Here is a 53,743-nt window from a genome sequence, read left to right on the forward strand (position 1 = left end):
TCCTGCGCGGCGGCTACCAGTGCCTCGGCCTGCGCGCCGTAGCGTCCTTGCAGGCGCCTTGCCTGGCCCGGCGGAAGCTGCCATGGCCTGGCTGCTCCGGCGGCGGGCCATGGGCTGGCTGGCGACGCAAAAATGGCGTGCGGCCCGAGATCGGCCTGCCAGTGCGGCAGTTGCTGCGCGGCGTGGCGCAGCACGTCGAGCGCGATGGCGCGGAAGGTGGTGAGCTTGCCGCCGGTGACGGTCAGCAGGCCGTCCTGCTGCCACAGCACGTGGTCACGCGCTTCTTTCGAGGGGTCGGCCTTGCCGGTGTCGATCACGGGGCGCACGCCGGCGTAGGTGGCCAGTACGTCGGCCTCCGTAACGGCCAGCGTTGGGAACTGGTCGTGCAGCGCTGCCATCAGGTAATCGGTTTCTTCCTGTGTGATGGCGGCTTCCTGCTGCAGGTCGCTGCGGTGGTCGACGTCGGTGGTCCCGACGATCGTTACCCCCTCCCATGGGAAGGCGAAGACCGGGCGGCCGTCGTGCGGGTGCATCAGGCTGATCGCCTGCGCCAGCGGAAGGCGCCAGGCCGGCAGCACCAGGTGGCTGCCGCGCAAGGGCCGCAGCCGCGCGGCCGGCTTGTCGTGCAGGCGGGCGGCCCAGGCGCCGGTGGCGTTCACCACCAGCCTGGCGCGCACCTCGTGCCTCGCGCCGCTCACTGCGCAGCGCACCAGGGCGCCGCGTACACCTGCGGCCACATTGGCCGCCCCGGCGGCGCCATCGCGCAGCAAGGACTGCACCGGGCAGTAGTTGACCGCGACACCGCCGTGCGATTGCGCTTCCTGCAGCACGCGCATGACCAGGCGCGCGTCGTCGGTCCTGGCGTCCTGGTAGCAGATGCCGCCTTGCAGGCCTTCAGTGCGGATATGCGGCGCCATCGCCAGGAACTCCTGTGCGCCGAAATAGTGGCGGGCGCGCTGCCCGGCCATGCGGTCATAGATCGCCAGTCCAAGCAGGAAGGCTCGGCGGCCCGGCTTGCGGCCGGCGTAGTCGCCAAAGGCAAAGCCGAGCGGCTCCACCAGCCCTGGCGCATCGCGCAGCAGCGCGTCGCGTTCGTGGACCGATTCGCGGGTCAGTGCAAACTGCCCTTCCTTCAGGTAGCGCAGGCCGCCGTGAACCAGCTTCGACGACCGGCTGGACGTGCCCCAAGCAAAGTCGCGCTGCTCGACCAGCAAGGCCCGCAGGCCGCGCCGCGACGCTTCAAGCAGGACGCCGGCGCCGGTAATGCCGCCGCCAATGACCAGCAGATCCCATTGCTGCGCCAGCAGCGCGGCCACCTGCCCACGGCCGTCCGCCTTCCAGTGCGGCGCGCCGCTCGCCCCGGCGTGGCCCGCGGCCGGCTTCATGCTGCCTGCCCCGCCGGCAGCAGCTTGCCGGGATTCATGATGCCCTGCGGGTCGAAGTGCGAGAACAGTGCCTGCATGGCGGCGATGCCTGCCGTCCCCTTCTCAGCCGCGAGATAAGGGGCGTGGTCGCTGCCCACGCCGTGCTGGTGGCTGATGGTGCCGCCGTTGTCGACGATCGCCGTGCTGACCGCATGCTTGAGCGCACGCCAGCGCGCCATGTCTGTTTCGAAATCGCCGCCGAGGCGGTAGACAAAGGTCGTATAGACGCTGGCGCCCTGGGCGTACAGGTGCGACAGGTGGGTATAGGTGTGCACCTTTTCGCCCATTGCGCCCAGGGCGCCCGTCGCCGCCGCTTCGACCGCCCGCATCATCAGCGAAACGCGCGGCCAGTCGACCGCCGTCTCCACCGTATCGATCACATAGCCTTGCTTCCAGGCCGCGTTGCGCAGGTAGACGTTGCGGAAGCGCCCTTCCTTCCACTTGTCGCCCATGCGGCGGCCGACGTGCACCCCATTGAAGCCGCGGCAGGCCGCGATGGCGCTGCGCAAGGCGGCGCGGGCTTGCGCGCGCGAGCCGCTGGCGCCGATCATCAGCATGCATTTCCCTTCGCCGCAGCCGCGCAGCTTCAGCCAGCCTTCCAGCAGGCCAATCAGGCGCTTGTGGCCGGCCAGCGCCAGCATGGTCACGGTTTCCAGCGGGTTCGACAGGCGCAGCATCGACAGGCCGCCGCGCGCCTGCGCCAGCGCACGAACGGCTGCTTCGGAGCGTTCCCAGTCGGGGAAGAAGATGGCGTGGAAGGCCTCGTACTCCGGCAGCGCGCTCACGCGCACCGTCGCCTCGGTCAGGATGCCCATGCGGCCTTCGGAGCCGAGCACGATTTCGCGCAAGTCGGTCCCGGCCGCGGATGCCGGGAAAGTCTGGATGTCCAGCCGCCCCTTCGGCGTCTCGACCACGCCACCGGCGAACAGCTGCTCGATGCGGCCATAGCGCAAGGACTGCTGGCCGGATGAACGGGTCACGATCCAGCCGCCCAGCGTCGAATATTCGAACGATTGCGGGAAATGGCCGAGCATATAGCCGTGCGCCCGCAGTTGCGCCTCCAGGTCCGGGCCCAGCACCCCGGCGCCAAAGGTGGCGAGCTGGGACTGCTTGTCCAGGTTGTGCAAGCGCCCCATGCGCGTCATGTTCACCGCCAGTACGGGCCTGCCGCCGGCCGGCGCGGTCAGGTGCCCCGCCACGCTGGTGCCGCCACCCTGGGGGATCAGCGACACGCCATGCAGCTGCGCGTAGCCGATCAATTCGCGCACCTGCTGCGAACTTTCCGGATAAGCCACGCCATCGGGCGCGCTGCCGATGCGGCCATAGCGCAGCTTGAGCCAGTCCGGCAGGCTTTGTCCCAGCGCGTTGCGCAGGCGGGTGGCCGGCGTCGTATCGACCATGGGGTGCGCAGGCAGGCGCGATCCGGCAAGCGAGGCGCATGCCGCGTCAAAGCTGGCGTCCTGCACCGGCTTGCCAGGGCCGATGCGGCTGGCCAGGAATGCCAATGCCTCATCATGCAGTGGGAATTCGACCGTCTCCTCGCCCCAACCGTTCCATCGTTTCATATGCAATCCCTTGTTATACTTTGCTCAATAAACTTTAATCCATTGCCACCCGCCAGTCTTGCTTTTTCATGCCAGAAGAATTGTTCGATCATGCCAAGCTTGCTCGCGTAGCGGGCTCCTACCTGCAACCCATGCTGGAGGCGGCTGCAGCGCGCGGGGTGACGGCGCAAGCGCTGGAGCAGGCTGCCGGCCTGCCCGCCGGCGCCCTGGAGCCGCTGCCGGAAGCCCTGCCGGCCGACATCTATGTGAAATTGCTGGATATCGCCGCCAGGCTGGCCGATGACCCGCATTTCGGCCTGCACGTGGGCGAGCGCGTCAAACTGGGCACGTACACGGTCTATGGACTGATCCTGCTGAGCTGCCGCGATTTCGGCCAGGCCTTCGAGCAGACGATGCGCTACGAGCAGCTGGCGCACGACCTGGGGCGTTCCACGCTGCAGGTGCACGGCGCGCTGGCCGACTACACCTGGCATTCGAACTACCCTGCGCAGCAGCGTCACCTGGCCGACAGCGTATTCGCCGGCATCCGCGTGTTTGGCAACTGGCTGGCCGGGTCCACGCTGCCGCCGGCCGAACTGTCGCTGATGCACGACGGCGGCGACCCTGCCGGCCACGCCGAATACATGCGCGTGTTCGGCGCCCTGCCCCGCTTCAATGCAATGTCCAACGTGGCGCAATTCGAAGCCGCGCTGCTGTCATGGCCGGTGCCGAACGCGGACGTGAGCCTGTATCCGGTGCTGCAGCAGCACGCGGAACAACTTCTCAAGCAGCGCGCGGCGTCGGCATCGGCCGGCATCGTGGCGCAGGTGCATGAGGCCATCGTGCGCCGGCTGTCGCAAGGCCAGGTGCGGGTTGCCAGCGTGGCGCAAGAGCTGAAGCTGGCGCCGCGCACCCTGCAGCGCAAGCTGGCCGACGCCGGCTCCAGCTTCCAGCAGGTGCTGGACGACGCGCGCTTTGCGCTGGCACGCGATTATCTGCGCCAGCCCGGCCTGTCGCTGGTCGATATCGCCTTCCTGCTTGGCTACCAGGAGCAAAGCGCCTTTACCCATGCCTTCCGCGAGTGGTCGGGCATGAATCCTGGCGCATGGCGCGCGGCGGTGCGTTAAATCTCCGTGCCGCGCACGCGGATGAAGGGTCCGATGCAGCTTCCCATGTCGCGCCGCTGGCACATCAGGAACATATTATTCGAGGGATGGAAGACGATGAAGGACTGGATCACGTGGCCGACCTCGGTGACCTCGCCGGTGCAATCCTTCTTGCCGTTGTCTTTCACGATCTTGTCGTTGGATTGGTAGAAGCCGTCGCCGTCGGGCTGGTCGTCGATCTGGAATTCCGATTCCGCTATCTCGGCAGCACTGGTGATCAGTGCCGAGCCGTCGGCCCTGATGCGGTACATCTCGTGGCAGGAACCATCGGGCAGCTCGAAACGCCAGGTGCCGACAATGGGATGGTCGTTGCGCAAGGGGCCGGCAAGCGTCCCCTGGGCAGCCAGCAGGGCTGCGGCAAGCAACAGGTATAGTTTCATGGCAGCCCCCGGCGGAGTGATTAGACTCAGTATAGCCCTGTTGGACTATTTGCACTTTCCCGTTGCCTTGGCCGCAAAAGTACCGGCAGCGCGCTTGGCGTCATGGTGAAAGTGAACATCTCCTCGACCGGCGGCGCGCCAGGCAGCGCCTCGATGGTGAAGCTGCGCGCCACCATCGACATCAGCGTCCGGATCTCGCTCATGGCGAGATAGCGGCCCGGACAGAAGCGCGGCCCGCCGCCAAAGGGCAGCATCTTGCGCGCAGGGTCGTCGAATTTCTCCTTCATGGCCGGATCGAGCCAGCGTTCGGGCCGGAATTCGGCGCCGTCGGGCAGTGATACTTCGCGTTCGAAGGCATGGCGCAGCAGCATGAAAATCACCGTGCCCGCCGGTATCTGCACACCGTCCAGCGCCACGTCGCGCACGGCCTCCGCGCCCAGCACCGGCGCCACGGGCTTGAGGCGCATGGCTTCCTGCACGCAGGCGTCGAGGTATGGCGCCTGCCCGGGAGCGCCCAGGGCATCGGCTTCTTCGGCCAGGCGCGCGGCAGCTTGCGGATTGCGCGACAGCAGGTAAAGCATCCAGGCGATGGTGTTGGCCGTGGTGTCCTCGCCGGCAAATACCATGATGATGGCATTGGCGCGCACCGTCTCGTCGCTGATGCCGGAATCCGGCAAGTCCGCCGCCGCCAGCATCGCTTCGAGCAGGTTGTCCGGCTTGTCGTGAAGCGCCGGATTGGCTGCCATGCGGTCTCGCGCATCGGCAACGAAGCCGTCGACCGCGGCGCGGATGCGCAGGCCGGCCGCCTCGGCGGCACGGTCTGCCGGCAGCTTGATGCTGCGCCACCAGGCAACCGGCGCCACCAGCCGCCGCGCCATCTGTGCGAACACGAATTCGATATCCTGCTGCAGCGGATTCTCTTCGTGCCGCACCATGTCCTGGTCCTGCCCCATGGCCATGCCGATCGCCACGTCGAGCGCGAAAGCCTTGAGGTCGCGCAGCAGCCGTTGCGGCTGGCCCGCCTGGGCAGCCGCCTGCCAGCGCAGGCGCAAACGTTCGGTCATGGCAAGCAGCCTGGGATGGAAACGGTTGATGACTTCCGGCGTCAAGGCATGCATGACCAGCTTGCGCTGGCGGCGCCATTCCTCGCCCTCGGCCGCAAATACGCCGACGGCCGCCGCTTCTTCGAGGACGCTGGCCACCCGCCGCGAACGCCGCCACTGGTCGGGGCGGTCGTGCAGGACCTGCGCGATATCGGCATGCCGGCTGGTGACGATAAAGCGCCGGTCCATCAGGCGCATGCGGTAGATCGGGCCGTATTCGCGCGCCCATTCTTCCAGCTTCTGGTGGAAATGGGCCGTATCGATTCCAACATTACCCAGCAGCGGCACGCCGCTGGGGCCTGGCAGGTGATTCATGGTGCACCTCCTTCAGAAGCCGCACTCCCGCAAATAGTCAATGAACAGCCGCAGCCTGGCCGGCGTGAACTGGCGCGATGGCCGCACCGCAAACAGGCCAAAGGGCTCAGGGCTGGCGCCGGGCAGCAATTGCTGCAGGCGGCCGTCGGCCAGGGCCGGAGCCAGCACGAATTCGGGCAGCAGCACGATGCCCATGCCCTGGATCGCGCATTCGGCCAGCGCTTCGGCATTATTGGCCGCCAGCGGCACTTTCAGGTCGAGCTGCTCGCCCGGGTCGCCAATCAGGCGCCCCCACTCTTCGCGCACGCTCAGCAAGCTGTAATTTAACACCGAGTGGCCGCGCAGCTCCGCCAGGGTATTCGGCTGGCCGGCACGACGCAGGTAGGCGGGCGCTGCGGCGAACACGCGGCCGACAGTGCCAATACGGGTGGCCACCAGCGAGGAGTCGCGCAGGAAGCCGATGCGCAGGGCGACGTCGATCGCTTCCGCATGCAGGTCGGTGGTGCGGTCTTCCAGCAGCAACTGCACTCTCAGGCCGGGATGGCGCTGCATGAACGGCGGCAGCACCGGCGCCACTTTCTGGATGCCGAAGCTGAGTGGAGCCGCCACGCGCAAGGTGCCGCTGGCGCTGTCCTGGCCCTGGCGCACGCGGTCGTGGGCTTCATCCAGCAGCTGGAACACGGCCTGCGCATCGGCGTAGAAGGCGCGCCCGGCATCGGTGATGTCGTTGCGGCGCGTGGTGCGGGTGATCAACTGGCTGCCCAGCGCTGCCTCCAGCGTGGCGATGCGGCGGCTGATGGCGGCGGTGCTGACCGAAAGCTGTTCGGCCGCCCGCACAAAACTGCCGCTCTCCACCACGGTGATGAAAGCGCGCAGGTCGGTCAAGTCATATTGTTCCATTTTGCGTAAATATCATTTGCACAACCACTAGTTTATTACGGCATCCGGATTTATTAAAGTTCACTCCATCGCAACCCCACAACAACGGAGCACACCATGAATTTCAAGACCCTGATCAAAGCAGCACTGCCAGTCATCCTCGCCTTCAGCGCCGGCGCCCACGCCGCACCGCCTGCCGAACAGTTGCTGACGCCAAAGAACCACACCCTGGTGCTGATCGACCACCAGCCGCAGATGGCTTTCGCCACGCGGTCCATCGATATCGCCGAACTGCGCAACAACGTGACCGGCCTGGCCAAGGCGGCCAGGACCTTCAAGGTGCCGACCATCCTCACCACCGTCGCCGCCAAGTCCTTCAGCGGCCCGATCTTCCCCGAGCTGCAAGCGGTATTTCCTGAACAAGCCCCGATCGACCGCACCACCATGAATACCTGGGAAGACCAGCGCGTGGTCGACGCCGTGCAAAAGAACGGACACAAGAAAGTCGTGATGGCGGCGCTGTGGACCGAGGTATGCCTGGTGCAGCCGGTACTGTCGGCCATCGACCAGGGCTACGAGGTGTACATCGTGACCGACGCCTCGGGCGGCGTCAGCAAGGAAGCGCATGACATGGCCGTTCAGCGCATGGTGCAGGCCGGCGCCCGCCCCGTGACCTGGCTGCAGTACATGCTGGAACTGCAGCGCGACTGGGCGCGGGGCGAGACCTACGCTCCCGTGATGAAGATCGCTTCTGAACACGGCGGCGGCTATGGCCTGGGCATCGTCTACGCCAAGGAAATGTTCAACGCCAAGGAAGGCAAGAAGTAATCATGCGGCTGGCAACCGCCCTGCTGGCAGCCTGCGGGCTGCTGGCCTGCCTGCCGGCCCTGGCCCAAAGCCAGGGCCGGCTTGGCCGCGAGGTATATGAAACGGTCTGCATCGCCTGCCACGCAAGCGAGAATGTGATGGTCAGTTCGCCCAAGCTTGGCGACCGCAAGGAGTGGCAGGAGCGCATGGCGCGTGCCGGCGGCCTGGATGGCCTGGTGCGCAATGCCATGAGAGGGGTGGGCGCGATGCCGGCCCGCGGCGGCAGGCAAGAACTCGATGCCGACCAGCTCAAGGCCGCGATCCGCTACATGATGCAGGCGGATTGACCCGGCTCCACTCGCACCAGCCGCCGTCGTACACGCTGATGCGCTCCCAGTCCATCAACCAGGCATAGAAGAATGCCAGCGAAGCCCGCCAGCCGGTGCCGCAGTAGAAAGCGGTGCGCTGGCCGGGCTCGATCCCCGCCTGGCGCCACAGCGCGCTGATCTCCGCCGGAGGTTTCATGGTCCCGTCAGCGTGCTGGTATTCGCTCATGCTGTGCACGTCGCCATCGTTGCCGGCACGGCCCCAGCGAGCGCCGGGAATGTCGCCGCGGGCATCGATATAGCTGTAGCCGGACGTGGCGCCGACGTGCTCCTGCCAGGTGCGGATGCTGACCAGGGCGCCGTCCGGCTGCTGCAGCAGTTCGCGCGCCTGGGCGGTGTCAATCAGGAAGTCCGGGCGCGCCGGAAAGGTGGAACCAAAGCTTGCCGCAGCTTGCGGCAACTGGCCGGCGCCCCGCTCCAGCGCATGGCCGGCCCGCAGCCAGCCATCGAAGCCGCCATCGAGCAGGCGCACGTCGGCCACGCCGGCATACAGCATCAGGTGGGCAGCACGGGCAGCGGCCAGCGAGTTGCGGCCGTACAGGATGACGGTGGTGTCGTGGCGGATGCCGTTTTCCAGCAGCAGCGCCAGCAAGGCATCGTCGGAAACCTTGTTCCAGTGCGGCTGCCGTTCGAGGCGGTTGGTGTCGATATAGCCAGCGCCCGGAATATGGCCGGACAGGTAGGCGGCGAGGCTGTCGCAGCCTACTTCAAACAGGCGCCACGCCCCGCCCGGCGCTGCCGGCACGGGCACGCCATCGAGCAGGCGCGCCAGCCAGGCAGGCGATGGGAGCTGGTGCCAGCGCGCCAGGTCGGGACGGAAACCATGCATTTAAAACAACTCAAAATCACAATCAATCCGGCAGTTTACCAGCTTCGGCGGGCGCCTCCGGCTTTGCATCGGGCTTGGCATCAGCTTTGTTCTCCGCTGGGTGCATCACCACCTGCACGTAATTATTGAAGTCGAAATAGCGCCTGGCGGCGGCCTGCACGTCCGCCACGGTCAGGCTGGCGATCATGTCGTTCTGACGCAGCAGCAGCCTGGAATCGGTCCTGTTGACCAGCGACTGCTGGAGGTTGACGAGCCACCAGCCGTTTTCGCGCAAGGCCTTGCGGTAGTTGCTGGTCCAGTTTTCCTTGACCTTGGCCAGGTCGGCCTCCTCCGGTCCCTTCTCCTGCAGCTTGCGCGCTTCGGCAAAGGTGGCTTCGATGGCCTTGTCCGCGTTTTCCGGCGCGGTCGGCAGGCCGATATTGATGGTGTAACTGGGGTAAGGATGGCGCGCCATGCCGCCATGGATGCTTGCGGTATAGACCAGGCCGCGCTGCTCGCGCAAGGCTTCCGTCAGCTTGATCTGCATGATCTCGATGAGGGCGCGCAGGCGCATCTGCTCGACCTCGTTGAAACCGGCTTCGCCCGCAAAGATGATGCTGACCTGGCTCTTTGCTTCGCGGCCGCGGCGCACTTCCTTCTTCACCACGCCGCGCACCGGGCGTACATGGCGGTCCTTGTATTCGACAGGTATTTTCGCAGCCGGCAGGCCACCGAGGTAGGTCGCCAGCAAGGGCTTGATCTTCGCCACGTCAAAACTGCCGACAAAGAAGAAGGTCATGCCGTAAGCACTGGACATGCGCTCCTTCTGCAGCGCCATCACGCGCTCGAGGCGAATGCCGTCCAGCTCTTCCGGACGCGGCGTCAGGCCCACGCGCGGATGGTTGCCGTACATGGTCGTGCGCATGGTATCGGTCAGCACCGCCTCGGGACGCGCCTGGGCGTTGCGCGCCTGCTCCTGCTGCTTGTCGATGAAGACATCGAACAGCGCCTGGTCGCGGCGCGGCTGGGTCATTTGCAGGTAGGCCAGCTGTAGCATGGTCTCGACGTCGCTGCTGCTGGAACCGCCGGCAAATCCTTCGGTCACGCTGCCCAAGGCAAAGGCCGAGCGCACGCTGTGGCCGGCCAGCATTTTCTGCAGGTCCAGCGGCGCATAGCCATCGACGCCCATGCTGGCGAGGATGGCGGTGGCATAGCGCGCGTTGACGATATCGCCCTCCTCCGCCAGCGACTGCCCGCCGAAACGGGTCGACGACATCAGCACCTGGTCGTTCTTGAAATCGGTCGGCTTCAACACGGCCTTCACGCCGTTCGACAGCAGCAGCTCGGTGGTACCCAGCAGCTTGTCCGTGCTTTCCTTGACGATGCGGCCGGCCTTGGGCGGCTGCGCCATCAGGCTGGCAGCAAGTGCCTTTTCCTCATGCGCCGACACGGTGGCCTTTTCGGCCTCCTCCACGGTGGCCAGCATCTGCGTCGCCTGCGGCACCACGGTGCCCGACTTGTCGTTGCCCATGAAGATGACCAGCTTCTTCTGCCCGACCGGAATGGCGTTGCGCACCTGGGCATTGACTTCTTCCAGCGTGATGCCCGGCAGCAGCTCCTTGTAATAGCTGTATTCGTTTTCGATGCCGGGCATCGATTCGCCATCCAGGAAGTGGCGGGTGAACTCGCTCACGTAGGCCGCCGACTCCGTCTTGTCGCGTTCGTTGTACAGGTTCTCGATGAAGCGCATCATATTCTTCTTGGCGCGCTCCATTTCAGCCGCGCCAAAGCCAAGCTGGCGCGCACGCTCGCCTTCCTCGACCACGGCGCGGATGGCCGGCAATGCGCCGGCCTTGCCCACCACGGCGCTCGAAACGAAGGCCTGCCGGCCATGTACCGCCTTGGCCATGTTGCTATAGCCTTGCAGGAAAGGCGGGTTCGGTTGCTGCGACAGTTCGGCGATGCGCTGGCTCAGCATCGCTGCCGACAGCAACTCCACCATGCGGTTGCGGTACTCGCCGACAGTCTTCGATTCGGTGCGCTCGATGAAGCGATAGCGGATCGTCACCAGATTTGACGGCGCCTCGCGGTCGGTGACCACGATGGCTTCCGACTCCTTGCGTTCCGGGATCGGGGGGTAGGTGCGCGGGCGCGGGTTGGCGGGATTCACCAGCTTTGAAAAATGGCTGGCCACCAGGCGCTCGGCCTCTTGCGGATCGACGTCGCCCACCACGATCACCGCCATCAGGTCCGGGCGGTACCAGTCCTTGTAGAAGCGGCGGATCGCATCGGGCTTGAAGGACTTCAGGATTTCCGCCTTGCCGATCGGCAGCCGGCTCGCATACAGCGAGCCGTTGAAGATCTTCGGCAGCAGCACCTTGTTCATGCGGTCGGTCGCACCTTTGCCCAGCCGCAGTTCTTCCAGCACGATGCCGCGCTCGCTCTCGATATCGGCATCGTTGAAGGTCACGCCCTGGGCCCAGTCTTCCAGCACCAGCAGGCCCTTGTCCAGGTTTTCCTTCTTGTCGACCGGGATCGGCAGCATGTACACCGTTTCATCGAAGCCGGTGTAGGCATTCAGGTCGGCGCCGAATTTCACGCCCACCGATTGCAGCCACGAAATCAGCTCGTGGCGCTTGAAATGGGTCGAGCCGTTGAAGGCCATGTGCTCGGTGAAGTGGGCCAGGCCAAGCTGGTCCTCGTCTTCTAGTACCGAACCGGCCTTCACCACCAGTCGCAGTTCAACGCGCTTTTCCGGGCGGCGGTTCTGCTGGACATAGTAAGTGAGGCCGTTGGCCAGCCTGCCGGTCCTGATCTGGGGATCAAGCGGCAGCAGCGTTGCGGAATCGGGGGCGGCGGAAGCCACGAAGGAGCAGCACACCAAGGCTGCTGCCAGGAGCAGTTTTAGTAGTTTCATAACATAGTACGATACACCATAGCTTGTCGTTAATGCTAGTATGCCGGAATGAACGCTTACCGCCCTGCAATCGCGTGGCTGACCAGCTGGTGGCAGTTGCTGCAGTTCGCCGCACTGCTGCTGACGCGCGCCATGGCGCCATCCAGCTACCGGCGCGATAACCGGCGCATGCTGTCCGAACAGATCGTCGTTGCCACCACCGCCAACCTGGCCTGGTTTTCCGTGCTTTGCGCGCTGATCAGCCTTGTCATCATCCGTATTGTCGTGGTCACCTCGGCCAGCTACGGCCTGTCGCGCTATGCGCTGGAAATGGTGGTGCGCGTGCTGGTGCTGGAACTGGTGCCGCTGACGGCGGCGCTGTTCGTGGCCTTGCGCACCACCCTGCCCGCTGGCGTCGAATTCGCGCAGCAAAGGCTAGCCGGCCATGCGCCCGACGCGCGCGCCGCCCTGCGCACCCAGTTCTACCCGCGCGCCGCAGCGGGCGTGTTCGCCGTGTGGATGCTGGCTGCCGTCAGCTGCCTGCTTACCCTGGTGCTGGCCTACCTGGTGATGTACGGCTTCACGCCATGGGCGCTGCCGGGCTACACCCGCGTCGTGGGACAGATCTTCAATCCGGCGGTGTGCCTGATCCTGGTCCTGAAGGTAGTGTTTTTCAGCCTCGCGGTAGCGGTGATCCCGCTGGCTTCCTCCTACTTCACCGGCGCCTCCAGTCCGCTGCGGCGCATTGGCGTTGCACACGGGCTGGCCGACATGGTGCGCATGTTTTCCGTGATCCTGGTGGTGGAAGCCGCATCCCTGATGGGTAATTATTATTGACGATATGAGCGAAACGACTCCCCCCGCTACCGGTGCCGAGCCGGCGCCGATCCATAACGCCGAAGCCAAGGCAGTTGCCCTGCTGGTGCTGCTGGTCGCCCTGGTGCTTGGCGCGATCATGTACTTGATGTACGCACGCGGCGCCTTCGAGCCCACGCAACGGCTGGTGCTGACCGCCGACGACTCCGAAGGCGTGGCGGTCGGCATGGACGTGACCTTCGCCGGCTTCCCGATCGGCCGCGTGCAGCGCATCGAGCTGGCGCCGGACGGCAAGGCCCGCATCCTGGTCGACGTACCGAGCAAGGACGCGCACTGGTTGCGCACCACCAGCATCTTCACGCTGGAAAAGAGCCTGGTGGGCGGCGCCAAGCTGCGCGCCTTCACCGGCATCCCGGCCGACCCGCCCTTGCCGCCTGATGCCGAGCGCGCGCTGCTGGTGGGCGACATGGCCGCCGAAATCCCGCGCCTGCTGCAATCGGCCAAGGACTTGCTGAACAACCTGGCGGCGCTGACGGCCGAAGAATCCGCACTCGGCGCCAGCCTGCGCAATGTGCAAGGCGTGACCGAGAAATTGAATGGCCCTGGCGGCGCGCTCGGCGTGCTGGCAGGCGAAGACCAGAAGGCGCGAGAACTGCTGCGCAATGCCAATTCGCTGGTGGTGAAGGCCGACAGCCTGGTAGGCAATGCCGACAAGCGCATATTCGGCGAAAAAGGCCTGGCCAACGATACGCAGGCGGCGGTGCAGCAGTTGAATGCCCTGCTGGCAGACGCGCGCAACTCGCTGAAGAAGCTCGATGCTGTGCTGGTGGAAGCGCAAGCTGTCGGCGCCAACACGCGCGCCGCCACCGAAGACTTGGGCGCCCTGCGCGCCGAAGTCGACGCCAACCTTCGCAAGGTAGAACAGATGATCAATGAGCTGAATCGCAAATGGCCATTCAAGCGCAGCGAACCGGAGATCAAACTTCCATGAGAATGACGACACTCACCGCGGCACTGGCCGCCGCGTTGTTGGCCGCCTGCAGCAGCGGCCCACGCGTGCCGGACTGGCAGTTGAACGCCGCCGGCGCCACCGAGCGCGCTACTTCGGCCTACATGGAAGGCAAGACTGCCGTCGCCGAGCGCGAGTTCGGCCTGGCCCGCAACCAGGTCGGCAGCACCGCCCAGCCCGCGCTGGCGATCCGGATCGAGCTGCTGCGCTGCGCGGTACAGGTAGCAGCCCTGGTATATGAAGAATGCGTCGGCTTCACGCCGCTGCAAGCCGACGCTTCCGCCGCCGACCATGCCTACGCCCGCTACCTGGCTGGACACGCCACCCCGTCCGATGCCGCCCTGCTGCCCGAGCCGCAACGCGCCGTAGCCGGTGCATCCAGCGACACCGCAGCCGCGAAGGCCGCCGCCGCCATCAGCGACCCGCTCTCGCGCATGGTCGCCGCCGGCGCCCTGATGCGCGCCAACCGCGCCACGCCCGAACTGGTGACGACGGCCATCAACACCGCCTCAGCCCAAGGCTGGCGCCGCGCCGTCCTGGCCTGGCTGAACGTGCAATTGCAGCGCGCCGAACAAGCCGGCGACACCGCAGAAGCCGAGCGCCTGCGCCGCCGCATCAAGCTCGCCACCACCCCATAACAGCCGAGTCCGTGTCACACCTTGGGGTCACACCCCAGGTGTGACACGGGCTCTAGCATGCCCCGCGGTTGAGGTCGTGTCACACTTAGGGTGTGACCCCATGGTGTGACACGGGCTCAGCCGTTGTTGGCGTTGGCGGCGGCTTCGCGCAGTTTGTCTTTTTTGCTCTTGCGCTTGCCTTTGATGCCGCCGGTGGCGTCGTTGGCGCCGGGGGGCAGCGGCTTGGCTGCCGTGGTGGGTTCGAAGCCGGCCAGGCGTTCGCGCGGGACGCGTACGTTCTGACGCTTTTCGATCAGGCGGAAATGCTGTTCGGCGTCGGGGGGAATGAAGCTGACCGCCAGGCCGGAGGCGCCGGCGCGGCCGGTGCGGCCGATGCGGTGGGTGTAGTCGGCCGGTGAGCGCGGCAAGTCGTAGTTGACCACCACCGGCAATTGCGCGATGTCGATGCCGCGCGCGGCGACGTCGGTGGCGACCAGCACTTTCAGCTTGCCTTCGCGGAAGTCGTTCAGTACCGAGGTGCGGGCGCCCTGGCTGAAGTCGCCGTGGAAGGCTTCCGCTGCCACGCCGCCGCGCCGCAGCTTGTCGGCCACGTGCTCGGAGGCGTATTTGGTGGCCACGAACACCAGCACCTGCTTCCAGCCCTCTTCTTTCAGCAGGATGCGCAGCAGCGAGGTCCGCTGCGCCTGGTCCACTTCAATGGCGCGCTGGGTGATGTCGGGCGCGGACGCTGCTTCGTCCAGCGTGGCGACCCGCACCGGTTCGTGCAGCAGCTTGCCGGCCAGCGCCTGCACCGCCGGCGGGAAGGTGGCGGAAAAGAACAGGTTTTGCCTGCGCGCCGGCAGCAGCGCGAGGATGCGGGAGATTTCGTCGGCGAAGCCCATGTCCAGCAGCTTGTCCGCTTCATCCAGCACCAGCACCGAGGTGCCATCCAGCTTGAGCGCATTGTGCTCGACCAGGTCGAGCAGGCGGCCAGGGGTGGCGACCATGATGTCGGTGCCGCCGCGCAGGGCCATCATCTGCGGGTTGATCGATACGCCGCCAAAGGCGACCGTGACCTTGACCGGCGACGGAAGGTGCGATGCCAGCCCGCGCAACGCTTCTCCAACCTGCGCCGCCAGCTCGCGCGTGGGCGCCAGCACCAGCGCATACAGCTTGCGCGGGCCGGCGCCTGGACGGCCCGCCTCGAGCAAGGCATTCAGCAGCGGCAGCGCAAAGGCGGCCGTCTTGCCGGAGCCGGTTTGCGCCTGCCCCAGCACGTCCGTGCCGCGCAGGGCGGGCGGGATGGCGGCGGACTGGATGGCTGTGGGGGTGCTGTAGCCGGTCTCGGTGATGGCGTTGAGCAGTGCGGGCGCGAGGCCCAGGCTGGAAAATGTCATGGCGTGCTTCGTTGGGATAAGCCGGCAGTATACCTTGTGCCGGGTTTCGTGCGACTATACGTTTGCTATCAATCTACCAATAATCACAACAAGAAATGATCAACTGGGATGCCCACATCTGCCTGCCGCAGCATCCGCAGGCGGATTTCTCTCCGCTCGACCAGCTCCATTCCGCTGGCGTGAACTACGTGTCGATCGCCGTGGGCGCGGACATGAATCCCGTGTCGCAGGTGATGTCGGTCATCGCCGGCTACCGCGCCACCATCGCCGCCAATCCGGGCCGCTATCGCCTAGTGTCCGGCGTGGATGAAGTGATCCAGGCTGCGGCCGACGGCGTATTGGGCATCGGCTTCGACATGGAAGGCGCCATGCCCTTGATGGAGCAGCCGGAAATGGCAGAAGTGTATGCCCGGCTGGGCGTGCGCCAGATGCTGTTCGCCTACAACCGCAACAACAACGTGGCCGATGGTTGCCACGATATGGCGCGCGGCCTGACGCGCCTGGGCCATCGGGTGCTGAAGGCGGTCAACGACGCTGGAATCATCGTCGATTGCTCCCACACTGGCCGCCTGTGCAGCCTTGAAATCATGGAAGCTTCCAGCAAACCGGTGGTGTTCAGCCACGCCAATCCGTTTGCCATGGTGCCGCACGGGCGCAATGTGACCGATGAACAGATTCAGGCCTGCGCGTCGACAGGCGGCGTGGTATGCGTGTCGGGCCTGTCGTGGTTCCTGGGCTGCGAGCAGCCGACAGCGGCGGACGTGGCGCGGCACGTGGCCTATGTCGCCGACCTGGTGGGCGTGGCCCACGCAGGTGTCGGCCTGGATATCTGCTTCAGCGAAAAAGACCTGGACGATACGCCGCCCGGCGGCTTCAATCCCGGCTGGTGGTGGCCGGAGTCGGCCGGCTATCGCGCCGGCCGTTCTCCTTCCTTCGTGCCGATCTATGCCTGGAGGTCGCTGCCGCTGGAATTGCGCAAGCTGGGCATGGCGCCCAGCGAGATCGAGCAAGTCCTTGGCCGCAATATGCTGCGTGTGGCACGGGCGACCTGGCTAAGCTGAGCGACGCAGCTTACATCCCGACGTCGCCGTAAGGCCCTGCCAGCACCACAACGTAACCTTCCGGATCGCGCAGCCACAGTTCGCGGTGCTGCGCGTTGCTGTTTTCCTTCGGCCCCTCCAGCACGGTGGCGCCGGCTGCAGTAGCGCGATCGACCGCATCGTCAAAGTCGTCAGTCCAGAACCACAGCAGCGCACCGTTGCCGTAGGGGCGCTGTTCGGGATTGCCGATGTGAGGATGATGGTGGGCATCCCAGCGGTGCAGCTGCAGCACCATGCGGCCGTCATGCAGCAATTGCTCGTACTCGTTGCCGCCGTGTCCGCTCTTCAGGCCCAGGGTTTTCTGGTACCAGCGGCTGGCCGCCTCGACGTTGCTGACAGCAATCAAAGGTTGCGCTTGCATATCTCCTCCGTTTCCAGGGTTCGCGGAAAAACCTGCTGGACCTAAGCTTACCCCGGTCCGAACCTCTGCACAGCAAAGTCGAGAAAACTTCGCAATTTTGGCATCATTCGCCGGTCGGGCGCATACAGCACGTGCAAAGCGCGAGCCACTGGTTCGTAGCCCGGCAACAGCCGCACCAGGCGGCCGGCGGCGATTTCCTCGGCCAGCAGTTCGTGGGGATGCAGGACTATTCCCTGCCCGGCCACGGCTGCGGCGCGCAGGGCTTCGCTGTTGTCGGTCGAGAACCTGCCGCGGATTGAAACCGACTCGCGTCGTTGCGGCCCGTCGAATTCCCATGCCGTGCGCAGCGTGGTGTGCGAGAACACCAGGCACTCGTGTGCTTGCAGGTCCTGGGGCGTTTTCGGCTTGCCGGCCGTTTTGAGGTAAGCCGGCGCCGCGCACAGGACCATGCGGTACGGTGCCAGCCGCCGTGCCTGCAAGCCGCTATCGGGCAGTTCGCCCGTGCGGAACACGGCATCGTATCCCTCCTCGATGAGGTCTACCGTCCGGTTGCTCAGGCTGAGATCCAGCGTGACTTCAGGGTTCTGTTTCAGGTACTCGGGAATGGCCCCGGCGAGCGCCCGGCTGCCGAAGGTGATCGGTGCGCTGATGCGCAGCCGCCCCCTTGGCACGGCGCGGGTTTCCGCCAGCAGCGCTTCGGCCGCCTCCATCTCGGCCAGGATGCCCTTGGCCCTCTCGTAAAAGATGCGGCCGCCGTCCGTCAGGCTTTGCCGGCGCGTGGTGCGGTTCAGCAGCTTGATGCCAAGGCCCTGCTCCAGCGCCCGCATCTGCTTGCCCGCCAACTGCGACGAGATGTTGAGCTCTTCCGCTGCTGCGGAGAGCGAACCAAGCTCCACCGCTTTCACGAATATCTGCATGCATGTCAGCTGCCGCAACCGGCGGCGCCGCTCCGGCCAAGCCTACCGTGGTCCTGGTCCATGGCGCCTTTGTCGACGGCTCGGTATGGAACAAGGTCATTCCTCAGCTCGATGCAAAAGGCTTGAAAGTCGTGGCAGTCCAGAATCCATTGACTTCGCTGGCCGACGACGTCGCAGCGACCAAGCGCGTGCTGGACATGCAGACCGGCCCGGTCGTCCTGGTGGGGAATTCCTGGGGTGGCGTCGTCATCACCGAAGCTGGCCGGCATGAACGCGTCAAATCGCTGGTCTACATCGCGGCTTTCGCTCCCGCCGAAGGACAGTCGATCGTGACCGCGTCCAAGGGTTACCCGACACCTTCGGGCTTCAGCCACCTGGTGGCCGACAAGGAAGGCTTCCTGACCCTTACGCTTGAAGGGGTACAAAAGCACCTTGGGCAATTCGTTCCGGCCGCGGAAGCGAAGCTGATGGCGGCCACCCAGGTTCCGATCCGCGGCCTCAATTTCGAAGAGAAGGTCGGCGTCCCGGCCTGGAAGAGCAAGCCGTCGTGGTACTTCGTGAGCGAGCAGGACAACATGCTGGCGCCGGCCCTGCAGAAGGACATGGCGAAGAATATCTCGGCACAGGTGGTCAGCCTGCCTGCCGACCACTCACCGCACGTTTCGCGCCCCGGCGATGTCGCCAAGCTGATCCTCGCGGCGGCCGCTGCCACGTCGGATTAAGGGCGGGACGGCATACCACTGCACCACGCCGAAGGCGAATTCGGGGAGGATGAACAGCCAGACCAGCGGCATGCCGCCACCGGCCAGTGTCCAGGCAAACCAGGTGCTGAACATGAGGCGTGCCGTGCCGTCGTAGGTGGCGAACTGCGGCTGCGGGTCGCGCAGCCGCAGCCAGGACCACACCAGCACGATGCTGCCGAGCAGGCAGGCAAACAGGATGTGGATGGCGCCGAAGGCCGGCAACGGCGGCCCGCCCAGCGCTTCGTTTAGCGCGGACAGGTGGCCGTGGGCGATGGCGAAGGTCCATGGGGTGGCGAAAGGTGCCGTCACCAGCAGGTCGTAGGTGGCGCTGGCGCGCACCAGTTTGCGGATATTTGAAGTATTCATGCTGCGCAGCTTAAACCTTGGAGTACACTCCATGGTCAAGCACTTTTTTGGAGACGGCGAAATGCAGATCGGCGAACTGGCTGAAGCAACGGGCATCAGCCGCGATACCCTGCGCTATTACGAAAAGCGCGGCTTGCTGGCGGCGCGCCGCAGCACAAATGGCTACCGCGACTATCCCACGGAAGCGGTGGACTGGCTGCGCTATATCCGCATCGCGCAGGCGCTGGGCTTCACCCTGCAGGAAATCGAGGCGGACCTGCCGCTGCTGGCGGCGCCTGTCGAACAAAGCGCGGCGGTCCTGCGCACAGCCCTGCAAGCCAAGCTGGCCGAGATCGACCGTCGCATCGACGGCCTGCAGTCGTTGCGCGGCGAGCTGCTGCACCGCCTCAGCGAGCGGATGGAAGATTGCCCGCTGCGCCCTGTTGCGGCTGCGGCTTAGGCGCTGATTAGTTAGACTGGCGTATGGTCAACGCCACCTTCCGCTTCTACGAAGAACTAAACGACTTCCTGCCGCGCGAGCGGCGCAAGGTTGAGTTCACCGTACCGTGCGCACGCGCGGCCACCACCAAGCACATGATCGAGGCGCTTGGCGTGCCGCATACCGAGGTTGAGCTGATCCTGGTCAACGGCGAATCGTCCGGCTTCGAGCGCCTGCTCTGCGATGGGGACCGGGTGGCGGTCTACCCCAAGTTCGAGGCGTTCGATGTGCGGCCGCTGCTGCGCGTGCGCGCCGCGCCGTTGCGTGTGGTGCGCTTCGTGGCCGACGCCCACCTTGGCGGCCTGGCGCGCCTGCTGCGCATGGCGGGCTTCGATACGCTGTACGACAACCGGATCGACGATCCGACCGTGGCATCGCTGTCGGAGGAGGAAGGCCGCGTCGCCCTCACCCGCGACCGCGAATTGCTGAAGCGGCGCGGGATTACGCACGGCTGCTATGTGCGGGCCCTGAAGCCTGCCGAGCAGTTTGCGGAGCTCTTCCAGCGCATGGACCTGGCGGCCAGCGCGCGGCCGTTCACGTTGTGCCTGGCCTGCAATGCGCCGCTGCGGCCGGTGCCGAAGGCCGAGGTGGCGGAACAGCTTCCGCCTTCGGTGCGCGCATCGCAAGAGGAATTCCTGACCTGCGACGTCTGCCGGGGTGTGTTCTGGCGCGGCTCGCACTGGCGCCGCATGAAGGCGTTGCTGGAGAGCCAGGGCGTGGCTACCGGCTAGCGCTGCCTGCCTGCGCGCAATCGGGTTCGATGGCTTCGACCGGCGTTAGCACGATCCGCTGGCCGCCAGCCTCGAGATCGCGCAAGCGTGGCGCTGCCAGCGAGAATTCGCCGGCCCTCAGGCGCTCCTGCAAGCCGGCGCATCCGGCGAGCGACTTGGGTGGCCGGCCGATGACCTGCCACCGTCCCTCCCGCTCGGCCAGGAGTGCCGCGCCATCGGCACGGTTTTCTCCGACCAGCAATACGTCCTGCCGGCCGTCGCCGTCGGCATCCAGCAAGACCGCGTCGCACCGGCTGCCGGCGCGGCGCAGGCAGCCCGGCGCCCACGCCGGATAGCGGATAGCGGCCCAGTCCTGCGCGAGGAAGCCAGGCGGCATCTGCACGCCTTGCGGCCACACGCTCAGGTTGGCGGCATAATCGGCCGGCCCGGCAGTGCCGGTTTCCCCGCGATCCTCGTAGCGCTGGCTCAATACGCTTGCCGCGCGGCTGCGAACGGCTGCAGCCTGCGGACCGGCGCCGTGGGCGGCGAGCGTCTGCAAGGCTTCCATGCCATAGCGCGCGCCGCGGAAGCGCAGGAACCCATAGTCAAACTTGTCCGTCGCCGTTACGCCACTGGCCAGCCGGGCCACCTGGCTGGCAACCGATATGCGCGCCGGATCGGCAAGCGGCGTGAAGAGCGACAGCGCAACCGCCAGCGAGAGCATGGCAGCCGCAAGGTTCACCTGGCGCAATCCATCCAGCCACGGACCGCCCCGGCGCACGGCCGCGTACACGTAGCCTGCGGCATAGAACACTGCCACCAGCAGGCAGGCGGCGGCGATCACGCGATCCGGCGTCCAGCCGTAATCGGCCACGCGCAGGCCGAGCGCATACACGCCCAGCATGGCCAGCGGCGGCAACAGGAAGCAGGCCAGCCGCGCCGAAAATCGGACGCTGCCCGCCAGCCCTGCGGCCGCGTCGCCCGCCTGGAAAGCGGCATTGACCAGCACCACCAGTACTGCGCTGCTAGCCAGCAGCACGGCGGTGGCGTGGCGCGTCTGCCACAGCACCTCCAGGCCGGTGAACGGCAATGCAGCCAGAAAGCCGCCGACCAGCAGCACCGCGATCGGCAGGATCCAGGCTTTCAGCACCAGTAGCAGGCTGCGGATGCCGCGCACGATCGCGGGGCGCACGTCGGTGGTATGCATGGCGCTGGAAAAGGCCACGCATACCAGCGGCACCGAGAACCAGGACTTCATCAGCAGCTTCTCGAGGAAATTCAGCTTCAGGAGGCCGAACAATGCGGCGCCCATCCACATCACCAGCCAGATACCAACCACGAACAGGGCGGAAAACAACAACTGGATCGCCAGTTTCCAGGCACTTTCGAAGCAGGTGGCGTAATGGGCGACCCAGCGCCGGTCGTGCGCTCCTGCCATCACCAGGCTATGGGCGACAAAAAAGAAACCGATGACGAACGGGAACACGAGGAAGCTTGGGCGCAGCAAAGGCGCATGGTCGAAGGCATTGCGCCACGCGTCATGTATGCCAACCAGCACCAGGACTGCGGCGGCGGCGCCCAGCCACAATGCCAGCGGCCGGCGCTCGAGGTGGCCCAGGCTGGAAATCAACAGGACGGGCAGGACGATGGCGGCCAGCACCAGCGGCAGGTGGAGCATCGGCTGGCTGGCCGGCCAGTTGCCGGACTGCTGCGCATGATACAAAAAATATAACACACCACCCTGCACCAGGCCGGCAATCAGGCGCAACTGCCCCACCCGCCGCGTGACGGCAGCGTCGCGCACCGGTTCCTGCGGCAGCACATCTGGTTCGGAGGTTGCGGCGTCCATGAAACGATCATATCCCCTTGTCAATTTTGCAGCAACGCCACTGTTGCGCAGTACGGCTATAATCAATGGTTCAACCAGCCGTATGCGCCATGAATCCACATCTCGACAAGCTGCAGTCCTACCCGTTTGAAAAACTGCGCCAGCTCTTTGCCGGCAGCACGCCCAATCCCGCTTTCAAGCCTATCAGCCTGGGCATGGGCGAGCCAAAGCACCCTACCCCGGCCTTCATCCGCCAGGCCCTGGTCGATAACCTGGACGGGCTGGCCAACTATCCGCTGACGGCCGGCAGCGAGGCGCTGCGCAACGCCATCGCGTCCTGGCTGGAGCGCCGCTACGACCTGCCGACGCTGGACCGCGCCACCCAGGTGCTGCCGGTAAACGGCTCGCGCGAGGCCCTGTTCTCGTTTGCGCAGACCGTGATCGCGCCCGATACCGGCGCACTGGTGATGTGCCCCAACCCGTTCTACCAGATTTATGAGGGCGCGGCATTCCTGGCCGGCGCCGAGCCGTACTTCGTCAATTCCGATCCGGCCCGCAATTTCGCGCCGGACTACGACAGCGTGCCGGAAGAAGTCTGGCAGCGCGTGCGCCTGCTGTTCATCTGCTCGCCGGGCAATCCGACCGGCGCCGTGCTGACGCTGACCGACTGGGAGCACCTGTTCGCGCTGTCCGAACGTTATAACTTTATTATCGCCGCCGACGAGTGCTACTCGGAGATCTACCATGGCGACGAGCCGCCGCTGGGCGCGATGCAGGCGGCCAATATCCTGGGCCTGACCCGGGGAGGCGAGCCGTATGCCCGCCTGGTGGTGTTTTCCAGCCTGTCCAAGCGCTCCAACGTGCCGGGCATGCGCTCCGGCTTCGTTGCCGGCGACGCGCAAGTGCTGAAGAAATTCCTGCTGTACCGCACCTACCACGGCAGCGCCATGGGCCCGCATGTGCAGGCCGCCTCTGTCGCCGCCTGGAACGACGAAACCCATGTCGAGGAAAACCGCGCGCAATACCGCGCCAAGTTCGCCGCCATCACGCCCCTTATCGAGGAAGTGCTGGACGTGCAAATGCCGGACGCCAGCTTCTATTTGTGGGCCGATGTGACCCGCACCGGCCTGTCCGACACCGAATTCGCCCGCCGCCTGCACGCCGAGTACAATGTCACCGTGCTGCCGGGTAGCTACCTGGCGCGCGACGCCCACGGCGTGAACCCGGGCCGCAACCGCATCCGCATGGCGCTGGTTGCCGAACCCGAGGAAGGCCTTGAAGCGGCGCGCCGTATCGTTCAATTCTGTAACCAACTAGCTAAATCATGAGCATCCAGCAAATCATTGAAACCGCGTGGGACAACCGCGCCGAGATCAACCCGTCCAACGCCACCGCCGAAGTGCGCGATGCCGTCAACCACGTGCTGGCTGGCCTGGACAACGGCTCGCTGCGCGTAGCCCATAAAGAAAATGGCGCATGGGTGGTCAACCAGTGGATCAAGAAGGCCGTGCTGCTGTCCTTCCGCCTGGAGAACAACGTGGTCATGCCTTCCGACGGCACCATGCAGTTCTACGACAAAGTTCCTACCAAATTCGCCAACTACTCGGCCGAAGATTTCGCCAAGGGCGGCTTCCGCGTGGTGCCGCCAGCCGTGGCGCGCCGCGGCTCCTTCATCGGCAAGAACGTGGTGCTGATGCCTTCCTATGTGAATATCGGCGCCTACGTTGACGAAGGCGCGATGGTCGACACCTGGGCCACCGTGGGTTCCTGCGCACAGATCGGCAAGAACGTGCACCTGTCGGGCGGCGTGGGCATCGGCGGCGTGCTCGAGCCAATGCAGGCCAATCCGACCATTATCGAGGACAATTGCTTCATCGGCGCGCGTTCCGAGATCGTGGAAGGCGTGATCGTGGAAGAAAATTCGGTGATTTCGATGGGCGTGTACATCGGCCAGTCGACCAAGATTTACGACCGCACCACTGGCGAGGTATTCTACGGCCGTGTGCCGGCCGGCTCCGTCGTGGTTTCGGGCTCGCTGCCATCGGCTGATGGCAAGTACAGCCTGTACTGCGCCGTCATCGTCAAGCGCGTCGACGCACAAACCCGCGCCAAAACAGGCATTAACGAATTGCTGCGCGGCGTATAACCGTAACAAGGAGATACCCAAAAAATGGCTATGGACCGCCTGTTCCAGCTAATGAAGGAAAAAAACGCCTCGGACATGTTTTTTGCCGTAGGCTCGCCGGTGCATCTGAAGATCAACGGCCTTCTGATCCCGATCAACCAGCAAAAGCTCGAACCCGAGAACCTGGAAGCCCTGTTGGCTGAGGTCTGCTCGCCCGAGCAGCTGGAAGAACTGGATACGACCAACGAGCTGAACATGGGTATCTCCGTGCCCAACCTGGGCCGCTTCCGCCTGTCCGCTTTCCGCCAGCGTGGCAGCATTTCCGCTGTCTTCCGTTTCGTCCCGGCCAGCATTCCGCCGCTGGGCGAACTGGGCCTGCCGCCGGTGCTGGCCGACCTGATCATGGAAAAACGCGGCCTGGTGCTGCTGGTCGGCGCGACCGGCTCCGGCAAGTCGACCACCATCGCCTCCATGCTGGACCACCGCAATGAACTGCGCTCGGGCCACATCCTGACGCTGGAAGACCCGATCGAATACCTGTTCCGCAACAAGAAGTCGATCGTCAACCAGCGCGAGATCGGCAGCGATGCCAAGGACTTCTACACCGCCCTGCGCAACTCGATGCGCCAGGCGCCGGACTGCATCCTGATCGGCGAGATCCGCGACCGCGAAACCATGGCATCGGCCATGGCTTACGCGCAGTCGGGCCACCTGGTGCTGGCGACCCTGCACGCCAACAACTCGTACAACGCGCTGAACCGGATCATTTCCTTCTACCCGATCGAGAACCGCCCTGCACTGCTGCAGGACTTGTCCTCGACCGTCAAGGCGATCGTGTCGCAGCGCCTGATCCGTTCGGCCGGCGGCGGCACCCGCACGCCAGCGGTCGAGATCATGGTCAACACCCGCTACATCTCGGACCTGATCGAAAAAGGCGAGATCGGCCAGATCAAGGAAGCGCTGGAAAAGTCCCTGTCGCCGGGCTCGCAGTCGTTCGAGCAAGCGCTGTACAGGCTGGTCATGGACGGCTCCATCACCAAGGATGAAGCCCTGGCCAACGCCGACTCGGCCACCAACCTGCTGTGGCTGCTGAACCACGGCATGGAAACGCCGCCAGCCGTCGAGGAAGAAGAACTGAAATCCCCGACCGACGCCTCCTTCACCGAGTTCACCCTGAACTCCTGACCTGCCGCGCGAGGCTGTCAGTGCCAGCGCTTGCCGAGGCAAGCGCCGCGCCGCACATCTGCGGTCCGGTTCTTGCCGATCCTGGCTTGGGCTGAACAAGTTTGCCGATGAAATCATCAGGACGCGCGGTAAGCTGCAAACGGCATGCGATGAGGTATGATCGGAATTTCATATCAACAAGAAATTCCGCCCCAATATGAGCACCGCCCTGCCGATCGCCAAAACCGACGCCCTTTCCCTCGACCTGCTGTCCAACCTGGTGAACCGCCACGGTTGCATCACCGGCGCTACCGGCACCGGCAAGACGGTCACGCTGCAGCGCATGGCACAATCGTTGTCCGACATCGGCGTGCCAGTCTTCATGGCCGACATCAAGGGCGACCTGTCCGGCATGGCGAAACCCGGCGTGCTGGGCGAAAAAATGGCCAAGCGCCTGGAAGCGCTGAAGCTGGAAACCCCGCAATGGGCCGCCTGCCCGGTTACCTTCTGGGACGTGTTCGGCGAACAGGGCCACCCGGTACGCGCCACCATTTCCGACCTCGGCCCCACCCTGCTGGCGCGCATGCTGAACCTGAACGATACCCAGGAAGGTGTGCTGCAGCTGGTGTTCAAGATCGCCGACGACAACGGCATGCTGCTGCTCGACACCAAGGACTTGCGCGCCATGCTGCAGCACGTGGGCGACAATGCAGCTGATTACAAGACCAGCTACGGCAACGTCAGCGCGGCCAGCATCGGCGCCATCCAGCGCGGCCTGCTGGCGATTGAAGAGCAAGGCGGCGAGCAGTTCTTCGGCGAGCCGATGTTGAACATCGACGACCTGATCCAGACCGATGCGGCAGGCAAAGGCGTGGTGAACATCCTCGCTGCCGACAAGCTGATGAACGCGCCGCGCATCTACGCGGTGTTCCTGCTGTGGATGCTGTCCGAGCTGTTCGAAAACCTGCCGGAAGTGGGCGACCTCGATAAGCCGAAACTGGTGTTCTTCTTCGACGAAGCCCACCTGCTGTTTGCCGAAGCGCCGAAAGCCCTGCTGCAAAAGATCGAGCAGGTGGTGCGCCTGATCCGTTCCAAAGGCGTGGGCGTTTTCTTCATCACGCAAAATCCCCTCGATATTCCGGAGACCGTGCTGGGCCAGCTGGGTAACCGCGTGCAGCACGCACTGCGCGCTTACACGCCGCGCGACCAGAAGGCTGTCAAGTCGGCCGCTGAAACCTTCCGCCCGAATCCGGCGCTCGACGTGGCGCAAGTGATTACCGAGCTTGGCGTCGGCGAGGCGCTGGTATCCTTCCTCGACGAAAAAGGCACGCCGCAGATCGTGCAGCGCGCCTTCGTGCTGCCACCCGCTTCGCAACTGGGCCCGATCAGCGCAGCGGAACGCCAGGCCGCGCGCGCCAGCTCGGTTGTGGCCGGCGTTTACGAGAAAGCCGTCGACCGCGAATCCGCCTACGAAAAGCTGACTGGCCGCGTCGTCAACGGCAGCGGCGCCAGCACATCCGCGCCGGGCGGCCCCGCGCCGATGGGCCGGAGTACCGCGCAAGCGCCTGCCGAAGCCCCGGCCGACAGCGGCGGCTCGATCTTTAGCGACGTACTGGGCGGCCTGTTCGGCGGCAGCAGCAAGCGCGACACCGCAGTGCAGGCGATGGTGAAATCCGCCGCCCGCAGCATCGGCTCGCAAGTTGGCCGCGAGATCATTCGCGGCGTGCTGGGCTCCATCCTGAAGAAGCGTTGATCGTGCGGGCCGGTGTTTTGCTGCTCGCACTCCTTCCCGCTGTGCACGCACAGGCTTGCTCGTCCGTGTCGGCGCACCCCATCGCCTCGCTCAGCGACCTGCCTCAGGAGGTGTTGAACCTTCTGGGCCGCTTTGACAAGCCCCGCGCCGGCATCGCCGATATTGGCGAAAGCTTCAATGCGTCGGACGTGATTTACCCTGACAGCCCGCCCCAGCAGCGCCTGGTGTCCGGCGTGGCGGGCAAAGATTGCGTTGAACTGAAGGTGGAGTTCGGGGGCATCGCTTACCACACGGAGCAGATTGAGTTCCGGGACACGTGGCGAGGCTGGACCAGGACCAGGGGCGGCTACGGCCCGGTCGTTCTCAAGCCGGCCCCGGTGCAGCCGCCACGGCCATGACGACGCCTCAATGGGACCGGCCGGCGCCCTTCATCCTGCCGGTCACGCCGCGAGCGGCTGACATCGACGGCCTCGATCACACCAATAATGCAGTCTACGTGCGCTGGTGCGAAGAGGCTGGCTGGGCGCACTCCAATGCACTCGGCCTGACGCTGGCGGACTACAAGCGGTTGGACCGCGGCATGGCGATCCGCCGCAGCGAGTTCGATTACATCTTCGCCACCAACGAAGGCGAGGATCTGCTGCTAGGCACCTGGCTGCTGCCCGGCGACAGCTCGCTATCGATGCAGCGCTGCTTTCAGTTGGTTCGCCAGCGCGACAACACCACGGTTCTGCGCGCGCGCTGGGACCTGGTCTGCATAGAGCTGTCCAGTGGCCGCCCGAAGCGGTTGCCGCCGGAATTCAGCGAGGTGTACGTGCCGGCATTCAGTCAGGTGTCCGCGTCAAAATAGGCGCGCGCGTGGCGGCGGGTGGCTCCGCCCTCTTGCCATTCTCAGGAAACATTGGCAAAACGATCACGGTTTATCACGCTCGCTGCACGATATAATGTCGTCCTTCGGCCGCAAGGCCGCCCCCGCACAACATTATTTTCCGAATGATTACCCTCTACGGCATTCCCAACTGCGACACTGTCAAGAAAGCCCGCGTATGGCTGGCTGGTCAACAGCATGACTTCACCTTCCACGACTTCAAGAAACAGGGCCTGGACGAAGCCACCGTGCGCACCTGGCTGAAAACCCTGGACTGGGAAGTGCTGGTCAATAAGAAGGGCACCACCTGGCGCGCCCTGCCCGACGAGCGCAAGGCTGCCGTCACCAGCGCCGATGCCGCAGTCGCCCTGATGCTGGAAAACCCGTCCGTGATCAAGCGCCCGGTGCTGGTGGGTGCCGGCGCGAAGGCCCACGTCGGCTTCAACGACGCCATGTACCAGGAAATCTTCGCAGCATGAGCGCCTCCCGTACCCTCGACCTGACCGAGAAGCTGCTGGGCCGCGAGTCTGTCACGCCTGACGACAAGGGCTGCCAGGACCATTTGAAATCGTGGCTGGAGCCGCTCGGCTTCCACTGCGAGACCATCATTTCCGGCGAAGTCACCAACCTGTGGGCGCGCAAGGGCACTGAAAGCCCGGTGCTGGTGTTCGCCGGCCATACCGACGTGGTGCCGACAGGCCCGGTCGAAAAGTGGTCGTCCGAACCGTTCTACCCGACCCACCGCGACGGCAAGCTGTATGGCCGCGGCGCTGCCGACATGAAGACGTCGATTGCCGCGATGGTGGTCGCTTGCGAAGAATTCCTGGCCGCGCACCCGGATCACAAAGGCTCGATCGCCTTCCTGATCACCTCCGACGAGGAAGGCCCGGCTACCGACGGCACCGTCAAAGTGGTGGAAGAGCTGAAGGCGCGAAACGAGACCATCGATTACTGCATCGTCGGCGAGCCGACTTCCGACAAGACCTTGGGCGACATGATCAAGAACGGCCGCCGCGGTTCGCTGTCGGGCAGCCTGACCATCAAGGGCGTGCAAGGCCATATCGCCTACCCGCAGCTGGCAAAGAACCCAATCCACCTGGCCGCACCGGCACTGGCCGACCTGGTGGCCGAAGTCTGGGACCACGGCAACGAGTACTATTTGCCGACCTCCTGGCAAATGTCGAACATCAAGGCCGGCACCGGCGCTAACAACGTGATCCCGGGCGACCTGCACATCGACTTCAATTTCCGCTTCTCGACGGCTTCCACGCACGAGAGCCTGCGCCAGCGCGTGCATGCCATCCTCGACAAGCACGGCCTGGAATACCAGCTGGACTGGACCTTGTCCGGCCTGCCCTTCCTGACCCCGCGCGGCACGCTGTCCGAAGCGCTGTGCCACGCCATCAAGGATGAAACGGGCGTCGACACCGAACTGTCCACCACGGGCGGCACTTCCGACGGGCGCTTCATCGCCCAGATCTGCCCCCAGGTGATAGAATTTGGCCCCCCGAACGCCAGCATCCACAAGATCGACGAGCACATCGAGATCCGCTTCATCGATCCGCTGAAGAACATCTACCGCCGCACCCTGGAAAACCTCCTGCGCTAAGAAGAACACTATGGATACCACCCTGTACACCACCCCGCGCGACCTGATTCGCCACGCAGTCACCCGTTTCAACAAGGCCAAGCTGTTTTTCGGCCACGGCAGCGCCGAGGCTTATGATGAAGCGGCCTACCTGACCCTGCACACGCTGGCGCTGCCGCTGGACCGCCTGGAGCCGTTCATGGATGCGCGCCTGCAGCCGGAGGAAATCGCCGAAGTGCTGGCCGTGATCGAGCGCCGCGCCAACGACCGCGTGCCGGCCGCCTACATCACCAATGAAGCCTGGCTGGGCACCTACAACTTCTACGTCGACGAGCGCACTATCGTGCCACGCTCCTATATCGCGGAACTGATTCCGAATTACTTCGCCCCTTGGGTCAACGATGCGGAGAACGTGTCGAACATCCTGGAATTGTGCACCGGCTCCGGCTGCCTGGCGATCATGATGGCCGACGCCTTCCCTGATGCGGAAGTCGATGCGGTCGATATCTCCGCCGATGCACTGGAAGTGGCGCGCAAGAACGTCGAGACCTACAAGCTGGAAGACCGCGTGAACCTGATCCAGTCGGACCTGTACGCCAACGTCCCGGCCGGCAAGAAGTATGACCTGATCATCACCAATCCGCCTTACGTGAACTCGTCGTCGATGGCCAAGCTGCCGCAGGAATACCTGCACGAGCCGCAGATTGCCCTGGACGGCGGCGCCGATGGCATGGACCTTGTGCGCAAGATCGTTGCCGGCGCGGCCGAGCGCTTGACCGACGACGGCCTGCTGATCGTGGAAATCGGCAATGAGAAAGAGTTTGCGGAAGCGGCGTTTGGGGAGCTGGGGCTGACCTGGCTGACCACTAGCCAGGGCGATGATATGGTGTTCCTGATCACTGCTGACCAATTGAAAATCTAAACCGGCAAGGCGGTGTCCGACCCGCAGGGTCAGACACCGGTACGCCACGGCCGCGGACTGCGGAGTGACTGGCAGTGAGGGACGGGAGCTGGACCTTGGGCCAGTTCCCGCCGCTTTACCGGTTTTAACTAGAACGACCAAGAAAATGATCCGCTTCACCAACGTCAGCCTGATGCGCGGCCTGAAGCCGCTGCTGGAATCCGCCGACCTGACCCTCAATCCAGGCGACAAGATCGGCCTGATCGGCGCCAATGGCGCCGGCAAATCCAGCCTGTTCGCCATGCTGCGCAACGAGCTGCACCCGGACCTGGGCGACATCGACTTCCCGAAAAGCTGGCGCATGGCCTACGTGGCGCAGGAAACCCCTGCCCTGCCGCGTACCGCCATCGACTACGCCATCGACGGCGACGCCCACCTGCGCCAACTGCAGGCCGAACTGGCGCGCCTGGAAGCCCTGCCCGACACGCCGGAGCACGGCATCGAGATCGCCCACGTCCACACCGAACTGGCCGACGCCGACGCCTACACCGTGCAGTCGCGCGCCGAGCAACTGCTGCTTGGCCTGGGCTTTTCGCTGGAGCAGATGCAGCAGCCGGTGGCGAGCTTTTCGGGCGGCTGGCGCATGCGCCTGAACCTGGCGCAGGCGCTGATGTGCCCTTCCGACCTGCTGCTGCTGGACGAACCGACCAACCACCTGGACCTTGACGCGATCATTTGGCTGGAAGACTGGCTGAAACGCTACCCAGGCACCCTGATCATCATCTCCCACGACCGCGATTTCCTCGACGAGATCGTGAACGTGATCGTCCACATTGACGATCGCAAGCTGAAACGCTACTCGGGCAACTACTCCGGCTTCGAGCGCCAGCGCGCCGCGCAGCTGGTGCTGCAGGCTTCCGCCATCGAGAAGCAGCAGCGCGCCCGCGCCCACCTGCAATCGTTCATCGACCGCTTCAAGGCCAAGGCCACCAAAGCGCGCCAGGCGCAAAGCCGCATGAAGCAGCTGGCGAAGATGGAAGAACTGGCCCCGCTGCGCGCCGCGGCCGAATTCAGCTTCGAATTCCGCGACCCGGTCAGCGCGCCGAACCCGCTGCTGGTCATGGAAGACGTCGACTGCGGCTACCACACCGAGCAAGGAGACAAGACCATCGTGCGCGGCGTGACGTTCTCGCTGGTACAGGGCCAGCGCATTGGCCTGCTGGGCGTGAACGGCGCCGGCAAATCGACCCTGATCAAGACCATTGCCGGCGACATCGACCCGCTGACGGGCACCGCCACCACCGGCAAGGGCCTGGTGATCGGCTACTTCGCCCAGCACCAGGTGGAGATGCTGCGCCACGACGAGTCGCCCCTGTGGCATTTGCAGAAGATGGCGCCGACCGTGCGCGAGCAGGAACTGCGCAACTTCCTGGGCAGCTTCAACTTCCCGGGCGATATGGTGACCAGCAAGATCGCGCCGTTTTCCGGCGGCGAGAAGGCGCGCCTGGCGCTGGCCCTGATCGTATGGCAGCGCCCCAACCTGCTGCTGCTGGACGAACCGACCAACCACCTGGACCTGGAAACCCGCGAAGCGCTGACCGATGCGCTGGCGCAGTTCGAAGGCACGCTGCTGGTCGTTTCCCACGACCGCCACCTGCTGCGCGCCACCACCGAGCAATTCATCATCGTCGAGAACGGCCGCCTGCGCGAATTCGACGGCGACCTCGATGAATACAAGGACTGGCTGCTGCAAACCAAGCTGGCCAAGCCTGCCGCTGCCGCCAACGCCGCGCCGGCTGCCGGCCAGCCAGCCGCAGCCGAAGCTTCCCCGGTCGACCGCAAGGAACAGAAACGCCTGGAAGCCGAGCAGCGCCAGCGCCTGTCGGCCCAGCGCAAGCCGCTGGAGAACCGCCTGAAGAAGGTGGAGGCCGCGATGGCCCAGCGCAGCGAACAGAAAGCCGCGATCGACGCCGCCCTGGCCGATCCCGCCATCTACGAAGCTGAAAACAAGCCCAGACTGAAAACCCTGCTGGCCGACCAGGTCGAATGCAGCAAGGAACTCGAACAGCTCGAAGGCGAGTGGCTCGAGCTTCAGGAGCAGCTGGAAGCGCTGGCCGCCTGACGCGGACGCGCCGCCCCGCGCACCGCCATCAGGCGGTCGATATCGAGCATGATCAGCCGGCGTTCGCCGAGCTGTCCCATCCCCAGCAGGTAATCCACCTCCTCGCCCACATGCGGCAGGGGGTGGACCGCGCTGGCCGGCAACGACACCAGGTCGGTCACGCCATCGGTCACCATTCCCATCACACAAGTCGAAAGCTGCAGGATGATCACGTCCGTGCGCGGATCGTGCACCGGCGGCCGGGGGCCGAACGCCACGCGCATGTCCACAATGGGCATGATGACGCCGCGCGACAACGCCACGCCTTCAACGATTTCTCCGCCCGATGCAATACGCTCGAGCGCACTCAATGGACGCAACTCCTGCACGCGGCGGTAGTCCAGCGCGTATTCAAGGCCGCCCAGGCGGAACGTCAGGTACTGTCGCAGGTCGGCTTCCATATTGCTCCTCTAATTCCGGTGATACGCTGTTCCATCGTACCGTTACGCAACAGCAAGCAGTTTGACCATCCTCAAAGATTGCGGCCTGGGCTACAATGCTTTCATAACAATTGCTGGGAAAGCGTCCATGTTCCAATGGCTGAAGCGACTGCTCGCCAAACCTGAAAGCCGGCCGCCAGCGGCCGCCCCTGCCGCGCCGGCGCAGCCCGCGCCCACACCGGCGCCGGTCCCCGTGCTCTCGCCGGCCCTTGAAGGCGGCCCCGATTTCGAACAGAAGGACCTGGTCAACTCCACCTTCCAGCGCTGGCTGTTTGGCCTGCGCAAGGACGATTCGCTTGATACCACCGCGCCCGAAGGCCGCGTGCTGCACGAATTGATCCTGGCCGCGCAATCGGGCCACAATGCGGCTGACATGCTGCGCCGCATGCCGGGCGTGATCCCGCAACTGCTGCAAAGCCTGCGCAGCGAGAATTTCGCCGGCGCCGATATCGCGCGCAAGATTTCCAACGACCTGGTGCTGGTGGGATCGGTGCTGCGACTGGCAAATGCCGCCATCCAGAACAGCGGCGAAGCCACCACCATCAACAGCGTCGAACACGCCGTGATCGTGGTTGGCCAGGAAGGCTTGCGCCAGTTGATCACCAGCGTCGCCTTCCGCCCCATCATCGATTTGAATTCCGGGCACTACACCAAGCTGCTGGCGCCGCGCATCTGGGAGCAGTCCGAGAAAAGCGCCGTGGCCTGCCGCATGCTGGCCCCGGAATTCGGCGTCGACCCGTTCGAGGCTTTCCTGGCGGGGCTGGTGATCAATTCCGGCTTGCTGACTGCCTTGCCGGTGCTGGACAGCGCCGGAGCCGGGCCGGGCGAGCTGGGATCGGCCACGTTCCGCGCCCGACTTGCCCACGAGGCGCTCGCCATTTCGGCCGGGATATCGGAGGCATGGAATTTCCCGCCGTCGATTACCCAGGCGATACGCGAACAGCAGGCCATGCGCAAGGGCGAGCCGCGCACGCCGATGGCGCGCGTGCTGGCGGTGGGCGACTACCTGTCAAAGATCCGCGTGCTGCAGGCCAACCGCGAGATCAACGATACGGAACACAACCTGTTCCACGACCTGCCGCTGGGCGCCATGCCCTGCTACGCGGCGATTTAAGCCGCGCTGCCGCTCCAGTCGAACTGGCCGCCGCTGCCGATGAAGAGCGGCTGCTGCGTGCCCAGCGCGGCCCGCACGCGCAGCTTGACTTCCTTTGGCGGCAGCAGGTAGGCCGGCCCCAGGTCGGGATTGAATACCAGCTTGCGCACCACCATGTCGCCCGCCACCAGCCGCACCGTGCAGCGCGCGCCGCCGACGACCAGCAGCTTCTGCCGGTACACATGCTCGCCCAGCTCCTGCTCCTTCTGCTGGGCGGCCTGGGCTTCCTTCATCGCCACCTGCAAGCGCGCCACCATCTTCAGCGAGGGGCCGACCTTCAGCGCCATCTTCTGGAACAGCACGAGCTGCTCCTGGTTCAGCGTGACTTCCTGCTTGCGCACCTTGCTCGCCAGTTGCAGGTAGTTGCGCACTTCCTGGTCGGCAGTGATGGCGTCCATCTGCTCCTTGCAGCGCTGCGCCTGCTGCTCCTGCCTTTCCGCGCGGGCGGCGCATTCGGCCAGCTTGTCGTCGTACTTGCTGGTGTCCGGCACCATGACGTGCAGCTGCATCTCGGCCTGCTTGCGCGGCCCGGCGCTGTCGATCTCGATCCGGCGCGCGGCAATGGCGCAGCCGGCGGCCAGCTTGATCAGCACCTCATCGGCCATGATCTCGCAGTTGTAAGCCTCGGTGATGATCACGCGCGAACCGGTAATCACACAATTCTGCGCCTTGCCCAGCACCACCTCGCCATTTTTGGACTGCAGCAGCGCGCCGGAAGCGACGCCGGATACGCGGATATTGCCGTCGGCGTTGGTGGCGCTGCCGCCCATCAGGTTCTTTTGCAGCGCAATCGTGCCGCCGCGCGAGACGATATTGCCGAAGACGTCGGCATGCACGGTGATATTGCCGCCTTCCACCGTGCGCTGTTCCTGCACTTCGCCGAACTCCTCGTAATCGCCATCGAGCTTCAGGTTGCCCGTCGTGCGCGCGGACACGCCTTCGCGGCTGACGATCTTGGGGCCGATGGAGATGCGCTTGCTTTTGCTGTCGACGTTGATGAAGCCTTCGCGCGAGGAGACCAGGTAGTCGACGCCATCGTGGTGCTCGACCACCGTCCCTTCCCCGGCCACCGCGGCCAGTTCCAGGTCGCGCGGCGGTGGCGGGTCCAGCACGATGCCGGAAAATTCGAAACCGCGCGTGCCGGCCTGCGGCGGCTCGCGACGCAGCAGCCGCACCTGGGCCTTTACTTGCGGGAAGCGGTTCTGGAAGCTGTGCAAGTCGAAGCGGCCATTGGCCAGCAGGCGCGGAGCATTGGAGCGGTGGATGCTTTCCGATACTTCCACGATGGCGGCATCGCGCCCCGGCACCGGCGGCAGCTTGCGCGCCACGATCAGGCGCGCCACCTTGCCGCTGGCAATGGCTTCGCGCACCACCGGCGCATCGATGCCGAAGCGGATACCCTTGGTCCACATATCGGCCACGAATTCGCCGAAGTCGAGGTGGGCCGGCAGCGGCGCCTCGCCTTCGGCTTCCACGAACACGGGTTCGAAATAATATTCAGCCTCGCCGCCGACGATGCGTACCGACTTGTACAGGTCGCGCCGCCCGCCGGGGAATGGCACGATATCGTCGGCAAAGCGCCACAGGGGCTGGCCGGCCATGCCTTCCGGCAGTTCGTGACCGACGCCGTACAGGGCGCGGACGAAGACGCCGTAATCAAGCCCGCGGAAACAGGCGCCGGACAGGAAAACCTGGTTGGCAGCCGCCTGCAGCAAAGCCGCTGGGGCTTCGGCCTTGAAATACACGCCATCGGCGCGCTGGACCAGCGACGATGGCAGATCGCCAGCCGCCGCGGCGGCCGATGCAGCGTCTGCAGGCACCATGTCTCCCGGGTAGTCTTCTTGCGCCATTGTACGGCTATCGGCCCGCTACGCTACGCTCGCCTCGGCCTGGGCAGCGCCATGCCAGTTCACGCTGCCGCTGGAGCCGGCGAAAATGGCCTGGCTATCGAGCCGGGGCCCGCGCAGCATGGCCTTGTAATCCTTGGCGGCGGCCATGAAATTGGCCGCCATCGCCTCGCCCAGCGGCAAGGTACGCACCAGCACTTCGCCGTCGACCATGGTGATGCGCACCGAGGAACGGGCGGCGGCATCGCGCTTCAGCGCTTCCAGTTCGTTGCGCCGGGCGCGCGCGCCGCCGATCGACTCTTCGGCCACCTTGATCGACTGCAGCAGCTGGCCGATTTGCTTAATGTGCGGCGCCACCGCGCCCGCCACTTTTTTAAGGTTCGGCACCTGGGCCGGCGTAAGGTGGATCTCGCCCTTGCGCAGCTTTTCTGCCAGCGTCAGGTAGCTGCGCACCTCGGCCATGGCATTCAGGCGGTCATGCTCGGCGCACCAGGCGGCGATTTCCGCCTCATGCACGGCGACCTGTTTTTGCAGGGTTTCCAGCTCGGCGTCGTGGCCGGCGACGTCTTTCACCACTACGTAGACCAGCATTTCGCTGTTCTTGCGCGGGCCGGCGCTTTCAACCAGCACGCTGCGCCCGGCAACGGCGCAGCCGATGGCCAGCTCAATGGTCACTTCGTCGGCAAGGATTTCGCAGTTGGACGCTTCCGCGATCACCACCCTGGGCGCGCTGATGACGCAGCTTTCGGCGCGGCCGGTGATAGTAATCGTGCCGCTGGCTGTCTGGATGGTGGAACCGGAGGCCACGCCTTCAATGCGGATATCGCCCCTGGCGTTGATGGCCCGGCCGCCCACCAGGTTGCGGCCCAGGACGATGGTGCCGCCGCTGGAATTGATATTGCCGAACACGTCGCCGTGCACGGTGATGTCGCTGCCGTTCACGTCGCGCAGTTCCTGCACGTCGCCGAATTCTTCGAATGCGCCCATCAGTTCCAGGTTGCCGGTGGTACGGCCGGACACGCCCTCGCGGCTGATAATCTTGTCGCTCAGCGCCACCTGCCCGCTTTTCGGGTCCACATTCAGGAAGCCTTCGCGTGCCGCCACCAGGAATTCGCCATCGGCTTCGCGCGCGATGACCGTGCCCTCGCCGGCATAGCGGCTGAAGTCCACGTCGTTCGGCGCCAGCGCAGCCAGCGGCTGGCCGGCGATATTGCGGCCCGGCTCGCCCGGCACGCCGGGCAGCTTTTGCAGCAGGCGCATGCCTTGCTTGATCTGGGGGAAACGGTTCTGGAAGCTGGTCAGGTCGACCGTGCCGTCGGCGCGCTGGCGCGGCGCGTCGCTGCGGTGCAGTTCGGACGCCACTTCCACCACGCGCGCATCCTGTGCAGGCGTCGGTTCCAGGTCGAGCGCCGCGGCCACCCGTTCGCCTTTCGGGGCCGCCAGCGCGGCGCGCACGACTGCCACCTGGATGCCGAAGCGCACGTTCTTCAGCCACATGTCGGCCACGAATTCGTCGAAATCGAGGTGGGCCTGGCGTTCCGGCAGCAGGGTACCGTCCGACAGCTCCTCGGCCGGCAGGTAGATCGGTTCAAAGAAGTATTCCGCTTCGCCGTCGCGAATCCTGACGTTGCGGTACAGTGGCTTGCGTTCGGCGGGGAATGGCGCCAGACGATCGGCCACGCGCACCAGCAGTTCGGGACTGGGCGCCAGCTCCGGTCCCACGCCGTACAGGGCGCGCGCCAGCACCGGATAGTCCAGCCCCTGCAGCACATAACCGCTGCGGTACAGCACATCGACCGCGGCGCTCAGTTCAGGCGCGAGCAGGCGCAGGTCCAGGTAGACCCCATCGGGCCGCTGGACCACGCCGGCCGGCAAGCTGCCGGCGCTCTCCTGTTGTGCAATATGGGACAAAGCTCCTCCTCCAGTGCCCTATTGTTGGGCGCGCCGGGGCGCGTTGTCTTGCGGGCAATCAATATTACACGCAAAACATTAAATGCCGGAGGTTTTCGGAGCCGAAAGTTTTCTTAACGTTACGTAAACGTCACAAAATCACCGCCTGCGCGGCAGGGAGTACACTTGCTGGCCCGCTTCATTGATCTGGCGGCGCAGGTCACGGCGCTCGTCGGGGGTCATGCGCCCCCCCATCCGGCGCGAGTCTGCGTTGTCCCGGTCGTCCACCATGCGCGGCGCATCGTCCATGCGCCCCTCATACTGGCGTGGATAGCGCACTTCGCGAGCGTCGTTCATGCGATTGTCGCGGAAGTCGCGTGGCGCTTCGCGGCGTTCTTGCTGGCGGTTGCGCTGGTCGGACTGCGCTTGCGCGCTGGCCATCACGGTGCAGCACAGGCCGGCGCACAGCGCCAAAGCCGCTTTGCCCAATCCTGTTTTCGCACCAAGTTTCATCGCAGTCCTCGTCGTACTTGCCGTATCCATGCCCGCAGTGTATGCGCTCCAACTTCCCATAGTAAGAGCGACCCGGTAAAGTTTGTAAGAAAATGTAATGAGTTTTCACCGGTATGGCACCGGCCATCAATATGACGTTACCATAGCGACATGCATCTGACAATTCAACAAGATCAACATCCTTATGAATACCACCACTAACCCTCCTGCCGCACCAGGCGGCGCGCAAGGCCACCAGGCCAAGATCATGGTGGTGGACGATGACGTCCGCCTGCGCGACCTGCTGCGCCGCTACCTGACCGAGCAGGGCTTCAACGTCGTCACCGCCGAAAACGCCACCGCCATGAACAAGCTGTGGCTGCGCGAGCGCTACGACCTGCTGGTGCTGGACCTGATGCTGCCCGGCGAAGACGGCCTGTCGATCTGCCGCCGCCTGCGCGGCGCCGGCGACCAGACCCCAATCATCATGCTCACTGCCAAGGGCGAAGACGTGGACCGCATCGTGGGCCTGGAAATGGGCGCCGACGATTACCTGCCCAAGCCATTCAACCCGCGCGAGCTGGTGGCCCGCATCGGCGCCGTGCTGCGCCGCAAGCAGCCCGACGAAATCCCGGGCGCGCCTTCCGAGCATCCGCAAACCTTCGAGTTCGGCCAGTTCGTGCTGGACCTGGGCACGCGCACGCTCAAGAAAAATGGCGAAACCGTGCCGCTGACCACCGGCGAGTTCTCGGTGCTGAAAGTGTTTGCGCGCCATGCGCGGCAGCCGCTGTCGCGCGAGAAGCTGATGGAGCTGGCGCGCGGCCGCGAGTACGAAGTGTTCGACCGCAGCCTGGACGTGCAGATTTCCCGCCTGCGCAAGCTGATCGAGCCGGACCCGTCCAGCCCTCTGTACATCCAGACGGTGTGGGGCCTGGGCTACGTCTTCATCCCCGAGGGCCAGCCGCGCTGATTTTGGGCTGTCGATGAAATTCCGCCTGCCACGCCCGGCGTCGCTGACCAGCGGCCTGTTCTGGCGCACGTTCCTCTTGCTGAGCGTGTTGACCACGCTCTCCATGTCGGCCTGGTTCGGCATGGTCAACTACGTCCAGCGCGAACCGCTGGCACAGCAGACTGCCGCCCAGGTGGTGTCGGTGGTGACCATCACCCGCGCCGCCCTCACCCACTCCGCCACCGACTTGCGGCGCGAACTGTTGTTCGAACTGGTGTCGAACGAAGGCATCCGCGTATTCACCATGGAGGACGACGACGAGGTGGCGCCGCCGCCAAGTTCGGGGCTGATGGCCGACATCCAGACCCTGGTGCGCGCCAAGCTCGGTGCCGATACCCGTTTTTCCTCCGAAGTGAACGGTGTGCCCGGCTACTGGGTCAGCTTCAAGATCGCCGATGACCGATACTGGCTGATGCTGGAGCGCGAGCGCCTGCAGGGGCCGGTCGAATGGCTGGGCTGGGCCGGCGTGGTGGCGCTGGTGTCGCTGCTTGGCGCAGCGCTGATTTCCAGCCTAATCAACCTGCCGCTGAAACGGCTGACCGCCGCCGCGCGCGAGATTGCCCAGGGCCGCCATCCGGACCCGCTGCCGGAAGTCGGGCCGCAGGAAGTACGCCAGGCCAACCGCAGCTTCAACCAGATGGTGGATGACTTGCAGCAGGTCGAATCCGACCGCGCTGTGATCCTGGCCGGCATTTCACACGACTTGCGCACGCCGCTGGCGCGCATGCAGCTCGAGGTGGAAATGGCCAACCTGTCGCAGGAGGCGCGCGAGGGCATGCAATCGGATATTGCGCAGATGGATGCCATCATTGCCCAGTTCCTCGATTACGCCAAGCCGACCGAGGCGTCCAGCTTTATCAATGTGGACATGGTGGCGCTGCTGAGCGATTGCGCGCATGAGGCTGGACGTCATCCGGATGTGAAGGTTACGGCTGAGCTGCCGGAGCATGCGCATGTGCTGGGCAATGCAACTGACCTGAAGCGGGTGATTGCCAACCTGGTCGAGAATGCCCGGCGCTATGGCAAGACGCTCGATTCGGATGTGACCGAGATTGATATCAAGTGCTCGGTGCGGGGAGTGCATACGGCCAAGCGCGTTGTTGTCGAGGTGCAGGACCACGGCGTGGGTGTGCCGGAGGGGCAGATTGCGCAGTTGCTCAAGCCGTTTACGCGGCTGGATACGGCGCGCGGGCAGGCCAACGGGGCCGGGCTGGGGCTGGCGATTGTGGACCGGGTGCTGTCGCGGCATGAGGCGGAGCTGGAGGTGTCCAATCGTGAGGGGGGCGGGTTGAAGTTCACTATTTCTTTGCGGGCGCTTTAAAACCGGTAAACCTGGGTCTGACCCGCAGGGTCAGACCCAGTCTGCTCATCTGCCGCTGGTTTCGGTTGTGCGCACTTGATCTTCGACGAAAGTCAACAGCCTCGACCCAACAGCAAGACGCAAGACCGTTGGGGGTCTGACCCTACGGGTCTGACCCCGAATTACCGGTTTTGGGCTAAATTGAAGTCATGCTCCGCCAAGGCTTCGCCGACGCCATCGGCCATACTCCCCTGATCCGCCTCGCCCGTCTCTCGGCCGAGACCGGCTGCGAAATCCTGGCCAAAGCCGAGTTCATGAACCCCGGCGGCTCCGTCAAAGACCGCGCCGCCCTCGCCATCATCCTCGACGCCGAGCGCTCCGGCCGCCTGAAACCCGGCGGCACCGTCGTCGAAGGCACCGCCGGCAACACCGGCATCGGCCTGGCCCACCTGTGCTCCGCACGCGGCTACAAATGCGTGATCGTCATCCCCGAAACCCAGTCCGAGGAAAAATTCGCCATCCTGCGCACCCTTGGCGCCGAAGTGCGCCCCGTCAAAGCCGTCCCCTACGCCGACGACAACAATTACCAGAAAGTCGCCGGCCGCCTCGCACAGGAATTGCCCAACGCCATCTGGGCCCAGCAGTTCGACAATCTCGCCAACCGCCAGGCACACTACGCAACAACCGGCCCAGAAATCTGGCACGACGCGCATGGCCGCATCGACGCTTTCACCTGCGCTACCGGCACTGGCGGCACCCTGGCCGGCGTCGCCCGCTACCTGAAGGAGCAGCAGCCGAACATAAAAATCGTGCTGGCCGATCCCTACGGCAGCGCGCTCTACAACTGGATCAAGCACGGCGAACTGAAGAGCGAGGGCAATTCGATTTCGGAAGGCATCGGCAACAGCCGGGTCACCGCAAACCTGCAAGGCACACCGATCGACGACGCCATCCGCATCGACGACAAGGCGTGCGTGCAGATGGTCTACCGCCTGTTGCGCGAGGAAGGCCTGTACGTCGGCGGCTCGAGCGGCATCAACGTGGCCGCCGCGGTTGAGCTGGCAAAACAGATGGGGCCCGGCCACACGATAGTCACCCTGCTGTGCGACCGCGGCGCCACTTACGCGGCCCGCCTGTTCAACCCGGAATGGCTGGCTGAAAAAAATCTTTTGTAATCGTGTCGATCTGGCGCATCGCCGTTCGTCGTGGGAATATGGAGGCCGCAAACGGTGTCCAGTTCCCAAACAACGAATGGAGATTCACCATGACTGTCAAACCAATTCCAGAAGGCATGCGCACTGTTACCCCGCACCTGGTCTGCGAAGGCGCTGCCGATGCCATTGCTTTCTACAAAAAAGCCTTCAACGCGGTAGAAAATTCCCGCATGCCCGGCCCTGGCGGCAAGATCATGCACGCCCAGATCAGCATCGGCGATTCGAACATCATGCTGGTCGACGATTTCCCTGACGCCGGCTGCTTCGGCCCGAAACACTACAAGGGCACGCCGGTAACCCTGCATATTTATGTGGAAGACGTGGACGCCGCCTACAAGCGTGCAATCGACGCCGGCGCCACTGCCAAGATGCCCCCTGCCGACATGTTCTGGGGCGACCGCTACGGCGTGCTGGTGGACCCATTCGGCCACTCCTGGTCGATCGCCACCCACAAACGCGACCTGACTCCCGCGCAGATGGAAGAAGGGATGAAGGAAATGATGAAGAACTCGCCTGAGTGCAAGGGCTGATTTTTAAATTCAATCGAGAGGACACCATGCGATTCATGCTCATCGTCAAAGCAACCCCTGATTCCGAAGCCGGCAAGATGCCGAAAACCGAACTGCTCGCAGCCATGGGCAAGTTCAACGAGGAACTGGTGAACGCCGGCGTACTGCTGGCCGGCGAAGGCCTGCACCCCAGTTCGCGCGGCGCCCGCGTGCATTTCTCGGGCAGCAAGCGCACGGTCATCGACGGCCCCTTCTCGGAAACCAAGGAGCTGATTGCCGGCTTCTGGCTGATTCAGGTAAAGTCGCTGGCTGAAGCCATCGAATGGGTCAAGCGCTGCCCCAATCCGATGGAGACCGACTCAGATATCGAAATCCGCCAAGTGTTCGAGGCCGAGGATTTCGGCGCCGAATTCACGCCCGAACTGCGTGAGCAGGAGGCGCGCATCGCCAGCAAGATCGCAGCGCCCGTTTAAAGGAGACTTCAATGCAGTACATGGTAATTCGGAAGGCCGACGCCACCTCGGAATCGGACAACTTCCCATCCGCTGAACTGGTGCAGGCCGTACCGGGTGCCAAATGGCTGCGTTCCAGCGCCGACGGCGGCCTGCGCATGCGCCGCCGCGACGGCCAGTGGCTGTACGAAGAAGGCCCGTTCGAAGATGTGAGCGTGGCCGGCTTCACCTTCATCGAGGCCGAAGACCGCCGCGCCGCCAGCGAACTGGCTGCGCGCTGGCCATCGGCGGACGCGGAAGGCAGCGCCGTGGTCGAAGTGCGCGAAGCCGGTTGCCCCGGCGGCTGCGTAGGCTTCGACACCGGCGCGGCGCCCAAGCATACCGCCTGGGCCATCCTGTTGCGTTCCGATGCCGTGGCGGAGCAGGATTTCGAACCGCCGGCGGCAGTGATCGACATCATGAACCGCGCCAACAATGCCGGCATCGCCGCCGGTGTTGCACTGTCTGGCGAAGGCTTGAAGTCCACCGCACGCGGTGCGCGCGTCAAGTTCAGCGGCGGCAAACCCTTCATCACCGACGGCCCGTTTGCCGAGGTGAAGGAACTGATCGCCGGTTATTGGGCGGTGGATGCGGCTTCGCGCGATGATGTCATCGCCTGGGTCAAGTCCTACCCCTACCCTAACCCCGGCGATATGGAAGTGGAACTGCGCAAGGTTGCGATCTAATCCCGAGTGGCGGTGGAGGCGCGCAGCACGAGTTGCGCGTTGACCACCGTCAGCGGCTCGACTTCCTGGCCTTCGATGGAGGCCAGGAGTTTCTCCATAGCCGCCGCGCCCATCTGTTCGCTGTTCAGGTCCACGCTGGTGAGGGCCGGCGAAGCGAAACTCCCGAACTGGATATTGTCGAAGCCGACCACGGAAACGTCTCCCGGGACGCGGAAGCCCAGCGCCTGGGCGGCTTTCATGAAACCCAGCGCCAGCAGGTCGTTGAAGCAGACCAGCGCGTCGGGCGGCTGCCTGCCCAACATGATCGATGAGCTCAGTTTCTCGCCCGCTGACGACGCTGGAGCTTCGGCTTCGAATACGCTCAGATCCAGTCCTTGCGCCGCCAGTGCCTCGCGCACGCCGGCCATGCGCTCGCGGTCGCGGCGCGAATTGGCGTAACCCATGTAAGCTACCCGCTTGTGGCCTTGCGCCAGCAGGTGACGCGTGACCATGAAGGCGCCAAGCTGGTCGTCGCTGGCCACGGAAGGCAGCTTGATATAGTCCGGCCGGCCGAAAAATACCGATGGACGGTCCAGCGCCAGCAGCCAGTCCAGTTCCTCCTCCGGCGTGCGGGAATAGACGATCATGCCGTCCACGCGCCGGCTCAGGGCTTCCAGCAGTTGACGCTCGCGCTCCGGGGTTTCTTCGGTATCGACCAGCAGCACGGTGTAGCCGTGGGACTGGGCCACGCGGTTGGCGCCTTTTACCACGCTGGCGTAGTGAGGGTTCGTAATATCCAGGATCGACAGGCCGATGGTCCTGGTGCGCCCGGTAATCATCGACTGCGCCATCGGATTGGAGCGGTAGCCCAGTTCCTCGATGACGCTGGCCAGCCGGGCTTCGACCGCCGGCGAAAAGCGCTGCGCGCCGTTGACGAACTTGGAAACCGTGGCCGTGGATACCCCCGCGGCGGCTGCCACATCACGGATTGTCGCTACGTTCTTCTTCATCGGCCGGTACATTATTGGAAAAGTTGCCGAGTTTATCACGCCATCACTGCCGTGATGGTAAAGTAGCTGGATGAACGACAACAGCATCCACCGCGCCATCGACGCTGTCTGGCGCATCGAAGAAGCGAAGATCATCGCGGTCCTGACACGCATGCTGCGCGACGTCGCACTGGCGGAAGAAATGGCGCAGGATGCGCTGGTCAGCGCGCTTGAGACCTGGCCGGAAAACGGCACGCCCGACCGGCCAGCCGCCTGGCTGATGCAGGCGGCGAAGAACAGGGCGCTCGACTACCTTCGCCACCAGAAGCTGGTGCACGAGAAAGAGCCCGAGCTGACCTACGAAATCGAAGGCTTGCTGCAGGACGCCGCGCCGGACCTGGAGCGCGAGCTCGATGACAATATCGGGGACGACCTGCTGCGCCTGATCTTCATTTCCTGCCACCCGGTGCTGACCATGGAAGCGCGCGTGGCGCTGACCTTGCGCCTGCTGGGCGGCCTGACGACCGACGAAATTGCACGCGCCTTCCTGGCGTCCGAATCGACGGTGGCGCAGCGCATCGTGCGTGCCAAGCGCACCCTGGGCGATGCCAAGGTGCCGTTCGAAGTGCCGCGTGGCGCAGAGCTGGAAGAACGCCTGGCCGCGGTACTGCAGGTGATCTACCTGGTCTACAACGAGGGTTATTCCGCCAGCGCGGGCGCCGACTGGATGCGCCCCGCCCTGTGCAACGAGGCGCTGCGCCTGGGGCGCATCCTGGCCGAGCTGGTGCCAGGCGAACCGGAGGTGCACGGGCTGGTGGCGCTGATGGAGATCCAGTCTTCGCGGTCGCGCGCGCGCACAGACGCGCAGGGCAAGCCGGTGCTGTTGCTGGAGCAGGACCGCACGCGTTGGGACCAGATGCTGATCCGGCGCGGGCTGGCGGCGCTGCAGCGCGCGCAAGCGTTGAACCGGGTGCCGGGGCCATATGTGCTGCAGGCCGCCATCGCCTCGTGCCACGCCCGCGCGCGCCGGGCCGAAGACACCGACTGGCAGCAGATTGCCGACCTGTACCTGGCGCTGGCGACGCGTGCTCCTTCTCCGGTGGTCGAACTGAACCGCGCGGTCGCGCTGGCCATGGCTTATGGGCCGGAGGTGGGGCTGGAATTGGTGGACCAGTTGGTCGACGAACCGGCGCTCAAGCAGTACCACCTGCTGCCAAGCGTACGGGGCGACTTCCTGTTCAAGCTGAACCGCCTGCCCGAAGCACGTTTCGAATTCGAACGCGCTGCGGCGTTGACGCAGAACGAGCAGGAGCGCCAGCTATTGCTGACACGCGCCGCGGCCTGCAGCTAACAAGGAGGGCAATGGTGCCGGACTATGAACGAATCGGCCGCTTCATCTATTCATTCCATCGCATTTGTGGATCTGTCGAAACATTGACTGAAACTGCGTTGGCCGAAAGTGCGCCGCGAGAACTAAAAGTACGGGCCGCGAGTCTCGCGCAGAACTTCAATCACATCCTGGAAAACGCCGCATCTACAGTCGACAGCGAATTTTCGGCGACGCTTAAGGAAGCATCTGAAATACAAATGGAAATTGAGAAATGGCGATCCGTCTAAGCTATCCCAAGATACTCCTCACACTAAGCATTCTTGCATCCGGCACCCAGGCTTTCGCCGAGTCTCCCCCTACGGAATTCGTCCCGCAGATTCTTGAGCCAACAGGCGGCACGATTACGCGTCCGAAGTCCTGGTTCTTTTCCGAGGGGCATCGTGGTCCGATGTACATGTGGACAATCTCGCGAGAAGACATCGCCGGCAAGCGCCCATACACGACTGGGGTCCGCATCCAGTCCTTTGTTGGCGTCAAAGAGCACTTCGAACTGATCGACATGAAGCGCGTTGAAAAATGAGCGAAAAACAGTCAAATTGGATTGAGTATCTCTATAACAAGGCCGCGCTAGCCGGTTCATTTGGTGCACGATCACCTTCGCTCGACCGCTTGCGCCTGGTACAGATCGTGATTGGTCAAAGCGCTGATTTTCACGTCAGCCTGAACTTCGCTGAGCTACCCGAACAGAGTCCAGCACGATGGGTTGCTAATGGCAACGACAGCATCCAGCTGAGGCTTTCCTTTTATGACCTGGCCAAGTTATCCATATGCGGCGATACGCATGAAGGCAATCTCGATGTGGCGGCGTCATTTGGACCAGCCGGCCAGTTCACGATTTCGGGCAGTCGGTTCAATGTTGAGCTTACGTATACCTATGTGAAGGCAGACCTGTATCCATTCAATTCGGCTGTTTTCGAAGAACCCCTGGACTGGTATCGACGATGAGAATTGCCCAGACTGAATTCAGCCAGAAGCTGAAACATCGCCCTCAAAACCAGTGGAGACATGAATGTTCGTGCCTGACACCTGCTGCACCTTCGTACCGTACTTCGAGATCCAGGACGGGCACCTTGAGGCTTTCAAAGCCCTGGTGCTGAAGCTCGTCGCCAAGACGCGCACGGAGCCAGGCTGCATGCACTACGCCTTCTCGTTCAACGGCAACGTCGCCCACTGTCGCGAAGGTTACGTAGACGCCAACGCTTTGCTCACACATCGTGAGAACGTTGCTGAATTGATTGGCCAGGCGCTGAAGATTGCAAAGATCATCCGGCTCGAAATCCACGCACCAGAAGCGGAAATCGATAAACTTCGTGGCCCGATGGCATCGCGAAATCCTGAGTTCTTCGCGCTCGAAGAAGGCTTTCGTCGCAGCGGCGAGGCCTAGCCCTTGCAACGGGAGGCAATACTAAGAATAGCGGGACACCGCCAGGAAGTTTGAATTGGAGCAATGATGAATGAGAAGAATCTCGCCTGGAGCGAGGAGATTGGCTGCGAGGGTGGTCCGGTACTTGTCGCAAATCTGGATGATTTTGCGCATTGGCGTGGCAGCGAACCGTTTGATGCTTCGATGGCCACTGAATTACATTATTGGTCGCCATTCACTTCAGAATTGCCCGAGCAGTGGCAGCCAAACGGTCCTAACGGCCATCAGTATCTTGCCGCTTCAAATCCGTCCGAGGCGCGGGAACAGTTAATGTCCCTGGTGCTCGATCTTTGGCCAGGAACTGTAATAGAACGGACCGAACCAACGTGGCGTGCAAAGCGCCCGGATGGGAAAGTCTTGAACGTTGCGTTGTCGCCGGACAGCGAGTACGACAACGCTACCAGGAATTTTGATGCCGAACGCGTTCATCACTTTGGTGAGGGCGCCAGCGGGTATTTGTGGAGTGCGGCGCCCGGCATGGTTCGTATGGATCTCGTCGAAACGCGCGATTGCCTGGTTCTATCCCAGGTAGAGTTTGCCGATGACGATCAGGATGCGCAGCGAGCGGTTGATCATGCGCTGAGCGCGGATTGGCGACATATCGCCCCGGCCTTGCAGTACGAAGTAACCGCGGGGCCAGTCGTAGTTGCATGGTCGCCAAACAGTGCGCGCGATTTGTCAAAGCCTGTTAGCCACGGTGACGCGACACCTACCAGCCCGGGACTATTGCTTGATTTGGCTACTGGTGGCAGCGGTGCGCTACTTTGGCTGGCGCCTGGGCTGTATGAGTCAACCTTGCAATACCATGAAGAAGGCAGTTGGGCTATTTCGTGGTGCAGGCTTCAGAGAGTTGATGCGCTTTAGACCAACACCTGAGCGCCGGCCACAACGCGCAAGCTAGGCGCGTTCGAGAGCGCCGTCGCGGCGCGTGCGGCGGTAGCGCGGCAGGTCGTCGCAGATTGGCTCCCAGTGCAGGCGGTTGTCGGCAAAGGTGTGGTCTTGCGGCGGCAGTGCTTCGGGATCGTCCAGGCTGGAAGTGGTGATGTCCAGTTCGCCGGGCGTGCTGTCATCGGCAAAGGTGAGGTGGGTGCCGCAGACGCCGCAGAATTCGCGCGTCACGCCGGGGCTGGAATGGTAGATGGCGGGCTTGCCGCGCACATAGCGAAACTGGGTGCGCGGTACGCTGAACCAGGCCACGCTGGGCGCGCCGGACAGGCGGCGGCACATCGAACAATGGCACCAGGTGCAATTCAACACCGGCGCGTCTGCCTCGTACTGCACTGCGCCGCAAAAACAGCCGCCCGTGTACATAGGGATCTCCCTACTCCAGCAATTTGGTCATGAGCAGTTCCGCCGAGCCGTAGCCAAACAGCGAATCGCTCTCCAACCCCTCCGTGTCGTATGGCACGGACACTTCGCGCTCCGGCTTGGCCGGATCGTCGCCGTAGGTTGCCTGCCAGGCGCGCTTCAAGGCATCGGCGCGGCGGATGAACATCGGCACCGGCCAGTCGATGCGCTGGAAGCCGATGGTATTGCCGATCACCGGCCAGCGCCCGTTGGCCACCGCGATGTCGCCGGTGCGGATCACCTTCAGCGCATCGTTCGCCTTCAACTGCTGCACGTCCGCCAGGGTCGGCAGCGTCCAGTGGGTCGGCCCGAACAGGTAGGCCAGCATGACCTTTCCTTGCGGTGACAGGCGAGCCACCAGTCCGGTGGCATAGCCGCCATTTCTAAGCGGGATGGCAAACCAGCTGCCCTCCCGGTACGGCTGCAACTTCATCGACTTCCTTTCTCGAAGTCGGGGTCAGGTCTGGCAATCGGACACGGGCTCGACCGTAGGCGTCGCCTACGGTCGAGCCCGTGTCCGATTGCCAGACCTGACCCCGACTTTAATCACCATAGTGGTACTGCGCGGCGATCGGTCCCGCCTTGAACAGCGCTTCCTTCATTTCCTTGTCCATTTTCGGGTCGCGCCGGCGCACCCATTCCAGCAGCATGGCGATCTGCTTGCGCGTGGAATCGCGGTGGCTGGCCATGACCAGCTTCAGCTCGGGGTCGGTGCACGTTTCGATGCGCTGGTTTTGCAAGTCCAGCATCTCGATCTTCTCGCTCAACGACGTTAGCGCCCGGTGCATGTCCAGCACCTGGGCATTCAAATAGTCGCGCGGCTCGACCACGTGTTCCTGTGTCATCTCACTCTCCTTAGGCATGCGGGTACACGCATTGTCAGCCTGCGGCGCGGATTTCTCAAGTGTAGCAAGGCGCTTGGCGGGGTGTCGCACGGATGGGCGAGATTTGCGCGATAATGCCGGGCACTATGCAAAACTTCGAATTCCACAATCCAACCCGCGTGATCTTCGGCGTGGGCCAAATTGCCTCCTTGGCAAAACATATTCCCGCCAATGCACGCGTGCTGATGCTCTACGGTGGCGGCAGCATCAAGTCCAACGGCACGTACGACGAAGTGCGGGCTGCGCTGAGCGAGCATACCGTGCTCGAATTCGCAGGCATTGAGCCGAATCCACGCTACGAAACGCTGATGGAGGCGGTCGAGCTGATCCACCGCGAAAACATCGATTTCCTGCTGGCAGTGGGCGGAGGATCTGTTGTCGACGGTACAAAATTTGTTGCCGCAGCGGCGATGTACGACGGCGACGCGTGGGACATCCTGAAGATCGGCGGCAAGGTCATCAAGGCCGCCCTGCCCTTTGGCGCCGTGCTGACGCTGCCGGCCACCGGTTCGGAAATGAACAGCGCCAGCGTCATCAGCCGCGCCGAAACGCAGGAAAAGCGCGCTTTCATGAGCCCGCATGTTTATCCGCGCTTCTCGGTGCTGGACCCGGCCAAGACGCTGACCCTGCCGCTGCGCCAGGTCGGCAACGGCGTGGTCGATGCTTTCGTCCACACCACCGAACAATACCTGACCTATCCGGCCAATGCGCCGGTACAGGACCGCTTTGCCGAAGGCTTGCTGCAAACGCTGCTGGAACTGGGCCCGCAAGTGCTGGCGCGCCCGGACGACGTGGAAGTGCGCGCCAACATCATGTGGACCGCCACCATGGCGCTGAATGGCCTGATCGGCGTCGGCGTGCCGCAGGACTGGGCAACCCACGGCATCGGCCACGAACTGACCGCGCTGTTTGGACTGGACCATGCGCAGACGCTGGCGATTGTCCTGCCGGGCATCCTGCAGATTCGCCGCGAAGCCAAGCGCGGCAAGCTGCTGCAGTATGCCGAACGTGTCTGGGGCCTGCATGCCGGCAAGGGCACCGACGATGAGCGCATCGACGCGGCCATCGGCAACACGCGCGCCTTCTTCGAGCAGATGGGCGTGCCGACCCGATTGTCCGGCTACGGCCTGGGCGCGGAAGCGATCGACGCCACCGTCGCTGCCATGGAAGCTGCCGGCCTGACGGGCCTGGGCGAACGCCGCGATATCACGCCTGCCGACGTGCGCAAGGCGCTGCAACTGAGCCTGTAGTACAATACCGCCTCGCTAGGGGTCCTCGCGCATGTGCGCGGGGTGAGAAATACCCTCCGAACCTGATCTGGATAATGCCAGCGAAGGAAAGCGTAGACGGTTGAAGGCCCGCAGTCTCGGACCCTGCTCTCACCCCTCGTGCTCTCCTGCTGGCGCATAACATACAGCAAGAGCACATCATGAACAGCACCCGCATCAATAGCAAAATCAGCCTGGCCGCACTGGCCATCGCTTCCGCCTTCGCACCTGCCGCCCATGCGCAGGACCAGAAAATGACTGAAGTGGTCATCACCGCCAACCGCGTGGCCGCCGAGCGCGCGTCCGTGGCCGGCTTCAGCGACCAGCCCTTGCTGCAGACGCCTGCTTCCGTCACCGTACTGACTCGCGAACAGATTCAAGACCTGAACATCGGCACTACCACTGACGCCGTCAAGTACGACGCGAGCATCGGTGACGCGTACAACGCCGTTGGCTATGCCGAGCAGTTCTCGATTCGCGGCTTCAAGCTGAATAACGCCAACTCCTACCGCAAGGATGGCCATCCGATTTCCGGCGATACCCAGATCCCGCTGGAGAACAAGGAAAGCATCGAAGTGCTGCGCGGGCTGGCCGGCCTTCAGCAAGGCGTCGCGGCGCCAGGCGGCGTAGTGAACTACGTGACCAAGCGTCCAACCGAGAACAACCTGCGTTCCGTGCAGTTCAAAGTGAGCGAGCGTGGCTCCGTGCTGGGCACGGTGGACCTGGGCGGCCGGTTCGAAGATAGCCGCTTCGGCTACCGTTTCAATGCTGCGGGTGAACGCATGCGCTCCATCATCAAGGGCGCGGACGGCCATCGCAGCTTCGTATCCGGCGCTTTCGATTTCCGCATCAGCCCTCAGGCGTTGCTGCAAATCGATGCCGATTACCAGAAGAAGTCGCAGAAGTCGGCGCCAGGCTTCCAACTGATCGGCGGTACCAATCTGCCGGTGGTCGATGCTGACACGTTCCTGAATGACCAGGCTTGGGCCAAGCCGGTGGAGACTGAATCCAGCAATATCGGCGTCAACTTCCAGTACCAGCTGTCGCCTGAGTGGAAAGCCACCCTGAGCGCCAACCAGCACCGCTTCAAGCGCGACGACTACACGGCCTTCCCATACGGCTGTGAGAACGAGTTGTTGTGGCCAGGCTATTGCACCAATGGCGACTACGATGTTTACGATTACCGCAGCCTTGGTGAAAAGAAGAAGCCGCTGTCTGCCAAGGCGCTGTTGAATGGCCGCTCCGCGACCGGTTCGATTCGCCATGAACTGACTGCCGGCCTGTCCTTCTTCAGCAACCACGAGAGCTGGGGCGATTACGTATACGAGAAAGCAGGCGTCAGCAATATCTATCACCCAGTTGCAGTGCCAATGACCGACAAGCAGGTTGGCCCGGTTTCCGAGCGCCGCAATGATCATGAGCGTTCCGCCTTTGTGCAGGATGTCATCGGCCTGACCGATCAGCTGGCGCTGCATGCCGGCGTGCGTTACGCTTCCCTGCGCCGCAATGAGGTTGACGTGGTCCCGGTTCGCGAGAATTTCTGGCTGCCGAATGTGTCGCTGGTATTCAGCCCGACCGCCAAGCTGTCCTACTATGCGAACTACGCCCAAGGCCTGCAGTACGGTGGCGTAGCCCCACTCGGCACTTCCAACTATCCGCACGCCTTGGCGCCGGGCAAGTCCAAGCAGGTGGAACTGGGCGCGAAGGCTGAAATCAACGGCATCTCCCTGTCGACCGCGCTGTATCAGATCGATCAGGGCCTGGAGTTTACCGACCCGGTTTCCAACGCATTCGTGCGCAGCGGCCAGGAACGTCATCGCGGCCTGGAATTTACTGCGCAAGGCAAGGTGACTCGTGACCTGCTGCTGGGTGCTTCGATGGCGGCCATCCGCGCGAAGCAGGAAGGCACCGGCCTGGCCGAACTCGATGGCAAGCGCGTGACCAACGTGCCGAACTTCAAGTCCACTGTGTGGGCTGATTACGCTGTGGCCGAAGTGCCTGGCCTGAAGCTGAATGCAAACTGGAGGTTCTCTGGCCGTAAGGCATTCGACCAGGAGAACAAGACCATGGTGCCTTCCTACCACGTGGTCGACCTGGGCGGCTCTTACGCTACCCGCGTGAGCGGTTCGACGGTGATCCTGCGCGCGCAGGTGAAGAACGCGTTCGACAAGTTCTACTGGCGTGATGTGACGCCGGAACTGGGCGGCTATCTGTTCCCAGGTTCGCCGCGCACCTTCCAGCTGTCGGCGCAGGTGGACTTCTAAATTTGCAATGCGGAGCCGGGCCCAAGGCGGCTCGCGCTCCGCTTAACCTAACGGAAGAACTGCGGAGTCGGACAGATATGCATCGATTTCTTCTTGCGAAGTGTCGACATTGCTGATCATCTCAAGGAGGTGCGCGAGGTTCGGGAACTCAAGGCGCGCAGCGAAGTGTTTGGCCTCGAGAACTTCAGTTTCCTCCCCACCGTACTCCCAGACGTGAAGATTTATCATTTCGAAGAGTGCACGATAAATGGACGAACCGTACGAGGTGACTTCGCTTGGACGCTCCAAATAAAACGAGATGTACTCAGGTTCATTCAGTGCAATATCAACTGCGAAAACCAGCTCCCCGTGCTCCCATAACGGCAAAAGCGTTCTGTGTGCCAAGTCCTCCCAATTTCCTGGGTAATCTGGGGCTCCTTGCGAATAGAAGTAGTAGGGGCAATTAAACAGGTCTCGCATGCCCGCAGGGGCGTCGAGCGCGCCAAGGAAATCCTTTACGGTAAGTGGGAGATTCAAGTGATGAATTGCCTCAATACGGCGGCTTTCTGATACGCTCAT

The 53,743-nt window shown here is 64.0% G+C and carries 56 protein-coding genes and 1 riboswitch (1 of these 57 running past the window's edge); of the genes, 35 read left to right on the top strand and 21 right to left on the bottom strand.

Annotation, left to right across the window (positions count from 1 at the left end):
* Positions 1–1,385: the 5' portion of a glycerol-3-phosphate dehydrogenase/oxidase gene (locus ACN9M3_RS21730; protein ID WP_426318586.1), read on the bottom strand. 274 nt of this gene lie to the left of the window's left edge; the window shows 1,385 of its 1,659 coding nt (coding positions 1–1,385); its start codon is at positions 1,383–1,385; the stop codon falls past the left edge of the window.
* Positions 1,382–2,989, bottom strand: coding sequence for an FAD-binding oxidoreductase (locus ACN9M3_RS21735; RefSeq protein WP_426318587.1), 1,608 nt, complete (start codon positions 2,987–2,989; stop codon positions 1,382–1,384). Before ACN9M3_RS21735 ends, ACN9M3_RS21730 begins: the two co-directional genes overlap by 4 nt.
* A gap of 68 nt (positions 2,990–3,057) precedes the next feature.
* On the opposite strand from ACN9M3_RS21735, the gene ACN9M3_RS21740 reads away from it, so the two are divergent.
* The gene (locus tag ACN9M3_RS21740; RefSeq protein WP_426318588.1) at positions 3,058–4,095 is read left to right on the top strand and encodes an AraC family transcriptional regulator; all 1,038 of its coding nucleotides are present in this window, start codon (positions 3,058–3,060) and stop codon (positions 4,093–4,095) included.
* Here ACN9M3_RS21740 and ACN9M3_RS21745 read toward each other — a convergent pair.
* The 3 genes from ACN9M3_RS21745 to ACN9M3_RS21755 are packed head-to-tail and all read right to left on the bottom strand — an operon-like array spanning position 4,092 to position 6,832.
* The gene (locus tag ACN9M3_RS21745) at positions 4,092–4,514 is read right to left on the bottom strand and encodes a hypothetical protein (RefSeq protein ID WP_426162615.1); all 423 of its coding nucleotides are present in this window, start codon (positions 4,512–4,514) and stop codon (positions 4,092–4,094) included. The two genes, ACN9M3_RS21740 and ACN9M3_RS21745, sit on opposite strands and share 4 nt — an antisense overlap.
* A 26-nt stretch (positions 4,515–4,540) precedes the next feature.
* Positions 4,541–5,932: a cytochrome P450 gene (locus tag ACN9M3_RS21750; protein WP_426318589.1), complete on the bottom strand. Its 1,392-nt coding sequence runs from the start codon at positions 5,930–5,932 to the stop codon at positions 4,541–4,543.
* Positions 5,933–5,944: 12 nt separating this feature from the next.
* Positions 5,945–6,832 (bottom strand): LysR substrate-binding domain-containing protein, encoded by an 888-nt coding sequence (locus tag ACN9M3_RS21755; protein ID WP_426318590.1) that lies wholly within the window; start codon positions 6,830–6,832, stop codon positions 5,945–5,947.
* A gap of 96 nt (positions 6,833–6,928) precedes the next feature.
* Here ACN9M3_RS21755 and ACN9M3_RS21760 point away from each other — a divergent pair, with 96 nt between their 5' ends.
* Positions 6,929–7,639, top strand: a complete 711-nt coding sequence (locus ACN9M3_RS21760) for a hydrolase (RefSeq protein WP_426318591.1) — start codon at positions 6,929–6,931, stop codon at positions 7,637–7,639.
* 2 nt (positions 7,640–7,641) lie between these two features.
* Complete coding sequence (locus tag ACN9M3_RS21765; protein WP_426162621.1) at positions 7,642–7,965, top strand: c-type cytochrome; 324 nt, start codon at positions 7,642–7,644, stop codon at positions 7,963–7,965.
* Here the strand turns inward: ACN9M3_RS21765 and ACN9M3_RS21770 are convergent.
* Together ACN9M3_RS21770 and ACN9M3_RS21775 are read right to left on the bottom strand one after the other, a co-directional pair.
* Positions 7,928–8,833: a sulfurtransferase gene (locus ACN9M3_RS21770; RefSeq protein WP_426318592.1), complete on the bottom strand. Its 906-nt coding sequence runs from the start codon at positions 8,831–8,833 to the stop codon at positions 7,928–7,930. The genes ACN9M3_RS21765 and ACN9M3_RS21770 overlap by 38 nt on opposite strands.
* Positions 8,834–8,855: 22 nt before the next feature.
* Entirely contained in the window at positions 8,856–11,729 is a 2,874-nt protein-coding gene (locus ACN9M3_RS21775; RefSeq protein WP_426318593.1) for a M16 family metallopeptidase, read from the bottom strand.
* A gap of 48 nt (positions 11,730–11,777) precedes the next feature.
* On the opposite strand from ACN9M3_RS21775, the gene ACN9M3_RS21780 reads away from it, so the two are divergent.
* From ACN9M3_RS21780 to ACN9M3_RS21790, 3 genes are read left to right on the top strand one after another with little or no spacing between them, the layout of a single operon-like run.
* Positions 11,778–12,545: an ABC transporter permease gene (locus tag ACN9M3_RS21780; protein ID WP_426162624.1), complete on the top strand. Its 768-nt coding sequence runs from the start codon at positions 11,778–11,780 to the stop codon at positions 12,543–12,545.
* 4 nt (positions 12,546–12,549) lie between these two features.
* On the top strand, positions 12,550–13,515 hold the full coding sequence (locus tag ACN9M3_RS21785; protein WP_426318594.1) for an MlaD family protein: 966 nt from the start codon (positions 12,550–12,552) through the stop codon (positions 13,513–13,515).
* A gap of 2 nt (positions 13,516–13,517) precedes the next feature.
* Entirely contained in the window at positions 13,518–14,171 is a 654-nt protein-coding gene (locus tag ACN9M3_RS21790; RefSeq protein ID WP_426318595.1) for a hypothetical protein, read from the top strand.
* A 116-nt stretch (positions 14,172–14,287) separates the two neighbouring features.
* On the opposite strand, the gene ACN9M3_RS21795 is transcribed toward ACN9M3_RS21790, so the two are convergent.
* Positions 14,288–15,547: a DEAD/DEAH box helicase gene (locus ACN9M3_RS21795; RefSeq protein ID WP_426318596.1), complete on the bottom strand. Its 1,260-nt coding sequence runs from the start codon at positions 15,545–15,547 to the stop codon at positions 14,288–14,290.
* Positions 15,548–15,642: 95 nt separating this feature from the next.
* On the opposite strand from ACN9M3_RS21795, the gene ACN9M3_RS21800 reads away from it, so the two are divergent.
* Complete coding sequence (locus ACN9M3_RS21800) at positions 15,643–16,608, top strand: dipeptidase (protein WP_426318597.1); 966 nt, start codon at positions 15,643–15,645, stop codon at positions 16,606–16,608.
* A 10-nt stretch (positions 16,609–16,618) separates the two neighbouring features.
* Here ACN9M3_RS21800 and ACN9M3_RS21805 read toward each other — a convergent pair whose 3' ends face one another.
* Positions 16,619–17,008, bottom strand: a complete 390-nt coding sequence (locus ACN9M3_RS21805) for a VOC family protein (protein WP_057259270.1) — start codon at positions 17,006–17,008, stop codon at positions 16,619–16,621.
* Between the two features lie 47 nt (positions 17,009–17,055).
* Positions 17,056–17,925 (bottom strand): LysR family transcriptional regulator, encoded by an 870-nt coding sequence (locus ACN9M3_RS21810; RefSeq protein WP_426162631.1) that lies wholly within the window; start codon positions 17,923–17,925, stop codon positions 17,056–17,058.
* A gap of 2 nt (positions 17,926–17,927) precedes the next feature.
* Between ACN9M3_RS21810 and ACN9M3_RS21815 the strand changes: the two genes are divergently transcribed.
* Positions 17,928–18,647: an alpha/beta fold hydrolase gene (locus tag ACN9M3_RS21815; RefSeq protein ID WP_426318598.1), complete on the top strand. Its 720-nt coding sequence runs from the start codon at positions 17,928–17,930 to the stop codon at positions 18,645–18,647.
* On the opposite strand, the gene ACN9M3_RS21820 is transcribed toward ACN9M3_RS21815, so the two are convergent.
* Positions 18,576–19,034: a hypothetical protein gene (locus ACN9M3_RS21820; protein WP_426318599.1), complete on the bottom strand. Its 459-nt coding sequence runs from the start codon at positions 19,032–19,034 to the stop codon at positions 18,576–18,578. The two genes, ACN9M3_RS21815 and ACN9M3_RS21820, sit on opposite strands and share 72 nt — an antisense overlap.
* A 31-nt stretch (positions 19,035–19,065) precedes the next feature.
* Here ACN9M3_RS21820 and ACN9M3_RS21825 point away from each other — a divergent pair, with 31 nt between their 5' ends.
* Complete coding sequence (locus ACN9M3_RS21825; protein ID WP_426318600.1) at positions 19,066–19,473, top strand: MerR family transcriptional regulator; 408 nt, start codon at positions 19,066–19,068, stop codon at positions 19,471–19,473.
* A gap of 23 nt (positions 19,474–19,496) precedes the next feature.
* The gene (locus tag ACN9M3_RS21830; protein WP_426318601.1) at positions 19,497–20,243 is read left to right on the top strand and encodes a Mut7-C RNAse domain-containing protein; all 747 of its coding nucleotides are present in this window, start codon (positions 19,497–19,499) and stop codon (positions 20,241–20,243) included.
* Here ACN9M3_RS21830 and ACN9M3_RS21835 read toward each other — a convergent pair.
* Positions 20,233–22,071, bottom strand: coding sequence for a DUF4153 domain-containing protein (locus ACN9M3_RS21835; protein ID WP_426318602.1), 1,839 nt, complete (start codon positions 22,069–22,071; stop codon positions 20,233–20,235). The genes ACN9M3_RS21830 and ACN9M3_RS21835 overlap by 11 nt on opposite strands.
* Before the next feature lie 89 nt (positions 22,072–22,160).
* On the opposite strand from ACN9M3_RS21835, the gene dapC reads away from it, so the two are divergent.
* The 10 genes from dapC to ACN9M3_RS21885 all read left to right on the top strand — a co-directional run bounded on the left by dapC (position 22,161) and on the right by ACN9M3_RS21885 (position 32,571).
* Positions 22,161–23,378, top strand: coding sequence for a succinyldiaminopimelate transaminase (dapC, locus tag ACN9M3_RS21840; RefSeq protein ID WP_426318603.1), 1,218 nt, complete (start codon positions 22,161–22,163; stop codon positions 23,376–23,378).
* Positions 23,375–24,196 carry a 2,3,4,5-tetrahydropyridine-2,6-dicarboxylate N-succinyltransferase gene (dapD, locus tag ACN9M3_RS21845; RefSeq protein ID WP_426162641.1) on the top strand — a complete coding sequence of 274 codons (822 nt, stop codon included), beginning with the start codon at positions 23,375–23,377 and terminating at the stop codon, positions 24,194–24,196. The genes dapC and dapD overlap by 4 nt, the downstream gene beginning before the upstream one ends.
* 24 nt (positions 24,197–24,220) lie before the next feature.
* Positions 24,221–25,360: a PilT/PilU family type 4a pilus ATPase gene (locus ACN9M3_RS21850; RefSeq protein WP_426162642.1), complete on the top strand. Its 1,140-nt coding sequence runs from the start codon at positions 24,221–24,223 to the stop codon at positions 25,358–25,360.
* A gap of 196 nt (positions 25,361–25,556) precedes the next feature.
* Positions 25,557–27,092, top strand: coding sequence for a helicase HerA-like C-terminal domain-containing protein (locus ACN9M3_RS21855; protein WP_426318604.1), 1,536 nt, complete (start codon positions 25,557–25,559; stop codon positions 27,090–27,092).
* Positions 27,093–27,205: 113 nt separating this feature from the next.
* Positions 27,206–27,490, top strand: a complete 285-nt coding sequence (locus tag ACN9M3_RS21860) for a hypothetical protein (RefSeq protein WP_426162646.1) — start codon at positions 27,206–27,208, stop codon at positions 27,488–27,490.
* Entirely contained in the window at positions 27,487–27,942 is a 456-nt protein-coding gene (locus ACN9M3_RS21865) for an acyl-CoA thioesterase (protein ID WP_426162647.1), read from the top strand. Before ACN9M3_RS21860 ends, ACN9M3_RS21865 begins: the two co-directional genes overlap by 4 nt.
* A 143-nt stretch (positions 27,943–28,085) precedes the next feature.
* Complete coding sequence (locus ACN9M3_RS21870) at positions 28,086–28,439, top strand: ArsC family reductase (protein ID WP_426162648.1); 354 nt, start codon at positions 28,086–28,088, stop codon at positions 28,437–28,439.
* Positions 28,436–29,569, top strand: a complete 1,134-nt coding sequence (gene dapE / locus ACN9M3_RS21875) for a succinyl-diaminopimelate desuccinylase (protein ID WP_426162649.1) — start codon at positions 28,436–28,438, stop codon at positions 29,567–29,569. Before ACN9M3_RS21870 ends, dapE begins: the two co-directional genes overlap by 4 nt.
* 10 nt (positions 29,570–29,579) lie before the next feature.
* Positions 29,580–30,470: a 50S ribosomal protein L3 N(5)-glutamine methyltransferase gene (gene prmB, locus ACN9M3_RS21880; protein ID WP_426318605.1), complete on the top strand. Its 891-nt coding sequence runs from the start codon at positions 29,580–29,582 to the stop codon at positions 30,468–30,470.
* A 145-nt stretch (positions 30,471–30,615) separates the two neighbouring features.
* Positions 30,616–32,571, top strand: coding sequence for an ATP-binding cassette domain-containing protein (locus tag ACN9M3_RS21885; RefSeq protein ID WP_426318606.1), 1,956 nt, complete (start codon positions 30,616–30,618; stop codon positions 32,569–32,571).
* Here ACN9M3_RS21885 and ACN9M3_RS21890 read toward each other — a convergent pair.
* A complete protein-coding gene (locus ACN9M3_RS21890) occupies positions 32,541–33,011 on the bottom strand; it encodes a chemotaxis protein CheW (RefSeq protein ID WP_426162653.1) in 471 nt (156 codons plus the stop codon). The two genes, ACN9M3_RS21885 and ACN9M3_RS21890, sit on opposite strands and share 31 nt — an antisense overlap.
* Positions 33,012–33,138: 127 nt before the next feature.
* On the opposite strand from ACN9M3_RS21890, the gene ACN9M3_RS21895 reads away from it, so the two are divergent.
* Entirely contained in the window at positions 33,139–34,164 is a 1,026-nt protein-coding gene (locus ACN9M3_RS21895; protein WP_426162655.1) for an HDOD domain-containing protein, read from the top strand.
* Here the strand turns inward: ACN9M3_RS21895 and ACN9M3_RS21900 are convergent.
* The 3 genes from ACN9M3_RS21900 to ACN9M3_RS21910 form a co-directional block, all read right to left on the bottom strand.
* Positions 34,161–36,053, bottom strand: a complete 1,893-nt coding sequence (locus ACN9M3_RS21900; protein WP_426318607.1) for a flagellar assembly protein A — start codon at positions 36,051–36,053, stop codon at positions 34,161–34,163. The genes ACN9M3_RS21895 and ACN9M3_RS21900 overlap by 4 nt on opposite strands.
* Before the next feature lie 18 nt (positions 36,054–36,071).
* Positions 36,072–37,961 carry a flagellar assembly protein A gene (locus ACN9M3_RS21905; RefSeq protein WP_426318608.1) on the bottom strand — a complete coding sequence of 630 codons (1,890 nt, stop codon included), beginning with the start codon at positions 37,959–37,961 and terminating at the stop codon, positions 36,072–36,074.
* A 138-nt stretch (positions 37,962–38,099) separates the two neighbouring features.
* A complete protein-coding gene (locus tag ACN9M3_RS21910) occupies positions 38,100–38,453 on the bottom strand; it encodes a hypothetical protein (protein WP_426162658.1) in 354 nt (117 codons plus the stop codon).
* Between the two features lie 184 nt (positions 38,454–38,637).
* Between ACN9M3_RS21910 and ompR the strand changes: the two genes are divergently transcribed.
* The 6 genes from ompR to ACN9M3_RS21940 all read left to right on the top strand — a co-directional run bounded on the left by ompR (position 38,638) and on the right by ACN9M3_RS21940 (position 43,641).
* Positions 38,638–39,402, top strand: coding sequence for a two-component system response regulator OmpR (gene ompR, locus ACN9M3_RS21915; RefSeq protein WP_426162659.1), 765 nt, complete (start codon positions 38,638–38,640; stop codon positions 39,400–39,402).
* A 13-nt stretch (positions 39,403–39,415) separates the two neighbouring features.
* Positions 39,416–40,762, top strand: coding sequence for an ATP-binding protein (locus ACN9M3_RS21920; RefSeq protein WP_426162660.1), 1,347 nt, complete (start codon positions 39,416–39,418; stop codon positions 40,760–40,762).
* A 188-nt stretch (positions 40,763–40,950) separates the two neighbouring features.
* Entirely contained in the window at positions 40,951–41,916 is a 966-nt protein-coding gene (locus ACN9M3_RS21925) for a cysteine synthase A (RefSeq protein ID WP_426318609.1), read from the top strand.
* 89 nt (positions 41,917–42,005) lie between these two features.
* The gene (locus ACN9M3_RS21930; RefSeq protein WP_426318610.1) at positions 42,006–42,485 is read left to right on the top strand and encodes a VOC family protein; all 480 of its coding nucleotides are present in this window, start codon (positions 42,006–42,008) and stop codon (positions 42,483–42,485) included.
* A gap of 26 nt (positions 42,486–42,511) precedes the next feature.
* Positions 42,512–42,937, top strand: coding sequence for a YciI family protein (locus tag ACN9M3_RS21935; protein ID WP_130311298.1), 426 nt, complete (start codon positions 42,512–42,514; stop codon positions 42,935–42,937).
* Between the two features lie 11 nt (positions 42,938–42,948).
* The gene (locus ACN9M3_RS21940; RefSeq protein ID WP_426162664.1) at positions 42,949–43,641 is read left to right on the top strand and encodes a YciI family protein; all 693 of its coding nucleotides are present in this window, start codon (positions 42,949–42,951) and stop codon (positions 43,639–43,641) included.
* Here ACN9M3_RS21940 and ACN9M3_RS21945 read toward each other — a convergent pair.
* A complete protein-coding gene (locus ACN9M3_RS21945) occupies positions 43,638–44,630 on the bottom strand; it encodes a LacI family DNA-binding transcriptional regulator (protein WP_426318611.1) in 993 nt (330 codons plus the stop codon). The two genes, ACN9M3_RS21940 and ACN9M3_RS21945, sit on opposite strands and share 4 nt — an antisense overlap.
* A gap of 70 nt (positions 44,631–44,700) precedes the next feature.
* Here ACN9M3_RS21945 and ACN9M3_RS21950 point away from each other — a divergent pair, with 70 nt between their 5' ends.
* From ACN9M3_RS21950 to ACN9M3_RS21975, 6 genes are all read left to right on the top strand, one after another.
* Entirely contained in the window at positions 44,701–45,960 is a 1,260-nt protein-coding gene (locus ACN9M3_RS21950; RefSeq protein WP_426318612.1) for an RNA polymerase sigma factor, read from the top strand.
* 11 nt (positions 45,961–45,971) lie between these two features.
* Positions 45,972–46,226, top strand: a complete 255-nt coding sequence (locus tag ACN9M3_RS21955; RefSeq protein ID WP_426318613.1) for a hypothetical protein — start codon at positions 45,972–45,974, stop codon at positions 46,224–46,226.
* On the top strand, positions 46,211–46,519 hold the full coding sequence (locus ACN9M3_RS21960; protein WP_426318614.1) for a hypothetical protein: 309 nt from the start codon (positions 46,211–46,213) through the stop codon (positions 46,517–46,519). Before ACN9M3_RS21955 ends, ACN9M3_RS21960 begins: the two co-directional genes overlap by 16 nt.
* Positions 46,516–46,944: an Imm50 family immunity protein gene (locus ACN9M3_RS21965; RefSeq protein ID WP_426318615.1), complete on the top strand. Its 429-nt coding sequence runs from the start codon at positions 46,516–46,518 to the stop codon at positions 46,942–46,944. The genes ACN9M3_RS21960 and ACN9M3_RS21965 overlap by 4 nt, the downstream gene beginning before the upstream one ends.
* 64 nt (positions 46,945–47,008) lie before the next feature.
* Entirely contained in the window at positions 47,009–47,383 is a 375-nt protein-coding gene (locus ACN9M3_RS21970) for a putative quinol monooxygenase (RefSeq protein WP_426318616.1), read from the top strand.
* 63 nt (positions 47,384–47,446) lie between these two features.
* The gene (locus tag ACN9M3_RS21975; RefSeq protein WP_426318617.1) at positions 47,447–48,286 is read left to right on the top strand and encodes a hypothetical protein; all 840 of its coding nucleotides are present in this window, start codon (positions 47,447–47,449) and stop codon (positions 48,284–48,286) included.
* Between the two features lie 33 nt (positions 48,287–48,319).
* On the opposite strand, the gene ACN9M3_RS21980 is transcribed toward ACN9M3_RS21975, so the two are convergent.
* The 3 genes from ACN9M3_RS21980 to ACN9M3_RS21990 all read right to left on the bottom strand — a co-directional run bounded on the left by ACN9M3_RS21980 (position 48,320) and on the right by ACN9M3_RS21990 (position 49,614).
* Positions 48,320–48,733 carry a GFA family protein gene (locus ACN9M3_RS21980; protein ID WP_426318618.1) on the bottom strand — a complete coding sequence of 138 codons (414 nt, stop codon included), beginning with the start codon at positions 48,731–48,733 and terminating at the stop codon, positions 48,320–48,322.
* 10 nt (positions 48,734–48,743) lie between these two features.
* Positions 48,744–49,202 (bottom strand): immunity 26/phosphotriesterase HocA family protein, encoded by a 459-nt coding sequence (locus ACN9M3_RS21985; RefSeq protein ID WP_426318619.1) that lies wholly within the window; start codon positions 49,200–49,202, stop codon positions 48,744–48,746.
* Between the two features lie 109 nt (positions 49,203–49,311).
* On the bottom strand, positions 49,312–49,614 hold the full coding sequence (locus tag ACN9M3_RS21990) for a ferritin (protein ID WP_426162672.1): 303 nt from the start codon (positions 49,612–49,614) through the stop codon (positions 49,312–49,314).
* A gap of 125 nt (positions 49,615–49,739) precedes the next feature.
* Between ACN9M3_RS21990 and ACN9M3_RS21995 the strand changes: the two genes are divergently transcribed.
* The gene (locus ACN9M3_RS21995) at positions 49,740–50,903 is read left to right on the top strand and encodes an iron-containing alcohol dehydrogenase (protein WP_426318620.1); all 1,164 of its coding nucleotides are present in this window, start codon (positions 49,740–49,742) and stop codon (positions 50,901–50,903) included.
* A 7-nt stretch (positions 50,904–50,910) separates the two neighbouring features.
* Positions 50,911–51,009: riboswitch (TPP riboswitch) on the top strand.
* Between the two features lie 73 nt (positions 51,010–51,082).
* Complete coding sequence (locus ACN9M3_RS22000; RefSeq protein ID WP_426318621.1) at positions 51,083–53,185, top strand: TonB-dependent siderophore receptor; 2,103 nt, start codon at positions 51,083–51,085, stop codon at positions 53,183–53,185.
* Positions 53,186–53,227: 42 nt separating this feature from the next.
* Here the strand turns inward: ACN9M3_RS22000 and ACN9M3_RS22005 are convergent, their stop codons facing one another.
* Positions 53,228–53,743 (bottom strand): hypothetical protein, encoded by a 516-nt coding sequence (locus tag ACN9M3_RS22005; protein ID WP_426318622.1) that lies wholly within the window; start codon positions 53,741–53,743, stop codon positions 53,228–53,230.

It is taken from the genome of Pseudoduganella sp. R-43 (assembly GCF_049913255.1).
In the GTDB taxonomy this organism is placed as follows: domain Bacteria; phylum Pseudomonadota; class Gammaproteobacteria; order Burkholderiales; family Burkholderiaceae_D; genus Rugamonas.

Excerpts from the sequence above, each read along its gene's own strand:
- ACN9M3_RS21735 (WP_426318587.1), bottom strand. The coding sequence starts at position 2,989 with ATGAAACGATGGAACGGTTGGGGCGAGGAGACGGTCGAATTCCCACTG.
- ACN9M3_RS21740 (WP_426318588.1), top strand. The coding sequence starts at position 3,058 with ATGCCAGAAGAATTGTTCGATCATGCCAAGCTTGCTCGCGTAGCGGGC.
- ACN9M3_RS21745 (WP_426162615.1), bottom strand. The coding sequence starts at position 4,514 with ATGAAACTATACCTGTTGCTTGCCGCAGCCCTGCTGGCTGCCCAGGGG.
- ACN9M3_RS21750 (WP_426318589.1), bottom strand. The coding sequence starts at position 5,932 with ATGAATCACCTGCCAGGCCCCAGCGGCGTGCCGCTGCTGGGTAATGTT.
- ACN9M3_RS21755 (WP_426318590.1), bottom strand. The coding sequence starts at position 6,832 with ATGGAACAATATGACTTGACCGACCTGCGCGCTTTCATCACCGTGGTG.
- ACN9M3_RS21760 (WP_426318591.1), top strand. The coding sequence starts at position 6,929 with ATGAATTTCAAGACCCTGATCAAAGCAGCACTGCCAGTCATCCTCGCC.
- ACN9M3_RS21765 (WP_426162621.1), top strand. The coding sequence starts at position 7,642 with ATGCGGCTGGCAACCGCCCTGCTGGCAGCCTGCGGGCTGCTGGCCTGC.
- ACN9M3_RS21770 (WP_426318592.1), bottom strand. The coding sequence starts at position 8,833 with ATGCATGGTTTCCGTCCCGACCTGGCGCGCTGGCACCAGCTCCCATCG.
- ACN9M3_RS21775 (WP_426318593.1), bottom strand. The coding sequence starts at position 11,729 with ATGAAACTACTAAAACTGCTCCTGGCAGCAGCCTTGGTGTGCTGCTCC.
- ACN9M3_RS21780 (WP_426162624.1), top strand. The coding sequence starts at position 11,778 with ATGAACGCTTACCGCCCTGCAATCGCGTGGCTGACCAGCTGGTGGCAG.
- ACN9M3_RS21785 (WP_426318594.1), top strand. The coding sequence starts at position 12,550 with ATGAGCGAAACGACTCCCCCCGCTACCGGTGCCGAGCCGGCGCCGATC.
- ACN9M3_RS21790 (WP_426318595.1), top strand. The coding sequence starts at position 13,518 with ATGACGACACTCACCGCGGCACTGGCCGCCGCGTTGTTGGCCGCCTGC.
- ACN9M3_RS21795 (WP_426318596.1), bottom strand. The coding sequence starts at position 15,547 with ATGACATTTTCCAGCCTGGGCCTCGCGCCCGCACTGCTCAACGCCATC.
- ACN9M3_RS21800 (WP_426318597.1), top strand. The coding sequence starts at position 15,643 with ATGATCAACTGGGATGCCCACATCTGCCTGCCGCAGCATCCGCAGGCG.
- ACN9M3_RS21805 (WP_057259270.1), bottom strand. The coding sequence starts at position 17,008 with ATGCAAGCGCAACCTTTGATTGCTGTCAGCAACGTCGAGGCGGCCAGC.
- ACN9M3_RS21810 (WP_426162631.1), bottom strand. The coding sequence starts at position 17,925 with ATGCAGATATTCGTGAAAGCGGTGGAGCTTGGTTCGCTCTCCGCAGCA.
- ACN9M3_RS21815 (WP_426318598.1), top strand. The coding sequence starts at position 17,928 with ATGTCAGCTGCCGCAACCGGCGGCGCCGCTCCGGCCAAGCCTACCGTG.
- ACN9M3_RS21820 (WP_426318599.1), bottom strand. The coding sequence starts at position 19,034 with ATGAATACTTCAAATATCCGCAAACTGGTGCGCGCCAGCGCCACCTAC.
- ACN9M3_RS21825 (WP_426318600.1), top strand. The coding sequence starts at position 19,066 with ATGGTCAAGCACTTTTTTGGAGACGGCGAAATGCAGATCGGCGAACTG.
- ACN9M3_RS21830 (WP_426318601.1), top strand. The coding sequence starts at position 19,497 with ATGGTCAACGCCACCTTCCGCTTCTACGAAGAACTAAACGACTTCCTG.
- ACN9M3_RS21835 (WP_426318602.1), bottom strand. The coding sequence starts at position 22,071 with ATGGACGCCGCAACCTCCGAACCAGATGTGCTGCCGCAGGAACCGGTG.
- dapC (WP_426318603.1), top strand. The coding sequence starts at position 22,161 with ATGAATCCACATCTCGACAAGCTGCAGTCCTACCCGTTTGAAAAACTG.
- dapD (WP_426162641.1), top strand. The coding sequence starts at position 23,375 with ATGAGCATCCAGCAAATCATTGAAACCGCGTGGGACAACCGCGCCGAG.
- ACN9M3_RS21850 (WP_426162642.1), top strand. The coding sequence starts at position 24,221 with ATGGCTATGGACCGCCTGTTCCAGCTAATGAAGGAAAAAAACGCCTCG.
- ACN9M3_RS21855 (WP_426318604.1), top strand. The coding sequence starts at position 25,557 with ATGAGCACCGCCCTGCCGATCGCCAAAACCGACGCCCTTTCCCTCGAC.
- ACN9M3_RS21865 (WP_426162647.1), top strand. The coding sequence starts at position 27,487 with ATGACGACGCCTCAATGGGACCGGCCGGCGCCCTTCATCCTGCCGGTC.
- ACN9M3_RS21870 (WP_426162648.1), top strand. The coding sequence starts at position 28,086 with ATGATTACCCTCTACGGCATTCCCAACTGCGACACTGTCAAGAAAGCC.
- dapE (WP_426162649.1), top strand. The coding sequence starts at position 28,436 with ATGAGCGCCTCCCGTACCCTCGACCTGACCGAGAAGCTGCTGGGCCGC.
- prmB (WP_426318605.1), top strand. The coding sequence starts at position 29,580 with ATGGATACCACCCTGTACACCACCCCGCGCGACCTGATTCGCCACGCA.
- ACN9M3_RS21885 (WP_426318606.1), top strand. The coding sequence starts at position 30,616 with ATGATCCGCTTCACCAACGTCAGCCTGATGCGCGGCCTGAAGCCGCTG.
- ACN9M3_RS21890 (WP_426162653.1), bottom strand. The coding sequence starts at position 33,011 with ATGGAAGCCGACCTGCGACAGTACCTGACGTTCCGCCTGGGCGGCCTT.
- ACN9M3_RS21895 (WP_426162655.1), top strand. The coding sequence starts at position 33,139 with ATGTTCCAATGGCTGAAGCGACTGCTCGCCAAACCTGAAAGCCGGCCG.
- ACN9M3_RS21900 (WP_426318607.1), bottom strand. The coding sequence starts at position 36,053 with ATGGCGCAAGAAGACTACCCGGGAGACATGGTGCCTGCAGACGCTGCA.
- ACN9M3_RS21910 (WP_426162658.1), bottom strand. The coding sequence starts at position 38,453 with ATGAAACTTGGTGCGAAAACAGGATTGGGCAAAGCGGCTTTGGCGCTG.
- ompR (WP_426162659.1), top strand. The coding sequence starts at position 38,638 with ATGAATACCACCACTAACCCTCCTGCCGCACCAGGCGGCGCGCAAGGC.
- ACN9M3_RS21920 (WP_426162660.1), top strand. The coding sequence starts at position 39,416 with ATGAAATTCCGCCTGCCACGCCCGGCGTCGCTGACCAGCGGCCTGTTC.
- ACN9M3_RS21925 (WP_426318609.1), top strand. The coding sequence starts at position 40,951 with ATGCTCCGCCAAGGCTTCGCCGACGCCATCGGCCATACTCCCCTGATC.
- ACN9M3_RS21930 (WP_426318610.1), top strand. The coding sequence starts at position 42,006 with ATGACTGTCAAACCAATTCCAGAAGGCATGCGCACTGTTACCCCGCAC.
- ACN9M3_RS21935 (WP_130311298.1), top strand. The coding sequence starts at position 42,512 with ATGCGATTCATGCTCATCGTCAAAGCAACCCCTGATTCCGAAGCCGGC.
- ACN9M3_RS21940 (WP_426162664.1), top strand. The coding sequence starts at position 42,949 with ATGCAGTACATGGTAATTCGGAAGGCCGACGCCACCTCGGAATCGGAC.
- ACN9M3_RS21945 (WP_426318611.1), bottom strand. The coding sequence starts at position 44,630 with ATGAAGAAGAACGTAGCGACAATCCGTGATGTGGCAGCCGCCGCGGGG.
- ACN9M3_RS21950 (WP_426318612.1), top strand. The coding sequence starts at position 44,701 with ATGAACGACAACAGCATCCACCGCGCCATCGACGCTGTCTGGCGCATC.
- ACN9M3_RS21955 (WP_426318613.1), top strand. The coding sequence starts at position 45,972 with ATGGTGCCGGACTATGAACGAATCGGCCGCTTCATCTATTCATTCCAT.
- ACN9M3_RS21960 (WP_426318614.1), top strand. The coding sequence starts at position 46,211 with ATGGCGATCCGTCTAAGCTATCCCAAGATACTCCTCACACTAAGCATT.
- ACN9M3_RS21965 (WP_426318615.1), top strand. The coding sequence starts at position 46,516 with ATGAGCGAAAAACAGTCAAATTGGATTGAGTATCTCTATAACAAGGCC.
- ACN9M3_RS21970 (WP_426318616.1), top strand. The coding sequence starts at position 47,009 with ATGTTCGTGCCTGACACCTGCTGCACCTTCGTACCGTACTTCGAGATC.
- ACN9M3_RS21975 (WP_426318617.1), top strand. The coding sequence starts at position 47,447 with ATGATGAATGAGAAGAATCTCGCCTGGAGCGAGGAGATTGGCTGCGAG.
- ACN9M3_RS21980 (WP_426318618.1), bottom strand. The coding sequence starts at position 48,733 with ATGTACACGGGCGGCTGTTTTTGCGGCGCAGTGCAGTACGAGGCAGAC.
- ACN9M3_RS21985 (WP_426318619.1), bottom strand. The coding sequence starts at position 49,202 with ATGAAGTTGCAGCCGTACCGGGAGGGCAGCTGGTTTGCCATCCCGCTT.
- ACN9M3_RS21990 (WP_426162672.1), bottom strand. The coding sequence starts at position 49,614 with ATGACACAGGAACACGTGGTCGAGCCGCGCGACTATTTGAATGCCCAG.
- ACN9M3_RS21995 (WP_426318620.1), top strand. The coding sequence starts at position 49,740 with ATGCAAAACTTCGAATTCCACAATCCAACCCGCGTGATCTTCGGCGTG.
- ACN9M3_RS22000 (WP_426318621.1), top strand. The coding sequence starts at position 51,083 with ATGAACAGCACCCGCATCAATAGCAAAATCAGCCTGGCCGCACTGGCC.
- ACN9M3_RS22005 (WP_426318622.1), bottom strand. The coding sequence starts at position 53,743 with ATGAGCGTATCAGAAAGCCGCCGTATTGAGGCAATTCATCACTTGAAT.